The organism is Litorimonas sp. (genome assembly GCA_029936425.1).
GTDB lineage: Bacteria > Pseudomonadota > Alphaproteobacteria > Caulobacterales > Maricaulaceae > Litorimonas.
On the sequence record JAPYSU010000003.1, the window covers coordinates 228,344 to 283,625 of the forward strand.

Below are 55,282 nucleotides of genomic sequence, written 5' to 3' on the forward strand. Positions count from 1 at the left end.
CCTGACATTTATGCCATTGGCGATGTTTCATGGCACCATAACTCAATTTATGATACGCATTTGAGGCTTGAAAGCCTTCCTAATGCGACAGAACAGGCGAAAATCGCCGCCGCGCACATATGTGGTAAGCCCAAACCCTATAACTCTTTGCCTTGGTTTTGGTCAGATCAGTTCGATTTGAAACTGCAAATCGCAGGCCTCTTTCAAGGCTATGACAATATTGTCCTACGCGGGAACCCAGAGGCAGGGCGGCAATTCTCCGCTTTTTATTTTAAAGGGGACCGTTTCTTAGCGGTCGATGCCGTAAACGACCCCAAATCATTCATGTTTGCCCGCATGGCTCTCACAAAAGGGCACGTTCTAAACAGGGCAGTTCTCGCCGATCAAGGGCAAGATTTGAAGAATAGTCTCCCAGATTAATAACCATGTCGGTGCACTTGCGCTCCAAAAAACACAAAGGTCACGACAAAATAAAAATATGAGCAAAATTTTCAATTCGAGTAATCACGCGCTGGACGGCCTCACATTTGACGGTATGACAGTCATGAGCGGCGGATTTGGCCTGTGCGGTATTGCGGAAAACCTCATCGCGGCTTTGCGGGATAGCGGCGCGAAAGACCTGACCGTGATTTCCAATAATGCGGGCGTGGACGGCTTTGGCTTGGGGCAGCTGCTTGAGACACGCCAAATCAGAAAAATGCTCTCCTCATATGTTGGCGAGAATAAGGAATTTGAGCGTCAATATCTGGCGGGTGAGCTGGAGCTGGAATTTAATCCGCAAGGCACGCTGGCCGAAAGAATTAGAGCCGGCGGCGCGGGCATTCCCGGATTTTATGTGAAGACCGGCGTCGGCACTCTGATCGCCGAAGGCAAACCCGCCAAGCAGTTTGGCGGCGAAGATTACATCATGGAGACGGGCCTGACGGCCGACCTCTCGATCATCAAAGCGTGGAAAGGCGATGCGGAAGGCAATTTGGTTTTCAAAGCCACAGCGCGGAATTTCTCGCCCATGATGGCGACAGCAGGCAAGGTGACCGTGGCAGAAGTGGACGAGATTGTTCCCGTGGGTTCACTCGACCCGAACTTCATCCATACGCCGGGCATTTTCGTGCAGCGCATTATTGAGGCGGAATGCGAGAAGCGGATTGAACAGCTGACCTTGCGGGAGAACACGTCATGAGCTGGACACGTGATGAGATGGCGGCGCGGGCAGCGCAGGAATTGGAAGATGGCTATTATGTTAATTTGGGCATTGGTATTCCAACTCTAGTCGCCAACCATATTCCAGAGGGGATGGATGTTACACTGCAATCTGAAAACGGCATGCTCGGCATGGGACCCTTTCCTTATGCGGGCGAGGAAGATGCGGACCTGATTAATGCGGGGAAACAGACGATTACGACGCTGCCCAAATCCAGTTTCTTTGACAGCGCCACAAGTTTTGCGATGATACGCGGCGGGCATATTGATCTGTCTATTTTAGGCGCGATGGAAGTCGCTGAAAATGGCGATATCGCCAATTGGATGATCCCGGGCAAGATGGTCAAAGGCATGGGCGGAGCCATGGACTTGGTTGCAGGTGTTAAACGTTGCATCGCTTTGTTCGATCACACCAATAAGCGCGGCGAGAGCAAATTTCTCAAATCCTGCACCCTGCCGCTGACGGGGCGGAATTGTATCGACATGGTGATCACCGATCTCGGCGTATTTGCGCGAGAAGGGGAGCAGCGCCGCTTCCGCTTAAAAGAGCTCGCGCCCGATGTGACGCTGGATCAGGTTAAGTCCAAAACCGAAGCGCATGTTGTTTGGGATTAAGGGGCAAGGAAAGATGTTAAAAAGGGGAATATCATGACTAAACCATTTAAAGTTATCGTTTGGGGGCCAGGCCATATGGGCGCTGTTGCCATATTTGAAGCCCTTCAAAGTCCGTCAATGGAACTTGTTGGTGTTCGCGCTTATAGCGAGTCTAAGCTCGGAAAAGACGTCGGTGAATTATTGGGTGTTCCGCCAACGGGCATCATTGCTACCGATGATGTGAGGGCTTTGTTAAAACTGGATTGTGATTGCGTCATCTATGTGGCCCATGATGAGGGTACCTACCACACGGATGATGAGATCATCCAAATTCTGGAAGCAGGTAAAAACATCGTCACGACTTTGCCTTATACCTCCATGGATAAGTTTAGAGAAGCTGGAACCGCCGCCCGTTTCGAGGCCGCCTGTCTGAAGGGCGGGGCGACGCTTTATGCCGACGGGATAGATCCAAACTTGGTGCCAGGCCGTTTGCTTCTCGCCCTTACAAATGCCTGTGCAGATGTAACGACAATTAAGCTGGAAGAAAATTGGGATTGTTCCGAAGCTGAGCCCCATAAGCTCCAATATATCGGCTTCGGGGCGACGCCAGAGGAAGCCAATAAAATTGAAGTCTCGAAAACGCTTGCCTTGAATTTTTTAAATGGCGTTGTTTACAGAGTAGGCGAAATGATCGGGGTAACCTATGACCGCGTTGTTGCCAGCCATGATTTTGTTCCCGCCGCTGAGGATATTCACAAACCGTTTCTGGTAAAAGCCGGAACGGTCGGGCGGATCACACATCGCGTAGAAGGTTTTGTCGACAATTTAAGTGCCGCGCCGCTTTTCGTGATCGAAGCTCATTGGTTTATTGGCGATACTATGCTGGCAGAGGGTGTCAAACCTGGGCAACATTATGTTGGCACGATTGAGGGCCGTCCATCCGTAAAAATGACACTCGATTTTTCCGTTTCAAATAAAACTGACGAAAAATTCTTTATGACGGGAGATATCAAAAGTGAGCCGATTTATATTGCGAGCGTTATGCCCATTGTGCAGGCGATCCCCAGTGTATGCGATGCAGAACCAGGATTGATGCCGTCTATCGGCCCAGCTTTGCATTGGAAACCGGGGCTTCTGGGGCCCTCAAAGAGATAGGGCGAAAAGATGCTCAGTAAATATGATGAAATGCTCTGTCATCAAACGCCCACGACATTTGACCATGTGGCAGAGACAAGTGAGAACTGGCGTGAGAATATTTGGTGCTGCGCGCATGAAACGAGTGGTCAGTTTTTTCTAAGCTCTCATTTCGGCGTTTCAACAAATCGTAATGTTATGGACGCGTCCGGTCTTTTAATGGTGGAGGGCCAGCGGCAGCACAATATAAGGGCGTCTCGTAAATTCAGGCCGGTCACGGATGAGATCCGCGTAGGGCCGCTTAACTACCAAATTGTAGAAGGCATGAAGACAGTGACTTGGGCACTGGAAGAAAATGAATTTGGCCATAGCTTCGAGGTCGAGTTTGAAGCGGTCATGCCGCCGCAGGAAGAAGTTCCGCAATATACGCGCTCGCGAGGACGCGTGGTTGAAAATATGTGTCGCTATGCCCAGACTGGCCGTGCCAAGGGGTGGCTCAAAGTTGATGGCAAAATACATGATATAAAGCCCGATAGCTGGCTTTCACACCGTGATCATAGTTGGGGCGTGAGATGGCAGCACAATCTCTATCCAGACGGTGCAGGTTTTCAGCCGCCCGAGCCACTTTTAGGGTTTTTAGGAGATTGGCATATCTTCCAGTTCAAAGACTGGGCGGTGTGTTCCAGCTTGCGCGAAGACCATGAAGGCAGAGTCCTCGATTTCACAGGGAGTCTTGTTTACCGGTTAGGCAATGAACGTAAAGAAGTAAGGTTGACAGGCGAAGACCATGATTTTCGCCTTGTTGAAGGCACGCGTCTTTTAGCCGGGGCCACAATTACGGCAATCGCTGAAGATGGAAGGCGGCGGATAATCGAAATAGAACCGATCTCGCTCATCTATCTCCAAGCAGCAGGCTATTGGCCATATAAAGGCTTTCGCCTTGGAAAATGGATGGGAGAAAACTGGTCTGACGGCGAGGTACTCGATACGTCAGATCCGGCCTCCATGAAAGATGTGTCAGCGGCGCCGACCTTTGCCGTAAAGTGCCGCTGCGGCGATGAGGAAGGTTATGGCATGATCCAATTTGGTATTTATGGGCGTCACCCAAAATACGCGCCACAAGGCTAAGGCGTGACTGTCGATATTAAACAAGCGCGGCGTCCGCTTCAAAGCTGGTTTTCCGCAAGGTTACCAAGCGTGCAACATCTCGAAGTTTCAGAATTGACCACGCCGGGTGCAGGTGTGTCCAATGAGACCTATTTTATCACCATAACATACAGGTTTAACGGCAAGATCGTATCAGAAGATCTGGTAATCCGATGGCCGCCCGACGGGTTTCTGGTATTTCCAAAGGCGTCTTACGACATGACGCATCAATTTAATATTTTGAAATGTTTGGAGCTCTCACAAATACCGTCACCAGGTGTATTCGGATTGGAAGAGGATCCAACGATTATTGGTAAACCTTTTTTTGTTATGCACAAAGTGCCGGGTTGGATTCCAAGCGACTTTCCACCTTATCATCAAGCCGGGCCCCTATTCGAGATGAGTCTGGAACAACAGGAAAGGATTTGGTGGGCCGGTCTTGAAACGGTCGTCGCAATTCATGAATTAGATTTAAAATCGAGCGGATTGTCTCTGTTGGGTGTTCCGACAGGCACAGGGTTCATTGACGCACAAATCAAGCTCTATGATGCGGTGCTTGCTCAAAATAGTGACCCCGTTCCTGATATGCTTGTGAAGACAAGACAATGGTTGCTCAACAATCGCTTTGAGCCGCATGTTCAATCCCTTTGTTGGGGGGGATGCACGTCTTGGCAATATGATTTTCGATGGTTTAAATGTCATCGCAGCTCTGGATTGGGAAATGGCAGTCATAGGCGATCCGATTGCTGATCTGGCATGGTATCTCCATGTAGACTGGGCTTCCAGTGAAGGCCGCCCCACGGCGCCGACACCGCGCCTGTCGGGGCTTCCCGGAAAAAAAGAGACCATTGCAAAATATGAGGTCTTAACAGGGCGAAAAGTGTCAAATTTTGATTATTATGACGTGCTGGCCGCCTATAGATTGGCCGTCATCTATACGCGGATTGAACAGGATGAGACTTATCTGAATAGGTCAGGAAATTCCAAAGGCCTGTTGACCACAACTCATTTTGAAAAACTGAAGGGTTTGATACGGTAGAGAAACCGATTCCATTTCAATGGAATTCTGTGATTGGGCGTAATGTCTTAGGATGACGTTTCTATTCTAAACACTGTCCAAGTTAGCCGGATTGGCGAACAAATGATGGTAAGACAGTTCTTTTGTGGAGCTAGAATATCAGAGTGTGTTCGCTAAGCCTTAGCTTCTGACTTTCCAAAATAATGCGCTTTCTGTCATAGGCATTTAACTTTTTAAATTGCGAAATATCGCAAGCTTGCCTACTTTATGAAAGCACGCCTGCCAAATCAGCGTGTGGAGTTCACCAGCTCCCTGTGAAGTGAGACGGCCCATCTGGGCGCGTCCTGTAATTGCGTGTCTCCGGTTTCGGCCGGAGGGCGTAGGAATGTCCAAGGCTTGCCCAAACACTACGCACGGGTAGGCTCGCTTCCCCGTTCTGGTGACTTCCGGCTTTTACGGAGGCAAAGTCATGACAGAGCGCAAAGTTGGAAAACTCACAGAAATAGATCTGGAGATGCAGCAACGCGAGAAATTACTTGAGAGCTTTAGTCTGCTTCAAACCTATGATGACCGCGAAATGATTATTGCCCAATGTGAAAAACTGGTATCCAAACAGACAAGACAGAATGATGAATAGGTGGATGCTATGGATGGGTATACAAAGGCGGCCATAAAAGAAGCCTTAGCCAAGCGGTCACCTCGGCAGGTACGCTTTGATGATTTTATGGAACGCTTAGTTAAAGGGCCAGGAGTCTACGGACTGGCTGTGGTGTTTTATGGCTTTTTCGGATGGGTGATATGGCAATCGCTATTGGGGACATGAATGTGGGCGTCTCCCTGCGCTAACGCTTCGGGCCAGGCTATCGTGAACCAAGCCCGCTTTGCGGTCTTGGCCATCCGGCGTCTATCCCTGACGCTGCCGCTAACCGCGGCCTTTATTTCAGGCGTCCGGCTATCGCGCGGACTATTCCGCATCCCGACACAGGCTTTCCTCCATCGCTTTTGAAACAAAAGCAATGAACGCCGATCACGGGCCGCTCATCCCGACCTTTAGCCGGGGCTGAGACGGCCCGCGCTCTAAGCCGCGTCGGGCTGCGGGCCTGCGCAACCTTTGACCTTCGTCCAAGGGCCGCTTGGCGCCTGTCTCCGCTCGCGCGTCCCGGTCGCTTCGCTTTAGGGGTCGCTCGCTTATGTGTTTCAATCGTTATGAAGTCAGTGTCATCCTGTTCTGAAATGTCCGGCAATCATTAATATTCCAATGAGAACAAATCCGGCTCCGGCGATCAGTTTCAGCGGCATGGCAGCCAGATATTTTTCAGCGCTGGCTCCAAGGATGACGGCCAAAGCTGTTGAAACAACCAATGCGCTAGCCGCCGCTATAAAGACTAGCGCTTTGTTGGATGTTCCATCCGTGGAAAACAGCACTGTTGCTAATTGCGTTTTGTCTCCCAGTTCCGCCAGAAACACAGTTAAAAATATAGTGAAATATACATTCATTATTTTTCTCTCTTTTAAATTTAGCTTCAAGTTTTATGTCGATGTATATCGCGGAGTCTAAACGCTAAAAACGACTTTGTGAGACAATTCTTGAGGACGGCCCTGGCGGGCCGGCTTTTTTATTTTGTTCCTCCTCGGGGGACGGCGGGAAGCGGTCGGCCAATCTGGCGACGGGCCGTCCCACCGCAAGGCCTTTGGCCAATGTCGTCTAGTTCTTTTTACATCGTCATACCAAAAACCTTGCGGCGCGCCTCAGCGCCCGTCGCTGGACTGGCCTCTTGCCGCTTCCCACCGCCCCCCTGCGGGGGAACGTGCCGCGTCCCATTATCTCATTTGGGGCGCTTCGCGCCGCATCCTGCGGACGGCATTGGAGACCAGACCGATGACTTTTTACCAAGCCGAGAGCCAAGCCCCATTTGACCACGAGCCGCCGCGCTTGCCCCCACCAGACCCTGACCAGACAGAAGCCCCACAGCCAGACCCCATCCGCATCTATGTGGCTTGCCTTGCCGCTTATAATAACGGCCATCTGCACGGCGAATGGATAAATGTCACCAACGAGGCGAGCATTTGGGAAGCCGTGCAAGCCATGTTGTTTGCATCCCCGATAGACGAGGCCGAAGAATGGGCTATTCACGATTATGAAGGATTTGAAGGCGTTGAGGTTGGCGAGTATTTCAGCTTTGCCAATGTTGTAGAGCTCGCTGACTATATCCGAGAGCGCGGCGCATTAGGGGCGCAAGTCCTGAATTATTACGGCGGCAATATTGAAGACGCGAAAGCCCGCTTTGATGAATATGCGGGAGAATATGACAGCCTAGCCGATTACGCCGAGGAACTCACCGAGCAGACAGGCGAGACAATCCCAGAACGCCTTGCGCCCTATATCGACTATAAAGCAATGGCGCATGACTATGAGCAGTCAGGCGACTTTCTGACCTTCGAGGTCAGCGGTTCCGTTCACATCTTTTGGGCGCATTGACATGGCCCGTTATCAAGTCAAACCGAGAGAAGATGGACATGGCCCTTACCGTTGGAGCCATGTCGTCAAACGTCATAGCGGACTTCGCCAAGGCAAAATCTACGCTCAAATGGGCGACGACTTAGACGCCCAAGACTCCAGCAAGTTACGCGAACTTTGTGACAGCGCAGGGTTTGAGATGCGGAGGGTCGCATGACCTTCGCGCAAAAATTCGACAGCTATGTTTGCATTGGCGACACCATCACTTGCACCGTTGACGGTTACACCGTCACGGCGCGAATTGCCCATGACGAGACGCCGGACGCACCCGACGAGCGGCAAGATGGATTCTGGCCGAGCCTTTATCCAAATGACGCAGGGTTTATCGGCGCAGGGAATGGATGGCGAGATCGCTTTGATGCGGCCCAAGCCAGAGCCGAAAAAGTTTTGGCCGCTTGGAAAAATGACGAGTGGTTTTATTGCGGCATCATACTGACTGTTGCGATTGATAGCCTAGTCCTCACCGACCACGCGGCAAGCCTATGGGGCATCGAAGCGAACTATCCCGATAGCCATAACGCCTATCTTTCAGAAGCCGCAAACGAGTTACTACCCGTAGCGTTAGCCGAGGCCAAAGCAGAACGGGCGCGGCAATGCACTATCCTTTGCCAAACGGACAACGCGGCGTGACTCGCCAGTTTGAAGAGACGGAAGTCGGAGCGCAGAGCCTGATTGACGGGGTGCGCCCCGTCACGCTTGGCGAGAAACTGACCGCCCGAACCGCGCACCCCATGACTCCGAAACGCAACCCCATGCAGGGCAGAAGCCTTGCGACCACGGTTTATTCGACGAGGTCGGCCGTGCGCAAATCGACTTGTTAGACCTCATTTTACACCAAACTTAACCAATACAGGAGGCTCACATGAGCAAACCATTCGACTTAAAATTCATCCCATTCAGTGCTTTGCATATCTCTGAACTCAATATGCGCCATAGCGAAACAGCCCCCGAGATTGACGATATTCTGCCGAGCGTGAAAGAGCGCGGCATCCGTCAGCCTTTAATAGTGCGCCGTGAAGGCGGCACAGCCAAGAAACCTAAATATGGTATTGTTGCAGGACGCCGCCGCTATTTTTGTCTTACCGCGATAGCCGAGGACGGCACCGAAATAGCCGATGTGCCGTGTTGCGTGATGGACGCGAAAGATGATGCACTCGCCATCGAGACAAGCATCATTGAAAACGTGGCCCGTCTCGCGCCCACTGAAATGGAGCAATATGAGGCGTTTTCAGCCTTAGCGGAGAAAGGGCAAAGCGTAGACGACATCGCCGCCGTGTTTGGCATCACGGCCAATTCTGTGAAGCGGCGTCTGGCATTGGGGGCACTCATTCCAGAGGTCAAAGAGGCTTACACCAATCAGCAAATTGATGCGGCTTCTATTCGGGTTCTGACGATGGCCACGGAAGAACAGCAAGCCACATGGTTAGAGTTGTTCAATTCAGATGATTACTGCCCGACAGGTCAGCAATTGAAAGCATGGCTGACAGGCGGCGGGGTTATTACCACCGAAGTCGCCTTATTTAATGTGGCCGAATACACAGGCACAATCCTGACGGATTTATTCGGTGAACATGGGCAATTTGCCGATGTTGAGCATTTTTGGGAAGCCCAAAATGCCGCTATATCCAAGGAGGTTGAAACCTATAAAGCCGATGGGTGGAAAGAGGTAATCTTAGGAGAGCGGGGTCGCCACTTTCCCACCTATTGCCACGTTCACCACCCCAAAGAGCAAGGCGGACGGGTCTATATCGAGACGCGCGACAACGGCGAAGTGCTATTCCATGAAGGCTATATCACGGACAAAGAGGCGCAGACCATACGCCGTGCCTTATCAAATGGGCAGAGCGAGGGCGCGAAGGCGTCCAAGACAAGCAAGCCTGAAATGTCTGGCCCGATGGCCGACTATATGAATTTGCACCGACACAGCATTGCGAGAGCCGAGTTGATTAAGCGGCCCGATTTAGCTTTGCGTCTGTCTGTTGCGCATATGATATGCGGCGCGCGAAACTGGAAGATTGACGGTAAAAGCCCCCAAAGTCGCAAGCCAGAAACCCAAGCCAGTGTAGAAAGCAGTAAGGCCGAAGCCTTACTAGCTGAGGAACGCCAAGCGGTCTGCGACCTGCTAGGGCTTACGGGTGAACACCCCGCAATCTATCACCGCCACTATAGCCCGCATAATCTCTGCGAGATATTTGCGCGGCTTTTGACCTTAGATGACGCAGAGGTTTTGCGCGTCCAAGCCTTCTGTCTCTGCGAAACATTGGCCGTGGATAGTGCCGAGATTGAAGCCATTGGCATTCTGACTGCGCCAGACTTTGGAGACTATTGGGCGCCAGATGATGCGTTCTTTGACATTTTGCGGGACAAGCCCACCATCAATGCCATGGTCAAAGACATTGCAGGTAAATCTTGCGCCGATGGGGCGGTGACGGACACCGCGAAACTGCAAAAGCAGATTATCAAGAACCGTATTGCGGGGCACGGCGTCGAAACCGCAAGCCCTGACTGGCTTCCAAGATGGGCGGCTTTCCCCGCCAAGCCTTACAAGGCGGTCAAAGGTTGCGCCCCTGCGGAGGCTTCGCGCGGACTTCAAAAGCTGTTCAGCTCCGCTTGAGGGGACATCCAAGATTAGACAGAAAAGCCCCCGCCAATGGCGGGGGCTTTGCTTTGTCAGCGGCTACCAAAAGTAAATTGTGCTCCCGAAATAACCCGCATCAGCGTGGGCCAATGCGGGTCTAAAGGCGCGTATGGATTGAGAGGTCTTGCAGGTTCCAGAGCGGTAAATTCCCTTAAAAAATTCATGGGCCTCTTTGACGTAAGCCTGTCCAAGATTGGCGGGGGACTTTACGAAGGCCAAGGATCAGATGGGCGAAGGCTGGCGAGATAGACAGGGCTTTACCGCTCATATCGCGGTCTTGAAGCCAGCATGGAGCCGCCAAGTTCCTGGCCGCGCGCATCAACGGGCCTCAAGATCGGAGGGCTATTTCTCGCTCTCTATATTGTCATGGTAGGCGACACTGCCGATGCAGGAGAGTGTCGCCGAGCATGGCGGGGTGCCTCTCAAGTGACTCCCATCATGTTTAGTTATGAACATATCCAAATGCCTGCACCATGATTTGGGCGTCTCAAAATCATATCAACAAAATAGTAAGAGGAAGCCAAATTCCCTGCTGATGTCAAAATAACCTGCACAAAACCTGCTGTGCCGAATAGGCCACCGGTTCCCTAAGGGTCACTCTTTTCCTCTCTGTGATTTTGAAGGAAATCACATATTCATCGCGAACCAAAATAGCGCCCCTTTGGCCTATCTCCACTACGTTCCGGGGGACAAGTCCCTCTGCCCGTCAGAACTTGGTGCGGACGGTTTCTGTCAGCAGGGAGATTGGCTCCCGAGATTTCGCTGACATAATTTGGAGACTGAAACCATGGCACAAGCACTTGGATATGTAACGAAAAATGAAGTGGGTAACTTTCAAGGCACCCTGAACCTCGGCGGATCCTCCCGCATCAACATTGTCGCCAATGACAATAAAGAGAGCGAAAAGCAGCCTGACTTCAGAGTTGTAGATAGCCGCGGACAGGAAATCGGCGGCGGCTGGCTCAAGACCGGTGAAGTCAGCGGGAAGGAATATCTCTCGCTCACCTTTGCCCACCCGACCCTCGGCCCGCGTAAAGTCTACGCCAATCTTGGACAGGCTTACGGCAAAGAGGCGGATGAATTTGCGATCCTCTGGAACCCACAAGACGACTAAATCCCTAGCGCCCCAGACCCGCATTAGCTCACGCTGATGCGGGTTTTTTCATGGTTACAATTTGCGATTGAAACCAAAGAGGTCGCTCGTTAGTATAAACTATATGACAGGGCTGACCCAGATATTGGGGCCTGCATCCGAAACATATGCAGGATATGCGTGGGATTATTTGCGGCGCAATAGCGGGTATGCTCGCGATTATGATGTTGATATGTCGTCGCGAGACCCGTCGGAAATTACAAATAACAGTCAGCTTCGATACGAAGCTGTCACAGATAATCTGGCACATCGTTGGGGATTAGAGTGCTTTGAGTCACCACAATCCGCAGGATTGGATGCTTTAGTCATATGGCGTCAGGACGCGTTCCCCGGCGCATTATCTGTACATTATCACAGTAAGACTTCCCGCAATAATGATGCGACCTCTTTTAAATTATCGAATTTTGATTGCGGCAAGCAGCACTATGTAAAGGCGAATGGAACACGTATAAGCGTGATTAAATCAACTGATTTTTGGCTGCAAATATCAGGAAAACCCAAGCATATTGCAGATGAAGATCAACCGTTTTCCGTGCTGATTGATGGCGGAAAAGGCGCCCGAAGACGCATTGATGCCCTGCGCCAACTCACGTCACTCAGCCGAAACGGATCTGATAATTTCAAATTATTGGGACGGCAAAAAGCATTCGCAAAGATGAGAAATGCACTTCTCGCTTATGATATTCGGGCAGAGGGTGGGTCTTATCGTGATGTTGCGATAGCCTTATTTGGGGCCGAAAATGTGCGGCAGAACTGGGATTCTACGGGAAGATTTCTTAAAGGCCGTTCTATTCGCGCGTACAAATTCGGTGAGCGCATGGTCGCACAAGACTACCAAAGCTTGTTGCCCAAGAAAACTCTGTAAGGGGTATCGTTTATTGAACGTCCCAAAAACGTGACTCCCAATCTCTCCAAAGTTGTGTCTTGATTCGTTGCATGATCATGCGCGGAAAGACGCAGCCACGGTGAATGGTGTGAGGCTAAAATGGGCGAGAGTTTAAAAAGAAAGAATATTCCGCGAAGAAAAATACTACTCAATGATGTTCCAAGTCCGTTCTTGTTACCCGATGAGGCTGCCGTCTTTTTACGGCTTGATGAACGCACATTAGCCAATTACCGTTCCAATAAAACAGGCCCTGTCTACCGTAAACATGGCGGCTCTATTTGTTATCATCGTGACGACTTGCGGGATTGGTCAAGTGTGACAGCGGCTAAACTGTGAGCGGTGTAACGCTCATCCACTGTCACTTTGTCAGAGACAAGTTGAACCATCGCATTAGGTTTGGAAGCCCCAAGACTACACTCACTCTTGATAAATATCGTAAGCTCGCTTGCTTTGATGCAGGCGCAACCCTCGGATATATTAGATGGCGGGCGAATGAATATGGCACACAGGATTGGCGTTTCTTTGTATTAAAAACCCAAAGTAAAGGCCTGCTCACCCGCGTGCCTGGCATTACGCCTGCTGTCAAAGTGTTAGCGTCATTTAACGGCACACAAGCTGTGAAGCGCGCTTTAGCGTCGCTCGATGATGTTGAAAAGTCCGTGTCGGGGCCGATCGAAATGCTTCCTGAAAGTTACTGGATTGCCTTTCAGAACGGTCTTTCCACGCGAAGAACCGTGAGAGGTTTGCTGCCAGACACCTCCTTGTTGGAGGCGCAAAATGTTGTTTAAAAGCCTTATTGCTGGTGTGATGACACTCGCCATAATTGGAACGGCGGGACAGATCATATTCTCGCCAAAGCCTGTTCTGCTTTATAATCCAAGTGAGAGTGCAGCGGTTGGATGGTATCGTTTAAGGCCAGATGAGACTGTTATTCTTGGTGCGCAAGTTGCGGCTTATGCTCCCAAATGGGCGCGCAAATTGGCTGATGAGCGCGGCTATCTGCCTTATGATTACCCTCTCATAAAGACGGTCTGGGCCGTCCATGGGGATGAGGTCTGTTACAATACTCAATCGGTTAGCGTCCCAAAACGTCCTGATATACCCGTGCTGGGGCAGGATGTTTTGGGACGCGATATGCCTCAAAAGTCGGGCTGTATTGTGCTCGGCTCGGGTGAATATATGTTGCTATCCCCTGATGTGCAGACAGGGTTTGATAGTCGATATTTTGGGCCTGTTCGCGCCGAGAATATTTTGGGAGTCGTTGAATATCTGGAAAATCCAAAGACTCTTAAATCGTCGGAAAAGCCTGATTTAGCGGGGTTTGAGGGGTGAATTTAAGAGGGCAAGATAAAGGGCGCGGCCCAAAATGGCCTAAGCCATTGTCTGCACATCTATTTTCGCGGGACGCGAGGGGGTGGAGCCGGGACGTGGATTCGGCGCGATCCCCCATAGGGCCTGAGAAAATGGCCGGGACGTGGACTGAAAAGGGCTATTTGGAGTCAATTCGTGAGCCTTCGTGGTGAGCGGCGAAAACCAGTTCAATGTTCGGCTTGGAAAGATACTCTCTCCTAACGGAACGGGGCGTTTTGTCAGCTTTGCCGGACAAGTGCGGCGGGCGGCGCAGCGTTCGTCGCGCTCATCCGGTGGACGGGTCAAGAGAGGGCCTGTGACCGAGCAATATTTTTCGCGGCGCGTCATCGTCAAAGTGCATCTCGTGAAGATGGGGGCATATGGCAAAGATGCGCAGCGGCATCACCTGGATTACATACAGCGCGATAGTGCGGCCCGCGAAGGCGAGAAAGGAATTCTGTATAGCCGTGATGAGGTATTTCTTGATGGTGAGGAATTTCATGAGCGCGGCATTGATGACAGACATCAGTTTCGCGTTATTGTCTCGCCTGAGGATGGAAAAGAATTAGGTGACCTTCGCACCTATACCCGAAACGTCATGGCGCAGATGGAACGCGATTTGGGAACGAAGCTCGATTGGGTGGCGGCCAATCATCACGACACGGCCAATCCCCACAGTCATGTTGTGATCCGGGGTGTTCGAGACAACGGGTCAACATTGATCATTCCGAGAGATTATATTTCTCATGGGATGAGAGAAGCTGCCGAGCATGTTGCGACATTGGAGCTCGGCCCGACCAATCAAATTGATGTGGCCAAAAAATTGGCCCTCTCGGTCAGGCATGATCGCTTCACATCCATCGACCGAGATTTGTTGGTAAAGGCTCAAAATCAGATTGTAGATTTATCAAAGCTGCCACTGGACGGATCAGATTGGTCACAGCGTTTTGAAAAATGGCGCGTAAAACATTTAAGCTCAATGGGACTGGCAGAAAAAGTTGGCTTTGGGAAATGGCGGCTTGATGACAATCTTGAGCGCACGCTTCGGCGCATGGGAGATCGCGGCGACATCCTCAAAGCCTATCACCGCGCCATGACGCGCGCGAAACTTGACCGCAGCCAAAATGGTGAACCGATATATGACCCTATGGCAAATCCCGCCAAACCGATTACCGGCAGAGTCATCGAAAAGGGCATACTCGATGATGTGAATGACCGAAGCTTCATCGTCTTAGACACGATGCAGGGTGAGGCTGTATTTGTTGAGACAGGCAGAGAAGCTAATACCGTTCAGATAAAGCGCGGTATGGTCGTCACCGCAGGTCCGCAAGGTTACAAACCGAAAGCTTCAGACTATACGATTGCAGACATCGCGTCCAAACGCGGCGGAATATACAGCCCGTCTTATCATGAAATGAGCGACCCCAGCGCCCGTGAAGAATTTATCAAAGCCCATGTGAGGCGCTTGGAAGCTATGCGCCGGCTCGGACATGCGGAGCGCAATTCAGACGGGTCATGGAAAGTCCCAAAAGATTATCTCAAACGCACGGCCAAATACGAAAGGTCACGCGGCTATGGTAACCCAGTCAAACTAGACATTCGAGCGCGCGAGCCATTCGCAGAGCTTTCTACGACTTTGGGGAAGACTTGGCTCGATACCGAACTCATGTCAGACAAAAACGAAAGTCACGCATCAGGTTTTGGTCAAGAGGTTGAAGCCCTAAAAGCCCAGCGTCAAAAATTCTTACTTTCGCAAAAGCTTATTCAAAAATCGTCCGGGGTTACGCAAGGCACGCTGGAGGCTCTTGAAAAAATAGATCTTGATGCAGCAGGCAAAACTTTGGGTGATGAGTTTGGTAAGCGTTATAAGCCTGCGCCGCAATCGGGACGTATTTCAGGTGTATATCGGAAGTCAGTGCAGAGGCCGAGCGGTAAATATGCCGTCATTGAAAAATCGAAAGAATTTACCCTCGTGCCGTGGCGAGAGACGATGGACAGAAACTTGGGCAAATCAATTTCAGGCGTAATGAAAGGTCAAACGATTTCATGGACGCTGACAAAGGCAAGAGGACAAAGCATTTCATAAACGGAGATAGGACTATGACTTTTTCAATTAAAGCGCTTTTGCTATTGTCAGGAGCGGCGCTCTTTGTGACAGCTTGCGGCACTGATCCGAAGGCAGCGAATGAAGCCAATTTTGAAGCGGCGCTGAACGCACACTACGCGCAAATGAAACAATGCCTCAGGGTTGGGAGCGAGCCAAATGCTGAAGGAATCATTCAAGAATTTAGAACGGATGGCCGCGTTCAAGACAAGCAATTGTTGTTTTACAATGGTCTTGTGGACTTGGGCCTTATGGACGCTGTTACCTATCAAAAAGATACAAAAAACTTTAGCGGGCAAGTCACAGGAAAAGCCGATTGGATTGGCTACAGGTTTTCAGAGAAAGGAAAGACCTTCTTACGTCCCGCCAAATTGGACGCAGGAGCTTTCAGCACAGGAGCGGGTCAGCTCTGTTACGGGACGTCTCAAGTTGTTTAGATAATCAATTTCACGGAACCAGCCGAGGCAATGGGCGTGAAAGTCAGTAGCGTTCAATATACCTACAAGTTGGTGGACATTGCGCCGTGGGCGAATGATTCGGCTATATCTAAGCAATATGAATGGCTGCCGGAGAGAATATCTAACCCAAGTATAGCTAAAGATGACGACCTTGTGCTTACCAAAACCGGCTGGGCTCATCATAGTGTTCTGAAACGATAGTCTGTAGTCTTAGACGGGGCATAACAGACTTAAGGATTTACGATCGGGCAGTATAATTTTTAGCTTTGGGAAAGCAATTTCCGTTGGAGAATTAATGGTTACTTGACATGTCGGATATTCCGACATATATAAAGGAAAGGTCGGAATAAGAGACGGAACGATAATGTCATTTCCTAAAGCAGAGTTAGAGCGTGCGATTCGCGATGAAATTAAGTCGATAAAGGACGAGGCCATAATGCGTGGCGGGAACGATAGAAAGGGATCATGGGAACCCGAAATAGATTCTCTAAATGCCCTCAGAATATCTCTTCGGATTGAAGATGAAATTAATTTGACAATTTCCGAGGACAAAATCCCTGCGGGAGGATTCTCCGATGTGGAGAGTTGCGTAACCGCCTTTTTGAATGAAGCTGAAAAAGCTTGGGTGGAAACGAAAGAGGAGGAGGTCGCGCAATGAGTGAATCAAGAATGGGATTTGCTGGACCTGAAAATGACAAAGAAAGATTGCAGCAACGATTGAAGGAGGCCCGCGAATACCTTGGAATAAGTCAGGCCAAAGTTGCCGAATTTCTTCAAATACCACGTTCAGGTGTTTCCGAGATTGAAAGCGGTAAACGAGCAATTAGCGCACTTGAACTGCAACGCTTAGCAAAACTCTATCAAAAGCCGACATCGTGGTTTACCGAAGATGTGGTCGAAGGCGTCCCAGCTGATGTTGAGTTCCTAGCAAGAACTGCTAGCGAGCTTTCGCAGACTGACCGTAGCGAGCTTCAAAAATTTGCCGAATTTCTGAAAGCGAAGTCGAAGGTGAGTGATGACGCTTCGCAATGATCGTCAGGCCATACTGCGGGGTATGCGAGCGGCGATGCGATTGCATCGCGACTTGGCAACACCCGACCGCATTGGGAACTCGCTGAGGGTAGATGTGTTTGACGCAATCTCGCGTTCAGGTGCAATGCTAATGTTTCAACCATTGGACAAATTGCTCGGCGCTTACATGCAAGAAGACGGCGAGAGCGGCATTATTATTACAACTCAACGCCCAGTGGGAGTTCAAAGATTTACTGCAGGTCATGAACTCGGCCACCTTGTGATGGGGCATAGGCCGCATGCGGACGATGAAAATATACTGCGTAGAGTACCTCTGGGTGTCGGTCGCTACAACCGTGTGCCCTTACAGGAACGCGAAGCCGACGCGTTTGCGTCGCATTTCCTGCTACCGCGATTCCTCATAGCAAATCATCATCGCGCGAATGGTTTATCGCGGCGCGATTATGAAAACCCACAATGTGCTTATCAAGCTTCGCTCAGATTTGGGGCTAGTTACTCTGCTACGCTTTACGCATTCGAACGAGAAAATTTAATCAGTCGCGGCTTAAGAAAAGAGCTCGTTAGCGTTCCACCTCGCTCTCTGAAAGCTGACCTTGTGGATGGCCACAAAGTCGACGGGTGGGCAAATCGTGATGTATGGCGTCTCACTGAGCGGGACGAAGGTGTGGTCATTGAAGCTAACAGAGAAGACCTATTCTTACTAAAGTTGGATGAGCACAAAAGCGCTGGATATTTGTGGACATATGATGAGCTTGAGAAAGCTGGATTTGTAGTTCTTAAAGACGAGAGCAATGCCCTTCATCCTCACAAGCTCGGAGGACAGAATAGGCGCTTCATTCTTGGTGATCCTAGTAGTCTGCCCGAAGGGCAGTATACACTGCACGAAGAAAAATCTTGGGACCCATCTGATCAAGCAAAATCTCTCAGTTTTACCTATACGAATACAAAGTCTCGCGAAGCTGGTCTCTATGAACCTCAGCGTGATCGGTTGCTCCGTGCAAAATGAGCAAGGTTGAGGTTCATACAGATATGCGCCCGGAGTTTGCAATCGTTGGCAATCAAGGCAGGCGTCCCACATGCCTAGCATTTGCAGCTACTGACGCCCATGTGTATCTCCACGGATGTACGGATCCCTTATGCGTTGAGTGGCTCTATTATCACGCTGTCTCTCATGCTGGGGATCCACCTAATGCTGGCTCCACTCTGCCGTCTACGCAGCATGTTCTTAAACAAAAAGGACAACCACACGAGTCACACTGGCCCTATGACGCGGCACCGATTGACCCAACCCGATGGAAGCCACCAGCGAAAAAGCCGAGCAATTTATATCACGCTGAGAGCATGATGGCGCCCGCGTTCTCCAAAATTGTAGAAGGACTCGAAGTGTCGCAACCCTCGATTATCGGCTTAAATATTGGGAGAGCTTTTCAGACATGGACCCAAGTGTCTGGGGAAGCCGTTATCGCCGATGAAACCGAACACCCATCGCAGGGAGCCGGTCATGCGTTATTGGCAGTAGGACATGGAGAGTATAATGCTGCGCCACACCTTCTAATCCGGAACTCATGGGGAGCGTCTTGGGGAGAAAATGGATATGCTTGGATTAGCGATTCTCACATTAAAGACAGATGGATGGGCGGATTTCGCCTCAAGGAGATTTAGGATGGTTTCACACTACAACCCGATGCGGCCAAGCAAAACCTGTGTTGAAGCGTGGCTTGCCGCGGCTCAAAAACTGCGCGATGTTGGCTCTTTATATGGGCTGGTTTTGCACATTACTGATCCAGTGAACCACAGTGAAACAGACCACGAAGTGATTTCCCGAGTTGATCAATTTCTCAGAGAGCACAAATCTTTCCCGATATCGACCGTCGCAAACACGATTTTCCCGGAACAATTATATGTGCCGGGGAAGCGTGAGTTGTTGTATGAGCGTTATGATCGGCAATTCCCCCGAATCAAAAAAGCGGTGCCGGATTGGGGGCGATATTTTCATCGACTTACGAATTGGAAAAAGAGTCGCGATGGGAAAACTGAAAATCAACTAGAAACGATGATTATCAACCTGAAAAAATTTGGTCCAGCGGCTTCAGATGAAAAGAACAGATACCATATGTATGAGTTGAGCCTTTACCATCCTGTGCGGGATGCGAACAAATTTCGGGGTAGGCAATGTCTGAGCTTTATCGAAATCAAACCTGAATTAGACGGTGATAACGTTCGACTCCATATGACTGCGCTATATCGAAGCCACTTCTATATGGCAAAAACACTAGGTAATCTTATTGGATTAGGTCGTCTACTTTCATTTATCGCTCGGGAGAGCGGTCACGAGCCAGGAAGCTTAACTATCCACTCTACATATGCCGAACTTGATGCCGGAGTGACTGACAAGAAACGTGGCAGTAGTGCATGGAACAAAGGTGGTGCGAAACAGCTTATTTTGGATTGTGAAGCTATTGTAAGCGAAGTGATCCCGTCACAAGCGGCTGAGACGGCATGAGATTGTAAAGAGCTTCCACCTGCGAAACGAACTCTGATTGACCGCCGTAACTTGGATGTCTAACTCGCTCCACAGGAACTGTTAAATCCTCAACAGCCCGTTCTGCGTCTCTGCCTACTGCAATAATTTTGTTAGGCGATAAAAGTTGAATAAGTGCGTCTAAAAATGGTCTGGCTTCGTCTCGTTCTCGACTCGTATGACTTCTATTGCTCATCGGCTCGTCGGGAGTGTGAGGGTGAAACGGAAATACGTTCCAAAGCATTACAGGCTCTTCTATACGAATGAGTGTGTTCCACATCACGGTCGCAGTTCGCTCGGCCATGGTTGGGCCTTTAGTTGCTTTACGAAAGGACGCGCCGCCCAACAAATCGCTAGCATGTGACAAGTGCGCTTCATCAGTGAGTGCCAGTCCAGTGCGACGTCCGCCACGATAACCTAGATCACGCGCCACCCACAACGTGGTTGCTTTTCCGTCGAGTGCGGCAATAATCATATTGCGTAGATTGGAACGACGGATTTTGGCGGCGTCATATCGATCAAAAGTATCGCACTGATCAGAGTATGGATTGAACGTGCTGACACCTTGATAGGCTGCTAAATCTGAAATGAATCGATTGATTGTCATGCCCGAAGCTCTGACACGCTTATGCTGTGCTTGTCCAAATTTAGTTTGATTATTCCAGCCTTTTTTTCCTTGAGAAACCGAAAACAAGCAAACCCCTCCAAAATTGCTTCTTCCCAAAGCCAGAGCGGCATACTTTCCACCTCATAACCGGCGACGAATTCACGAACTGTTTTGAGCAAATCGAAGGATAATTCCCCAGGTTTTACATCTTGGAACATGTTCGCGCTTTTCGCGTGATTAAAAATCATGGTTGCCAGCCCTTCTTCAATCAGGATTGCACGAGCACCGTCTTCGGCTTCATCAGTCGTTGGATCAGATTTTCGTTTGAGTTTAAAAAGCGCTCTTGTGACTGGAGACCAGCCAAGCTTGGCCGCGTAAGCGTAGTGAAACACATCGTGAAAACGATAAAAGTCTTCGTCTCGAATGTTGTCGGTAAGTGGGTCACCAATATTGATATCATTACAGGTTTGGAAGACATAACGTTTTCCGCGCTTGATACGCTGCTCAACACGTATTTGAAACTTGCGTGGCAAGCGCTCAGTTTTATCCTCATGCTCTGAATCCAAAAGGGACGGATATACTTTCTTGCCATGAGGCCAGCGGTCAAAGGTTTTGTATAGATTGTCTACAGCTGCGCTTTGAAGATCGATACCGGCTGCACTTGCCGCGCGTAAAAGTGACTTCATGATTGGTATTAAGTATCCGGTTATCTGTTCGCTACTGTGTTTCTGTCGATTGCGCGCATAGAAGTCTGTCAAATCTCCAACTTCCCCAGCTAGTGAGATTAGCTGTCGAATTAGGCGAGACATTTCTGTTTTACGTGATCGTGAAAATTGCTGTTGTACATCCGAAAACCGTACTTTGGGTCTTGGCTTTTTGATGTCACGATTGGCGGACAGAGTAGCAATTTCGGAGAGCCGTATACCACTTAAATGGCAAACCATGGTGTAATACCAGAGAAAGTCACCAAGTTCTTCTTCGACAGCATGATGGTATCGTGCGCTGGAAATGTCATCGCGTGTTTTCTTTTTTACGACGCTTAAGAGGCTTCCAGCTTCGCCAAAAAAGCCGAGCATAATATTATCAAGCGCAACTTCCGCCTTGGACGAGTATTGGTTGGTCTGAACTGCTAATGTCTCGTAGTGATCGATAGTTAGGTCATTGATGGAAGGTATGGAAGAATTTTCAAGATATTTCATTAAAGTCCAACGCTGATTCGACTACCTTAAGAATAGGACTTAAGTAACTACTCGCAATTGAAAACTTGCATAGTCAATTGAACTACTTTGTGATGGAACGAAGTATGTAAAACTAACTTAGCAGATGTCCGGTTTAAGGATATCTCCTGCGCGAGCCGCCCGAAAAAATCCTTCTTTATAGCTTCATACGTTTGAGAAAGAGATACTTGTTTGCCTGAGCGCGGCCAATGTGGTGGGTACTTTTGCAAATCTATCATTTTCACAGAAACTCACAGAAGTTCATAGAAAGTCATAATAGTTCACGCGATTTCACTATTTAGGAACTAGACCAAAAATCGACATTTCTGACAGCCTAAGTCCATCGCAATTGAAGGACTTAGGTAATGTCGCCACAAAATATCTTGATTGGACAGATACTCGTTGTTTTCACGACGATCATTCTGACGACATGGTATGCTACCCAGTGGGTGGCGCTTCAGTTTGATTACGATGCTTACTTGGGAACGGGATTCGCAGAGCTTGGCAATCATAAAATTTATGCGCCTTGGAGCCTGTTCAAATGGTGGTATCAGTTTGATGCCTATGCACCGCACATCTTTTCCAGAGGGGGACAGATTGCAGCGGGAGGCGGTTTTCTCGGGATTATCTTTGCGGTCATTGGGTCAGTATTGCGTGGACGCTCCGCCAAAGCGCTGAACACATTTGGCTCGTCTCGTTGGGCGAATGACAAGCAAATCAAGAAGGCCGGTCTGTTTGGTGAACGCGGCGTTTTCCTTGGCCGCACCACGCATGACTATATCCGTCATGACGGCCCGGAGCATGTCATGGCCATTGCGCCGACGCGCTCCGGTAAAGGCGTCGGCCTAGTTGTTCCAACGCTTCTGTCTTGGACAGACAGCGCCGTTATTCATGACATCAAAGGCGAGAACTGGCAGCTCACTTCCGGCTGGCGCTCAACTTTTTCTCACTGCCTGCTGTTCGATCCAACCAATGCCCAGAGCGCGAAGTATAATCCGCTTTTAGAAGTCCGTAAGGGCGAGTGCGAAGTGCGCGATGTCCAAAATATTGCCGACATCCTTGTTGATCCCGAAGGGATGCTCGAGCGCCGCAACCATTGGGAAAAGACCGCGCACAGCCTCTTGGTCGGCGCTATCCTTCATATACTCTACGCAGAGCGCGATAAGACGCTGGCTCGCGTAGCCTCATTCCTCTCTGACCCGAACCGCTCTTTTGAAAAGACGCTACGGGTTATGATGAAAACCAATCATCTCGGTAACCGGGCAACGGCAAAAGTCCATCCGGTGGTCGCACAAGCAGCGCGTGAACTCCTTAATAAATCTGAAAACGAGCGCTCAGGTGTTTTATCAACGGCTATGAGCTTTCTCGGTCTTTACCGGGATCCCACGGTCGCCGAGGTAACATCAAAATGTGATTGGCGCATCGCCGATCTTATGGCGGCAGACAAACCCGTCTCGCTCTATCTGGTCATTCCGCCATCTGACATCTCGCGCACGAAACCGCTGGTTCGTCTTATTCTCAATCAGATTGGCCGCCGCTTGACGGAAGAGCTTGTCGTCAGCGGTGACAAGACGGCTAAGCGCCAACTCTTGCTTATGCTTGATGAGTTTCCCGCATTGGGTCGTCTTGATTTCTTTGAAAGCTCTTTGGCCTTCATGGCTGGGTATGGATTGCGGGCATTCCTGATTTCGCAATCGCTCAATCAGATTGAAAAAGCTTACGGCCCTAATAATTCGATCCTCGACAATTGCCATGTAAGGGTTGCCTTTGCGACCAATGATGAGCGCACGGCCAAGCGTCTGTCTGATGCCATTGGCAGCACGACGGAAATGCGGGCCATGCGAAACTATGCAGGTCATCGCCTGGCCCCTTGGCTTTCCCACGTCATGGTCTCTCGGCAAGAAACGGCGCGTCAGCTCATCACGCCGGGCGAGATTATGCAGTTGCCAAGCCATCAACAGCTCATCTTGCTGTCAGGTTTTTCGCCCATCAAAGCTCAAAAAATTCGCTATTATGCGGACAAGAATTTCACTGGCCGTGTCCAAAACCCTCCGACTCTCTCCCCGAATGGCACAGACGATTTGCCCCCTTCATCGTCTTGCATGTGGGGTGATGCGACACGGCCGGTGGATGACAGACTCTACACTGAAACAGACAAAGCCGTGCAGGAAAAAATCGCGTCAGCCTTAAATATAAAGACTGACACTGATGAGGATGAAGATAGCGGCGGCAAAGAGCGAAGCCCTGAACTCAGCGGACACGAGCCCTCGCATTCACCAAACAATGCCGGGGAAAAGTCTCGTGATGTCTCTGAAGACGACGACCTCACACCCGCAATCAAACTCGGCGAGTTTGTCAGAGATACCGCCAATCTTGCCCGCGCCCATGACCTGACCCGCAGCACAGATATAGACCTTGGAATGTAACGATGAGCAATGAACTCACAGCCCGCGTTCGCGCGCGTATCACACCGGAGAACGCAGCCCTTTTAGATGTGCGGGCGCGCGCCTTGGGTAAAACAAAATCCCGCGTCATCAATGATGCTTTGTCATCCTGTTTCACTTTCGAGCATGACGACGCACGAGATGCCCGTATCCTCGAAAAGCTGGATATGATGATCCGTCATAATCATCGGCATTCGCGCGATCTCAATCTACATTCTGAGACCTTCGCTCTATTTCTGCATTTCTACTTCACAATGGCGCCTCAAATATCAAAGGCTGATACCGATGCGCGCGCCGCGCGCGGCGTGGGGCTGATGAATCAATTCGTAGATCAGCTCGGCGCTAAAATGCGCATGGGCGGCAAGACATTCAAACAAGCTCTGTCTGACGTGCTGGTGTCTGACCAAGAGTTTTTCCGTCTTGATGAAATTCAGCTTCTCGAAAAATTACAAAAGAAGAAAGCGTCCACACCAAACAAGACCTCAAAAAAGAAGAAGGAGACCGCAGATGTCTAGCCTTCAGTCAGCCGCCACATCAGACCGCACGCTTGCAATGCTGCGCACAGCACTCGGGCCTGTCATCACTCAGGCCTTAGATGACCCAAAGGTCGTTGAGATCATGCTCAATCCCGATGGGCGTTTATGGCTAGATAAATTGGGCGTTGGGCGTTTCGATACAGATAGCGTGTTGACCCCTGATGAGGGCGAGCGCGTCGTGCGCCTCGTCGCCAGTCACATCAATCAGGACGTGACAACAAAAGCGCCAATTATCAGCGCGGAGCTTCCGGGAAATGGTGAGCGTTTTGAGGGCGTTTTGCCGCCCGTTGTGTCAGCGCCGTGTTTTTCCATTCGCAAGGGAGCTGTCGCGGTCTTCACGCTGGATGATTATGTCACAGCCGGCAGCCTCACTTACGAGCAATCGGAATCTCTAAAATACGCGGTCACCTCTCGTCAAAACATCCTCATTGTTGGCGGGACTTCCAGCGGCAAAACCACTTTGGCCAATGCCTTACTGTCGGAAATATCAGACACAGGCGACCGCGTTGTCATTCTTGAAGATACGCGCGAGCTTCAATGCGCAGCCAAGGACACAGTAGCGCTTCGCACACACGGCTTGAATGTAACGCTGGCGGATTTGGTGCGCTCGACCCTGCGACTTCGCCCGGACCGCATCATTGTTGGCGAAGTGCGCGGGCCGGAAGCCCTCCACATGCTTAAGGCTTGGACGACGGGCCATCCCGGCGGCATTGCGACCGTCCATGCAAATTCTGCAAAAGCGGCCTTGGGCCGGATTGAACAACTGATTTTAGAGGGCGTGGCCATTGTGCCGCGGACTCTAATTGCGGAGGCCATCGACGTGATTGTCTTCATTTCCGGACGAGGCTCCAAACGCCGCGTGCAGACAATCGCGCGCCTCATTGATGTGACGGAGAAGGGCTATCAGCTCGAACCGCTCACAGCGTCGTCTTCCATTCCTAAACTCACATTTGACGGAGGTAACTCATGTACGGACCACTAACACACGGGACGATAAATCAACGGCTAATTTACGGCGCGGCACTCATTGTTTTGATTATGATGCTCATGCCGCAGACGGCTCACGCAGCAGGCTCAGCCATGCCGTGGGAAGGGCCGCTGACAAGTATTCTGCAATCTATTGAAGGCCCGGTTGCCAAGATTTTTGGCACAATAGCAATCATTATGACAGGCATTGGCCTAGCCTTTGGTGATGCGGGCGGCGGCATGCGCAATCTCATCAAAATTGTCTTTGGCCTGTCGATTGCTTTCACGGCGACAAGCTTCTTCCTGTCATTCTTCAGCTTTACAGGCGGCGCGGTCATCTAATGGCTGACGCGACCGCATATCAGCTTCCTGAAGGTTTCACCATTCCGGTGCGCCGTTCATTGACCGAGCCCATCCTATTAGGCGGAGTTCCGAGAACGGCGGCCATCCTCAACGGCACACTTGCGGCGGCTTTGGGCCTTGGCCTCCAGCTCTGGCTACTCGGCATCATCTATTATGTCTGCGCCCATACGCTTTGCGTCTTCTTCGCCTCGCGTGATCCGCAGTTCATGGAAGTTCTGGTCCGCCACATTAAACACAAAGGGTATCTCGCATGATGAATTTAAGCGAATATCAAAAGCGGCCGGATTGCCTGTCGGATTACCTGCCTTGGACGGCTCTGATTGCACCGGGCACAGTGCTCAATAAAGACGGTAGTTTTCAGCGCACGGCAGAGTTTCGGGGTCCTGACCTTGAAAGCTCGACTGAGGAAGAATTAGTGGCGACCTGTGCGCGCCTTAATAATGCACTTCGCCGTTTCGGCTCAGGCTGGGCGCTCTATTTTGAAGCCGCCCGTATTCCAGCCCGCAAATATCCTGTGTCTGAATTTATTGATCCTGCTGCTTGGATTGTTGAGCAGGAACGTCGGGGCGAATTTGAAGAAGAGTCCAGTCAGCGCGATTTATTCGAAAGCGTCTATTACTTGACCTTCCAATTTCTGCCGCCTGCGGACAGATCGAGTAAGGCAGAAAGCTGGATTATAGAGACGCCAGCCGATGATAAAAGCGTGTCTGTTCAAGACCATCTTCAAAGCTTCATGTCGGAATGCGACAGATGCTTAGATCTTTTGCAAAGTCAATTTCCGATGGCGGAGTGGCTGGATGATGATGGGGTGCTGACATATCTGCATTCAACGGTTTCGCCAAAACGTCACCCAATAAAAACGCCTAAAACGCCTGCCTATCTTGATAGTTTAATTGGCGGGGCCGATCTTGTTGGCGGGCTTGTGCCGCGTCTTGGTGAGCACTCAATTCATACAGTGACGATCCTTGGGTTTCCGAGCGAGACAACGCCGGGTATCTTGGATGAACTGAACACATTGGGTTTCTCATACCGCTGGATGACGCGCTTTTTGCCGCTCTCCAAAGCCGAAGCCTCAAAGATCATTACAAAGACCCGGCGGCAATGGTTCGCCAAGCGTAAGTCTGTTGTCGCGCTGCTTAAAGAAGCGCTGATGAATGAGACCACACCGCTTGTTGATAGCGATGCTGACAATAAAGCGATCGATGCGGATGCCGCCTTGCAAGATCTCGGCGGGGACTATGTGTCCTACGGTTACATGACGACGGCTATATGCGTGATGGACGAAGACGCGACAGTAGCTGAAGCACGTATTAGAGCGGTTGAGCGCATTATCAACGGACGCGGATTTGTCACCATCCATGAAAAGGTCAATGCCGTTGACGCTTGGCTTGGGACGCATCCCGGCAATCCATATGCGAATGTGCGGGTCCCGTTAGTTTCGACATTGAACCTCGCCCATATGATGCCGCTCTCAGCCGTTTGGGCGGGACCTGAAAGCAATGACCATCTTGGCGGTGCGCCGCTCCTATACGCGACAACGGAAGATCATACGCCGTTTCGTCTGGTCACCCATCAAGGCGATGTCGGGCATACGCTGGTCGTTGGCCCCACGGGCGCAGGTAAATCAGTCTTACTCAATCTGCTATCCATGCAGTTCAAACGCTACCCGAACGCGCAGGTTTTCACCTTTGATAAAGGCGCGTCATCACGCGCCATGATTGAAGCGCTTGATGGTGATTTCTATGCTCTGGGCGAAACGAACTCGGGTTTGGTGTTTCAGCCCCTGCGAGAGATTGATGAGCCCTTAGAGATCGCATGGGCGTCCGAATGGATCAGCGGTCTGCTTACATCTAAAGGCGTCGATGTCACGGCGGAGATTGAAAATACAGTTTGGACTGCTCTGCAAAGCCTCGCCAGCGCGCCGGAAGAGCAGCGCACGCTCACAGGCCTCTCAGCTCTAATTCAAGATAGCGACTTACGTCTGGCGCTAAAGCCGTTCACACTTGAGGGCGCTTACGGTCACATTCTCGACGGCAATAAAGACACCTTGCGCGATAACGCCGTGCAGGCTTTCGAGATGGAAGAGCTGATGCACTCAAAGGCGCTTGTTGCGCCCGTGCTGACTTATCTCTTTCATAAGCTTGAATCGCGTTTTGACGGTAAACCCACATTCTTGATACTGGACGAGGCCTGGGTCTTTCTCGATGATCCAATGTTCGCTGACCGTATTCGCGAATGGCTAAAAGTCCTGCGAAAGAAGAACGTCTCCGTTATCTTCGCGACGCAATCACTTGCAGATATTGCGAGCAGCCCCATTGCGCCTGCGATTATTGAAAGCTGCCTGTCACGGATATTTCTTCCCAATAACCGCGCAATGGAGCCGCAGCAAAAAGAAGCTTATGACCGCTTTGGCCTGAATAAGCGGCAGGTTCAAATCATCGCCTCGGCCACGCCCAAGCGGGATTATTACTTTCAAAGTCACGGCGGCAATCGCCTGTTTGATTTACAGCTTGGCCCGGTCGCGCTCGCCTTTTGCGCGGTGGGTTCAGAGGAAGGCCAAACCCAGATTGACCGCGTCCTTGAATTAGGCGGCCCCGATAATTTTGCAGCCCATTGGCTGCGCTTCAAGGGCCTGGAATGGGCCGCAGACCTTATGGCTGACCAATTTCATGAAGAGGAGTATGTCCCATGGCTCGACGTCGCGGAATAATCACAATCGCTATCATTGCGGCTATGGGGCTTTCCCATGCGCCCTCAAGTCATGCCCAATTTGGCGGGGTTGTTTATGACCCGGCAAACTATGTGCAAAATTTCTACACGGCCGTTCGCAGCTACACGCAGATTATTCGCCAAGCGCAACAGCTTCGTAATGAAGCCAATATGCTGATCAATCAGGCTAAGCATCTCTCCAGACTGGACGTGAACTCTGCCACTGATTTGAACCGCATCTTGAATGAGATAGCCTATTTGAACCGGCAAGCAGAAAACGTGGCTTACGATGTAAACCGCACACGCCAGCTTATCAGAGAGCACTTTCCTGAGAGCTATGACGGCATGTCGCAAGATGAACTCATGGTGCAAGCCGAAGCGCAGTTTGAAATGTCAGAGCGCGCGCAAAATGACGCCATGCTCATGCAGTCAAAAATGGTTGAAAGCCTCCAAGAAGATCAGGCCTTGCTCAGTCAGCTTATGAATTCAAGCCACAGCTCGGTGGGCGAGCTGCAAGCCACGCAATCGACAAATCAATTGATGGGCCTACTCGTCAAACAATCAATGCAAGCGCAGCAAATGCAAATCACCCAAGCGCGGGCAAACAGTCTTGAAATGTCGCGCCAACTCGCCCTCGAAAAAGAGGCCCGCGCTCGCAGACGGCTTTTCATGGGTAGCGCAGATAACGCCTATATTGGGGGCACACCGTAATGGCTGATCCCACAAGTCTCGGCGTGATTGACGAATTTGTCGTCACCTTCACAAGCTATATAGATAGCGGTTTTGGTTTGCTCGGCGGCGAGGTCCAATATCTCACAGCTATCCTTATTGGCATCGATATTACCTTGGCGGGTCTTTATTGGGCGATGGGATCTGACAACTCCGTCATCGGAAAATTCCTCAAAAAAGTTATGTATGTTGGCGTCTTCGCGCTGATCATCACAAACTTTTCCGGCCTCGCAAATATTGTCTTTAATAGCTTTGGCGGGCTTGGCCTAAAAGCGACGGCCACAACAATGACGGCTGATGATTTGCTTCGCCCGGGCTTCATTGCCAATACGGGCTTTCAGGCGGCCCACCCGATTTTGACGCAGATAGGCGAGCTTACCGGGCCTGTGAAGTTCTTTCACAACATCGTATTGATTGTCGCGCTGTTTTTGGCGTGGATCATCACGATGTTCGCTTTCTTCTTTATCGCGATACAGCTCTTTGTAACTATTCTTGAGTTCAAGCTGACGACGCTGGCAGGGTTTATACTGATACCCTTCGCGCTTTGGAATAAGACATCTTTCTTAGCAGAGAAGGTCCTTGGAAACGTCGTGGCCAGCGGCATCAAACTTATGGTGCTTGCGATTATTATAGGGATTGGCTCGACAATCTTTGGCGACATTACATCAGCTTTCGCGCCGCCTGCGAGTGCTCCTGATACGGTAGTGCCTATCACCCTGAAAGATGCGGCCTCCATCATGCTTGGCTCAATGGCCTTACTCGCTCTTGGTATTTTCGGCCCTGGTATCGCAACAGGCTTGGTTTCCGGCGCGCCGCAATTAGGCGCTGGCGCAGCGGTCGGCACGATGGCGGCAGTCGGCGCAGGCGCTCTGGCTGGAGGCGCCGTCGCAGGGGCCGGCATTAAAGGGATCGGGAAAGGCGCAGCGGCTTCCGTCAAAGCGGGAGCCTCTATGGCGGGCGGTTCCAAAGTGGCCTTCACGCTGGGCAGTATGTCCCAAGGCGGCGGTCTTAAAGGCGCGGCGGCGGGGGTAGGTGCCGTAGCTCAAGCGGGCGTGATGTCAGTCGCGAAAGCCGGAGGCCGTAAAGCGCTCGCAGCAGGCGGCGCAGTATCAACGGCACATGGCAATGGCATGCGCGGCGGAATGGCCGCTTTGTCCAAAGGCATGAAACCCCCTCGTAAGGATGGGGGCGGAGGTTCCGGCTCGGGTGAAACGGGCAAAGGGCCGAATTGGGCCAAGAAGGTTCATCGCCAACAGCAAACCCGTCATGCCACGCGCACTGCCACAAATGCGCTTCGCGGCGGTGATGGCGGCGGCAGTGGAAGCGGCCCATCCTTAAACCCGGACGCATAAATCTGAATAGGAGGACAAGACGATGAAATGGAAACGTAACCAGTCGAAATTTGGAAAAACACCTGTCCCTGAGACGCCGTATCAACGCGCGGGGCAAAAAGAAGACCGCCGACTAGGACGAGCCAATGCGCGCGGCAATAGATGGTGCTTGGCCTTTTGCGGCGCCATGGGATTAGCCGCGCTGTCGACAAGCGGCCTGATATATCAAAGCGCTCAAGCCAGCATCGTGCCTTGGGTGGTTGAAGTGGACGAAAGCGGCGCGGTTAAAGCGTCAGGTCCGGCGCATACAAATTTCAAACCTTCAGACGCGCAGATTGCGCATCAATTAGCGCGCTTCATAAGCAATGTCCGGTCAGTCTCAATCGACCCTGTTGTTCTGCGTGATAATTGGCTGAACGCTTATAATTACGCCACAGATCAAGCGGCGCTTATGCTCAATACCTACGCCAATGAGAATGATCCTTTTGCCGATATTGGGCAGCGCAGTGTGACCGTGGATGTCACGAGTATCGTGCGCTCATCCGAGGATAGCTTTGAAGTGCGTTGGCGCGAAAAATCTTTCCGTAATGGCGCGCAGCTCACCACGCAAACTTACACGGCGAGCCTTTCAATCATCACCAAGCCGCCGACGGACGCGGAGACCCTGCATCGCAATCCACTCGGTCTCTATGTCCACGGACTTCACTGGTCAAAAGACCTCAACGCAGCGGGAGCCTCACAATGAAACAGACATCACACAAAGCACGCCTAATCCTCACCACATCAATTTTGGTTTCCGCTGTTAATCTATCAGGTTGTGCCACTCTTGAAGGCGCATGGGGCAATATAAAATCGGGAAGCGTGACGACTCCGGATGAAATGTCCAAAGCGCTCTACGTGCCTGAACCTGTACAAGTCTATGACGTTTTAAGTGAAGCTGACGATTACGCGGCCCAGACGATGCCAAGCTTGATAATGGATGGGCAGATGAAACCTATGCCGCTTGATGTGGATCTATTTGATGGCGGGCCATCTTTGTCCGGCTTTCAAGCCGTCAGCTACGCCAATGATGCCGCCATTGTGAAGCCGACGACCGATAATTACCTCAACGCGATTCAGCTTTATCCCTACACGCCGGGATCACTCTATCAGGTCTACACCTCCCCAACGCAGGTCACCGACATTGCATTGGAAAAGGGTGAAGGGCTTATCACGGTCTCCGCAGGGGACACAGAACGCTGGACGGTAGGCGATACGGTTTCAGGCAGCGGCGTAAATGAGCAGGTGCATATTTTGGTGAAGCCCATGGCAGCCAATCTTTCGACTAATGCCATTATCACCTCCACGCGGCGTACCTATTATTTGGATCTGAAATCTTTCGCCGACACTTATATGGCAGCGGTGTCTTGGCGCTATCCGCAGCAAGCTATCCGAAATTTGAGACAGGCCGCGCCGGAAAAAAGCCTTGTCACCAAGGCAAGCTATGAGCGTGTGGATGCAAGCTTGCACGCTGATGATCTGCGCTTTGATTATGTCATTAAAGGCGACACACCGCATTGGCGGCCGACACGGGTGTTCGATGATGGGTCGAAAGTCTTCATAGAATTTCCCCAAGGGTTAGCTGCTTCTGAAGCGCCGCCCTTATTTGTCACGGACGGAAAAGGCACCATCAGTAAACTTGTCAATTACCGCGTCAGAGACGGCTATTATGTCGTTGATCGCTTATTCGACGCCGCTGAATTGCGGCTGGGCGAGAAAGATCAAACGGTCGTCCGTATTGAGCGGCAGTCGTGAGTGTCACTGGCATGAGCGAAGCGCCTCCCAATCTCTCAATACGGGCACGGCCGCGCGCTGTTCGTCGGTTTAGCCGCAAGGCGCTCCTCGGCGGAAGTCTGGTATTAGGCGCTGTTATGTTCGGAGCTTTGGCCATGGCGCTTCAATCACCCCAGCACGATGAAAAGGCGGAAGAGCTCTACAATGTCACCCATAAGCCGATGGCGGCAGGATTAGAGCTTCTGCCCAAGAGCTATGAAGAGATGAAGCCAAAGCTGGGGCCACCCTTGCCCGGTGACTTAGGCGAGGCGTATCTGGCTAAAGATCAGGTTTTGCCGACACCTGCCCAAGTCGCCGTCGCGTTAGAGACATCTCGACCTAAACGAAGAGCCTATAGCGCGCCTGCGCAGCCTTCATATCAGCCTGCAGCGCCTGCCTATAATCCGCCGACTCCAGGACCATCTACTCAAAGTTTGTTCTTTGACGTGGGCCGTAAAGCCGCGGGCGGTCAGGTTCAGCAATATGCGGGGGCCGCAACCGTTGACCCGTTAAGCCAAGGCCTCGGATTTCCGGTGCCCGAGATGCCCGGTTATCCCGCGCCGCCTTCCGGGTTTGATTTAGGGAACGCTGAGAGTGACCCAAATGGGCAAGTCGACAAGCAGGCCTTCTTGGAGCGGGGCGCGGATGATATTTACAATTCGCATGGCCTTGTATCGCCGCGCTCACCTTATCAGGTCATGGCGGGTAACATCATCCCGGCGTCATTGGTCACAGGGTTAAACTCTGACCTACCGGGCCAAGTTATCGGTCAAGTGACCGAGAACGTCTATGATACGGTGACAGGGCAGCATCTGCTCATCCCGCAAGGATCCCGTCTCATGGGGCGCTATGATAGCGTCATTGCTTTTGGTCAGAGCCGCGCGCTTGTAGTCTGGACGCGGCTTATCTTGCCTAATGGCGATAGCATTCAGCTTGACAATTTACCGGGCTCTGACAGCCAAGGTTTTGCAGGCTTGAAAGACAAGGTGGATCGCCATACTTGGCAGTTCATCAAAGGCGCTGCTCTGTCATCGCTTCTCTCGATCGGGTCAGAATTGGCCAGCGATGATACTGACCGCCTGACGCGAGCCTTACAGAACGCAGGCCAAGACACAGCGAACATTGCCGGGCAGCGGATCATTGACCGCAATCTGAATGTTCAACCCACATTGCGCGTACGCCAAGGCTGGCGGTTTAACGTCATCGTGTCGCGCGACCTTATTCTCAAACCCTATGGAGGCCACCCATGAGCACGCCCAAGCTAAAGCTACACAAACTTCCCGATACCAAGCCAACCAAGCACACAATTTCTGTGATGCCGGACTTGGAAGCTGAGTTGGAAGCCTATGCCAAAGTCTATGAAAAGGCTTACGGCGAAAAGGCGGAGATCTCAGCACTCATCCCGTCAATGCTCGCAAGTTTTCTTGCCGGTGATGCGGGGTTCAAAAAGGCCAAGCGCGAGCTGGCCTAATTTCCACCACGTCAAGCACAGGAGAAAAACGCTATGGCTACTATTGGAACATTCAAACCGACAGCGACGGGCTTTGAGGGCACCATCGCAACATTGATGACGAGTAAAAAGGTTCGCTTTGTCGCGAATGAGAAAAAGAAAACGGAAAACAGTCCGGACTATTTTGTAAAATCCGGTCGCTGTGATCTCGGCGTGGCTTGGAATGATGTCACGGAACCGCAGGACGACGCAGAGCCGCTGGAATATATCAGCGTGAAGCTTGACGGGCCTGAAATGACGAAGCCGATCAATGCCGCGCTGTTTCACCGTGAAGATGGTGCTGACCTCGTGTGGTCACGTCCGAAGTCATAATCTTAAGCAAAAAAATTGATGTGGTGCGCATTTAAGCGCGCACCACACATTGAGGTAATAGGAGTTAAAGTATGGAACGAGAACAGGAAGGTTTGCCGCAACCAAAAAATCGGCATCGTCCAATCGATAGCCCTTATAAAACTGTAGATGAGGCTGCAGAGTATTTACGCCTTAATCCACGAACTTTAAACAATATGAGGTCAGCGGGCAGGGGGCCTTGTTTTCACAAGCATGGCCGCAGAGTGCTTTATCATATCGATGAATTAGCTAAATGGTCAGGTCTTACAAAGAAGACGATGCGGGAGCCTGAGGTAGAAACTCATAATATGTTCGCGTAGTTCTTTGACATCTCAAAACAAAAATAAAGTTGAGCCTTAAGGGGCTCATTTTTTATAGAGGTTTTACTGACGCGAGAGGACTGACTTGTCGTGGTCGATAATCCGCAAAAACCACGGCAGGGTCCAAATGGGTATAGCGTTTGAGCATTTTCCAGTCTTTGTGTCCTGTTACTAATGCAACTTTTTCAATACTTAACCCTGCTTCGAAAAGTCGACTAGTGGCTTCGTGACGGAAATCATGAAATCTCAAGTCTACAATGCCCAATTTGTCACGACCACGCCGATAGTATGTACCGATAGTCTTATTATTATATGGAAATATCCGGCCTGTTGCGCGAGACTCAAATTTTTGCTCTTCGAGAAGAGCCCATGCATCATACCCCGTTAGGTCAAGAAGGGGTACGCGTTGATGATTTCCGTATTTGTTCCTAGGGTCCTTTCGGTCCCTAACAATGATGCAGCGAGTTCTTGCATCGAGGTCTTCCCATGTTATCCGGCAAATTTCGCTTTGGCGCATGCCGGTAGCAATTGCAAACTTGATAATCCGGGCAATTGGGATGTTTGTGGTGCTGAAATTCTCAAAATAACTTATAAGACGATCTAGTTCGTTCTGGGTTGGTCGTCTATCTCGTTCATTGCTACGGCCAATTAGACCTAAGCGTCTCAATGCGATTCGAGCAAGATCAACTTCTTGAGTTGTTATTTCAACTCCATGAACTGCAGCAGCATGAATTATAATAGTATGAATGTAAGAAATATCCGCGGCGAGGGTTGCTGGGCCAGCTCCTTCTTTAGCGCGCTTCTGTCCATACTCTAAAATCGTCGCCCTTTTCAGTCTTGATAGTTTTGTCCTGCCTAAGTTTTTCTTCAGCATTCTCAAGGCAAACTCTTTGGATCGACCTAGGGGTTTGTTGACCTCAATCATGTCCGCAATATGCAAATCTATCAGTTGCCCGAAAGTCGTGAATCCAGAAACTTTAGGTGCTATAATATTTGTCCCTTGGTCTGTTCGTCTGTCCGCTTCTAGTGACCAAGAGACTGCGTCAGCTTTTCTTGAAAAGGTTTTTGACGCATACTGACCCTTGCGTCTAATCTGTACGCGGTAGTTACCTGATTTGAGTTTTACTATAGTTGCCATTTTGTGTGCAATTCGTGTGCAGTACCACAGAGAATCGGGGTGATTTCCAGTGAATTTGAGTGCACACGCGTCCTTTCTAAGTGTTTGAAGTATAACAAAAAATGAAGCAAAATCAAGAGTTTACAGTAAGTGTTGCACCCATGATGGATTGGACGGACAGGCATTGTCGGTGGTTCCACCGTCAGCTTTCGAAACGCTTGGAACTCTATACCGAAATGGTGGTTGCCGATGCGGTCATTCATGGACCTCGCGATAGATTGCTTGGGTTTGATGAGAGTGAGCATCCGGTCATACTCCAGATTGGAGGCAGCGATCCTGAGAAGTTATCCGAGGCCTCTAAAATCGGGGAGGATTATGGCTATGACGGACTCAATATAAATATTGGATGTCCGTCCGACAGAGTCCAGTCGGGTCGCTTCGGAGCCTGTTTAATGGCAGAGCCCGAACTCGTGGCGGAGTGTTTTTCTGCCATGCAGAACGCCGTAAAAATACCTGTGACGGTAAAATGCCGATTGGGGATTGATGAGCAGACTTGCGAAGAAACCCTGCCAGAATTTCTGGAGACCGTCTCCAAAGCGGGATGCGACACTTTTATCATTCATGCCCGAAAAGCCTGGCTTCAGGGATTGAGCCCAAAAGAAAACCGCGACGTGCCGCCTCTGGATTATGACCTGGTTAAAGAGATGAAAGTTCGTTTTCCGAATTTGAAAATTGAATTGAACGGAGGCCTCAAAGACATCGAAAGCTCTTTGCAGGAAACAACCCAATTAGACGGATTTATGCTGGGACGAGCCGCCTATCATACGCCCTGGTTACTAAGCGAGATAGATAGCTGGGTTTTCGGAGACCCATCGCCTGATTTTGATCGCAGCGATATAGTGTCCCGCTTGGTCGGGTATTTACACTCAATCGAGGAGCAGGACCGCTCGGCAAAAGCCCTGCTTCGTCATGTCATGGGACTATATAGCGGACAGGTTGGGGCGCGGCTCTGGCGCCGCGCATTGAGTGAAGGCGCGGCAAGCGTTATCAAACCCTCTGAGGTTCTTACTCAGGCCCATCAGGTCGTTACTGACGCTTTGGAACGCGCGGCTTAGTGGATCCTGCAACCCTTATATTTTTGATTTTCGCCTTGCTCTGCGTCGCGATGGTTTCCGGTTTTGCCGCTGGATTATTTGGAATAGGCGGCGGGGCGGTCATGGTGCCGGCTCTTCATTATGCCTTGAAGGCGATTGGCGTCGCCAATGAAACAGTCATGCATACAGCCGTTGCCACGAGCGCCGCCGTCATCATCGTCAATAGTTGGCGATCCGTGCGCAAACATCACGCCCGAGGCTCTGTGGATATGGATATCCTGTTGCCAAAACAAATTTGGCGCAGTTATGGATTGTGGATAGGGGCTGGCTCTTTCTTAGCGGCCTTATGGATTGCTCCTAAAATGTCCGGAGAGGCTCTGACGGCCCTATTTGCTATCATTGCCTTTTTTGTCTCCCTTCAATTTATTTTCGGCCGTCCCGATTTTGTCATCAGGCAGTCCGTCCCGGGGGGATTGGCGCCGCCAGTGGTGGGCTCAACCGTCGGCGGGTTATCTGCCCTTATGGGTATCGGGGGAGGCTCCCTGAGCGTTCCCTTGCTAAGTCTATGCAACGTACCAATACACAGGGCTATCGGAACGGCTTCAGGGTTTGGACTGGCAATTGCGTTGCCGGCAACGGCCGGGTTTATCATCTCTGGCTGGGGCGTCGGCCAGAGACCTGTTTTATCGCTAGGTTACGTCAACATCGCCGGATTTGCCATCATCGCGGGGGTCTCACTATTTTTTGTTCCCCTTGGCGTGAAAGCCGCTCACGCGCTAAATGCCTCTATGCTGAAGAAAATTTTTGGACTCTGTCTGATGCTTGTCGTGCTGAATATGCTGCGCGAGAGCCTGCTTTAAAACCGTAAAGTCATGACCGTCGGACTGGCCTGAACAAATTGAAGTTCTCCCAGATAGGTCATGCCCAGTAAGGAGACATCCAGGCCCGTCGGAACGACTATGGCGTCGACATCCTTTATGGTAATGGCTCCCACCGAAATTCTGTCCAGCACGATGCGCGCTGCCATATTGTCGCCGCCTGCCGTTCGAATTGGTAGATCATAGACAAGATCGCGCGTTTTTATGCCGGCCTTTTTTGCATCCATTTCGGTCAGCGCCACCATGCCCGCGCCTGTATCAACCAGAAACCTGACGGATCCGGTATTGACGCGCGCTTGTGTCCAGAACTGTCCATCACTTGGATTTTTACGCAAGGTAACGACAGAGGCGGATTTGGGCGCTTTGTTTTCTGATTGAATGGGAGCCGGGGATTGGGTTTCTATAGTCTCAGACGGCGCGCAGGCCATCACAACAAGGCTTAAGACAAACCCTATCATGAGACGTTGTAAGCTCCGCCTTAGGGTGCTCCGTTCAAACAAGGAAAACCGGGCGTGTCTGGGACCGATAAACCGAAAACGCCTTTCGGGCCTGACAGATAAGTTTCCAGATGTCATAAACATGCAGTTTGACTATCGTAAAAGCCTTTGAAAGGTTTTAACAAAAGAGAGTGTGAGCAGGATTCTTATGTTCACGGTAAACAGGATTTTAATATGAGCCAAGCTCGCCCTTTTGACGACATACTCGACTTGATCGAGACTATGCCGACACTGAATGAAGGGAAGCGGAATGATTTGACCCGGAAAATGGAAGAGGTCTGCGGACACTTATCCCCATTGGGGCGCCTTTGTCCGGATTTGGCAAATGTCGCGGCCTGGCAGGACCGGGAAGTTCCGAGTCTTTCCCGGCCTTTGATCGCGGTCTTTGCCGGTACGCACGGCGTTTCTGACGGCGTATTCGGGTCTGATATTATCGAGGCGTCTAAAGCCCGCGTAAAAAGCCTGACCGAAGGCAAGGCGGCTGTGCGGGGTATGGCCGCTGACCTGGGGTCTGCCTATAAAGTTTATGAATTTGGGATAGAACACCCCTCCGCCAATTTCACCAAAGAAGCCTCACTCAGTGAACGTGACTGCGCGGCCGCCATTGCGTTCGGTATGGAAGTTGTGGCCGAAGGCGCGGACGTTATTGTACTGGGAAATGCGGGATACGGAGCGGCTACGGCCGGAGCGGCGATTGCAAAGGCTCTTTTTGGCGGGGCATCAGATTATTGGGCCGGCGGAACAGAAAAAGGGGCTCAAGCCCGTATCAAAGCTGTCGAGGAGGGCGCAAAGCGGCACAACCGAGAAGATACGCCGTCACCACTTGAAATTTTAAGAGACTATGGCGGCCGTGATATTGCCGGATTGGTCGGAGCTATTTTGGCCGCACGGCACCAACGCATCCCTGTTATTCTGGATGGTTATGTCGTGTGTACGGCGGCAGCGGTTTTACACCGTATAAACCCTGCAACACTGGACCACTGCATAGCGGCGCAAGTGTCCATAGAGCCCGCCCATCAAGCACTTCTGGATCGGCTTGACCTGACTCCGATTGTAGATTTGAAAATCAATATTGGTGACGGAACGGGCGGGGCCTTTGCTCTATCCGTATTGAAAACTGCTGCTGCCGGTTTAACAAGTTTGTAGTATAAAGACTGTATTTTGCGACAAAATACGCAAGAAATTCCCTTAGAATTTCGATATAGCGCAATTGTCGTAACTTCTTACAGGGGCCGTATATGGCTGTTTTTTCACATGCTGATTTTGCTGACCACGAAGGCGTTTATTTCGCCAGTGATCCGGACTCTCAACTGCGCGCTATCATTGCTGTCCATTCGACGGTGCGAGGTCCAGCGGCAGGGGGAACCCGTTTTTGGCGCTATGATTCAGACGAAGCGGCTTTAACGGATGCACTGCGCCTATCCAAGGCCATGAGCTACAAAAACGCTGCGGCCGATTTGCCATTGGGGGGCGGAAAGGCTGTGCTCATCTATCCTGACGGGGAATTTGACCGGGTCAGCTTATTTGAGGCCTATGGCCGCGCAATTGATCGTTTAAACGGCACCTATATCACAGCAGAAGATGTAGGCGTTTCTCCCAGTGATATGGACATTATCTCTTCCCAAACCAAACATGTTGCCGGGCTTTCCAAAGGGAAAGCCGCGTCTGGCGATCCTTCTCCTGTGACCGCAGAAGGCGTTTTTCGAGGCTTGCTTGCCGGGGCCAAACATTTGTGGGGCAGTGAGGATCTATCAGGTAAAACAATTGCGGTTCAGGGCTTGGGCCATGTCGGTTACGCTCTCTCTGAAAAGCTCCATAAAAGCGGAGCCCGTCTTATTGTCGCGGATATTAACAATGAGGTGTTGGACAAAGCCGAGGCTGCATTGAATGCAAGCCGCGTCGAGATCGGGGAAATACATGCCCAGGAAGCCGACATATTCTGCCCCTGTGCTTTGGGCGGTGTGCTTAACGCTCAAAATGTGCCGGAGATTAAAGCTCAATTAATCGCCGGCGCGGCCAACAATCAATTGGCGTCCGAAGAAGTCATGCCATTATTGGAAAAAAGAAATATTACTTATCTGCCGGACTTTGTCTTGAATGCGGGCGGTATCATAAATGTCGCCACAGAAGTTTCAGGTGAGTATAGCACGGCTTGGGTTGAGCAAAAGCTGGTTGGGCTGAAAGAGACGATTATCGAGATTTTGAATACGTCTGACAAAGAGGGAATTTCTACACTCCAGATTGCTAACCGCATTGCAGAGCAAAGGCTTAAACGAGCCTAGGTAGACAGTCGGAGCTTTCCGCTTTGCGGCTGTCAGGTGTGCCAACATCTATGGTGAAATCCGGATCAGCGCTTTGTTCAAAGTGAATGGCGACGATCACAGCCTGACTTAAAATCTCACCTTGGTTTAAGCTCGTTTTGCGTTTTGATTGGTAAAGCACACGGTCTTCTCCGTTCATTGTAGAACAGACGAGAGCGACGCCGGGCATTTGAGCATTGTCGCCGAAACGGGCCTTTCCAATTTGGCCGCTTTTGTGGACTTGGACTGTAACATTCCCAACGGCGTCATTTGCACTGACATAAAAAGGAGCATTACTTGCCACTGCAAACCGCTTTCGACCGTTGATAGAGTCTATTAAAACGACGCTTGCTGTCGGCGCCTCTGAAACAGATAGACGCTCTAACATTTTAGCCGCCGCCGGAAAGCTTGCCAGTTCAATCGCTATCAGGGCGATTAGAATATTTCGTTTTTTCAATAATTTATTTTTAAAGCTGCTAAACGCCATCATATTTCCTGGTCATGCTAGGTGTGAACAGACCAGATGCAGTTTATGTGCCATCATATCTGTCGGATTGACTGGAAACGAAACAGCAAACTGGTTAAGGGGCGCAAATTATGACTCATCCAGACACACAACTCTCAGGAAAAGCCTTACTGCTTTTTTCAGGAGGCCAGGATTCGGCCACCTGTTTGGCGTGGGCGCTGGATAAATTTGAGCGGGTTGAGACTGTCGGGTTTCATTATGGCCAACGCCATGATGTGGAAATGAACTGCCGCAAAACTATCCGGGACATGATTCCGGCTTTGAATCGAGATTGGCAAGCCCGTTTGGGCGAGGATCATATTCTTGATTTATCAGTATTGGGACAAATGAGCGAGACGGCTTTGACCCGGGACGTAGCCATTGAAATGAACGAAGACGGCCTCCCCAACACCTTTGTTCCTGGCCGTAACCTGGTCTTTTTGACGTTCGCCGGCGCGCTCGCTTATCGCCGCGGCATCACAACGCTGATTGGAGGCATGTGTGAGGCTGATTTTTCTGGATATCCGGATTGCCGCAAAGAGACTTTGGAGGCTCAGATGAAGGCTCTCGCTCTGGGTCTCGCTAAACCCATGTCAATAGAAACTCCTCTTATGTACTTGTCAAAAACAGGGGCGTGGGAGCTGTGTGAGACGTTGGGGGGCAAGGCCTTGGTGGACGTCGTAAACCGCCAGACCCACAGCTGCTATAAAGGCGATCATGAGACCCTAAATGCTTGGGGATATGGCTGCGGCGATTGCCCGGCTTGCGAGCTCCGAGCCGCCGGTTGGGAAGGATATAAGGCCGGATGAGCTACGCCGTCAAAGAATGTTATCTAACAGTGCAAGGCGAGGGGGCTCAGGCCGGAATTACGGCCGTCTTTCTGCGCTTTGCCGGTTGTAATTTGTGGTCGGGCTTGGAACGAGACCGAGCCAAAGCTGTTTGCCAGTTCTGCGATACGGATTTCGTTGGTACAAATGGCCCGGGAGGGGGTAAATTTAAATCCGCGGATGAGCTGGCGGCGCACATTGATAAATTTTGGCCCAAATCGGGACAGAAATGGGTTGTTTGCACAGGGGGTGAACCTGCGCTCCAACTTGACGCGGTCTTAATTGAGGCTCTGCAGAAAAAAGACTTCAAAGTTGCGATCGAAACAAACGGCACGATTGCTCTGCCAGATGGCATAGATTGGATTTGTGTGAGCCCAAAGGCCGACGCCCCTTTGGTTCAGACATCTGGTCACGAATTGAAATTGGTTTACCCACAAAAAGAAAACAGACCTGAGGATTTCTCAGATCTGGATTTTGGGGTATTCAGTCTTCAGCCATTGGATGATAAAAATCAGGCGGCTCACTCTGAAGCCGCCTTCAAATATTGTTTGGAAAACCCGAAATGGCGTTTAAGTGTTCAGACGCATAAATATATCGGGGTTCCCTGATTTATCAAATTTTACGTAAGTTATCCTGCCAAATCTTCGGCAACCTTCTTGGAAAACCGGCCAAAAGCCCGCTTCGTATCTGTCCAGGTACCGCTGGCAAAATTGGCGTTTTGGATGAAGGAGTCGTACCAGCGGTAATCCATCGTTCCGAGAGAAACGCCGCTTGCATCGAATAATTCACCTTTCAATTCAGCACCGCCAATTCCAAAGCTTTGATAGGACAGGCTCGGCTCACGGGAAAGTTGCTCAAAAGTAGGACGATTATTTTTAACATCTTCAATTGTTAAAACCAGTTTGGCAGGGGCATTTTCTGCCACTTGCAGACCCTCTTTTTCAAGACGTCTTGTTATATCTTCAAACAGATCCTTTCGAAGATCCTCAAGTGCTTCTTCGCCATAAAAGCCATTTCCGGAGAATCCATTATTCGTATTGAGTCCAGACCCACGGTCACTTAATTTTTTAGGTAAGTTGTTAGCGCGAAAGGCAAGCTCATCACTTAGTTTGACATCCACAGAAACCGGCGTCGCTAATACTGTCGAGAGATTGCTTTCATATCCGACTCCGCCCGCACTGGCTGTGAGAGGGGCTGCAAAACCGATTGAAGCGGCAATAATTGAAAGGGCACCTAATTTGATTGACTGTTTCATAATATACTCCTTTTGTAAGTGTATAACATGAATTAGCGTAATTTTCAATGTTTTAGGCGACGAGGTTCAAGCTTGGATGATTAAAAAACGTCCACTAAGACACTCAATATATTGCTTGCGCCCCGGAGTGTTTCGAGTTCTCTATCGAGTTCATAAGACTGAATTTGTCTGGATGTGACGTAAACCTGTCCCGACATATCAATGGCTTGAGTTGTGATTGTTAATATTTGAGCCGTTGTATCAAGGGCTTGGTCTGTGATTTTAACCGGGATCGAACCGACGTAATATACGCCTTTTCCTGTCGCGAGAGTAGATTTCCCAACAAATTTCCCGGTGCCGTAAGCCATTTTACCTGTGCCATAAACGGCCTGACCCGCCAGTTTTCCTGTCCCATAAACGGTCTTGCCGCCAATTTCAGCTGTTTTTCCGACGGCTTGAAAGGGGAGAGCCGCAGCTTTCCCGGTCACCTTGGCCGCCAGACATCCACTCAATGAAGTGGAAATTAGCGTTAAAATGGTAAAATAGGTGATTTTTCTTAGCATGAGACGTCCCCTCTAACTTCACTCTTTCGCTTTACAAGTACAACACAAAGAAAGACTTAATGCATCCTATCGCCAATTTTCCGGTATTCATGACCTTACAGACCTTCCCGCCACCAGGCGACAGCCAGACTCAGGAAAAATAGAGAGAAGAAAAGCAGAGGGTGGACAAGAGGTTGTCGCTGGCTTCGGGTCACGGTGTAATCCTTGTAGGACCTCAGTCCCATCCAGCTTTCTCCGGAGGCGTCGGCTTTAAGGTCAACGCGCCGTAATTGCGGCAAAGTCTCATTTCCCAAACCGACAGTTTCAATAAATCCATCTGTCCTCTCGATTAAAGGCGAAAGAACTTCGGTGGTTGGAAAGAGTTCGGAGTATTCTTTCGGATTGAGGGCTCCAATAGCCGTAATTGTACTGACATCGCCCTGTTGAAAACGATAAGCGCCAAAGCCTTCCGCAGGTAATTTGCCACGAAACAGGCCTTCGGAGACTTGCGAGAGCGTAATGCTACGTTCAGTTCCCGAAGGCGTCAGCACCGTCACAGGTGCAGAAATGTCTTCAAGGCTTCGTCGCTCGATCATGATATCCTGCCCTTCAGCAGAGGCGCGCAAAGTTTCAGCTTCCAGATCAGGTTCGCCCATCAGCCAGTGAGCGGTTCGTCTAAACATTTCCCGGTAGGGCCCTCCGCCATCATAGCCTTTAGACCACAGCCAGGATTGATCGGACATCAGCATGGCTACGCGGCCCTTACCGATTTTGTCTATAACAAAGAGCGGGGCGCCATCAGCACCCTCCATAAGCACATCACCGCTGATGGGTGTGTTATTGATAAGGCGGAACCAGCGCCCCCAATTGGCTTCTTCCTGCCCTTTGAAAGAAGAGGTGATGGGATGGCGTCGTCCCTTGCTGTTCAGGCTGGGGCGAAAAGTGTCCAGAGTAACTTCGCCTGTGGGCCGGGTCGGCAGAATAGAGGCAAGGGGAGAGCGGAAAAGACTATCCTGACTGGCAAAGGCCGGCCCCGTGCCGAGGAGTAACGCCCCGCCGTCTTCGACATATTCGACAATGTTACTAAAGTAGCTCGGCCGTATAATAGACAACGTGCCTCCTACGCGCCCGCTCGTAGAGCGACGTCGGTAATGGTCAAAAATTATCAAATCAAATTCATCCAGTTTTTCTTCAAAGAGCTGACGGGTCGGAAACTGAATAAGTGACAATTCGCTTTCGCGGGCATTCGTCGCATTAATGCGCGGCATCGTCAGAATCGTAAAATGCACAAGATCAATGGCCGGATCGCTTTTCAACAGATTTCGCCAAGCCCGTCCCCCGTTATGCGGCTCACCGGTAATGAGCAGCACTCGCAGCCGATCGCGAATGCCCGAAATTTCGCTAACAAATACATTATTGTTGAGGGTAAGCTCGTTCTCAGCAGCAACGACATTCATTTCGACAGTGTTCGAGCCTCGACGTTCAATCTCCAAGGGAATGGAGAGAGAGTTGCCGATTGTGATCGGAAAGCGAGCTTTAGGAACTCCGTTCAATTTGACTTCGATGAGAGCGCGTTCACCTTCATGACCGGGGTCATCGACCTGCAACTCAAACTCGGCGATTTCTCCGACAAGGCCGAAGCGCGGGGCCGTCAAAGCCCGAATGCGTCGATCGCGTGCTTCGGGGTCTCCAATGACGAGGGCGTGGAAAGGAACATTTTCGGGAACGACAGATTCCAAAGTGTCCATATTGTCATGCACTTGTCCATCCGTCAGGGCGATAACGCCCGCAATACGGTTGCTGCCCGCCGTCCCCAAAGCCTCGACAAGGGGGGCGCTGAACTTGGTGCCGCTTTCCGAGCCATTCACATCAACCTGTATGAATTCCAGGCTTTGGTCTTGCTCCAAGCTTTCTTTCAGACCGCCCAAAATGGCGCGGCGGGCTTGCGGGCGATCACCTACAGTCATGGACTGCGAAATATCATTCAAGACAATAACCGAGTCCGGCAGGGGCTCTCTATCTTCATCAACCTGTTGCGGGTTTAAAACCGCTAACAACAAAAACAATCCCGCGGTTAGTCGCCAAAAATAGCTTTTCAATCCTGAGGTCGCTGTCAGGAGCGCCGCCAAGAATATGGCCGCGCCGAGTGAAATGACAAGCCAGGGCGGCAGGATAGGATCAAAGGCGAGGGCGGAGAGAAGATCACTCATTTTCGTCTCCTTCCAATGTATCTAGCCCGATATCTCTGGCGCGTTCATTGCCGAGGCGTTCCACCAATATGGCAGAATGAACCTGATCCGCTTTATAGTTTCCGGCGAGCGTGTACATGGCCAGATTGACGCCAAACCGCGCGGCAAATTCACGTTGCCTTGGGAGGGTTTCGTCCAGTTCAATGATCGGTCGGTTGTCATCATCAAGCGCCCAGGCGGCGGCCCAGTCATGTCCGCCAATAATAACGGGGCTGACACCGTCGCGGCCCGCTGCGTTACTGGCCGCGTCGACCCAGACCTGCCCATTGGCATATCGGCCCGGAAAAGATTGAAGGAGGTAAAAGGCCTTGGTTAAAACGTGATCGTTAGGAACGGGAATAAGGCGAGGAACATCAAGGGATTGGGTAATGTTTGTTAAGCCAGGATTGGCGGCATTACCCGTCACCGCGCTATCGGCAGAATCTCTTGTATCAAAGACAATTGTGCCGCCGCTTTCCATATAGGCATTCAGGGCGGTGACCGCCTCGTCAGAGGGCGGCTGGGAGTCGCGGGAAACGGCCCAATACAGAAAAGGGTAGAGCGCGAGAGCATCTACAGCTGGGTCGACACCGTCGACGCCTTCAACATCAATGGTCGTACGAACCTGTAATTGCTTACCCAGACTTTCAAGTCCGGTTTCCGTCAAACTGTCGACACGCCCATTTCCAGTTTTAATATAACCAAAATGGAGCCCGGTCGCCGCGGTGCTGACTTTTGCGCTGATTTCTGGCTCTTGCGAAGTTTGAGCCAGGGCGTCAGAGGCAGGAACCAACCCGATTATGCCAAGAGCCAGTATTGTCGCCAGTTGTGGGGAACGCCTGAAAAAGACGGGGCGGCGGCCAGACATAAACAATGCGAAAAGGGCGTCTAACGCCAACCCTATCAGGCCAATAGCCAGCCCAATCCCGGCCAGACTTTGCAATTTTGTGCTGCCATATTGTTTACGATTTGCGCCTGCGGGTAAGGGGAGAGCTGTGATGTTTTCCACCTCTTGCACCGTTTGCAGGGCGCGGCGGCGAGTGCCTTGTGTGTAAAAACCGGGGGGTGTTTGCTGGCTTGCCTTCGCGGTTTCAAACTGTGCGTCTGATAAAGTGATAACGCTCGCTTCCGGAGACTCGAACCGTCCAAACCCATTTAAAACAGTGTTGGCGACCCACTCTCCGCCTTCGGTTTCCTCGGCAGGCTGGGCCTTGTTTTTGGCCAGCGGCAAGATGCGGCGCAGCATATCGACATAGAGCCCGCTCAAGGCGAGATTTGACCATTCCGGCCCGGCGGTGACATGGAATAAGACGATTAAGCCTTCGCCTCTTGGAGCCGCCGTCACGATCGGGGAGCCGTCTTCCAGCCTTGCCCAGCTTCGTGTATCCGTCTCAATTCCCGGTTCAGCCATAACTTGCTGTGAAATTGTAACTTCATCAGAGATTTCCAAGCCAAAAAACGGACTATCCGTTTCAAAGGGCGCGAGTGTCTGCGGTGTTTCCCAGCTCAGAGCGCCTCCGATAGAGCGGCCGCCGCCCCTGAGCTGAACAGGCACAAGACTATCCAGGCGCTTGGCAAGTTTTGGCCCGGCAAACCGTATCAGGACGCCCCCGGTTTCGACAAAATTTTCTAACCTTTCATCGCTTGTTCTCTGGCTGTCAGGCATAACGATCACGCTGGGATTAACGGCCAGGAGAGCCTCCAGGTCTCCGTCATAAATATCAGCGTAAGGCTCAAGGGCGGTTCTGGCATAAAAGGGTTCGGATAAGAGCGGACTCGCTGTATCGCCGCTGCTGCTCAGAACGCCGATGAGGGGGCGTCCCCAGCTATCATCGAGTAATTTTACGGAGCCAGCGGATTTAGAATCTGAAAGCTGAATATGCGTTACGCGATTGCGTAGTTGGGCTGGGAGTTCAAATCTGGCTGTCCCCTGGCTTTCTCCGGGCGCAAATTGCAAATCGGACCGCGCCAATACGGCATTATCATTACTCATGGCTTGCACCGTTAAATCAATTGGGACCGGGCCGGAAACCGGACGTGACCATCCGCTCTCAAAACCATTCGGAACCTCGCGGGTGAAAGTCGGCAGGGCAATCTCTGTAACACCGACCGGCACATAAACGTTCAAATCCGAAAGAGCGCTTAAATTTTGCTCTGGCAACTCTTGATCAGACCTTGATAGTCCGGACGAAAGAAAGGTTCCGCTTTTGTTGTTTAAATTCAGACTGCTAAGCGTTTCTTCTAAAGTGCTGTAATCTTCAATCCACGCCTCTGGCTGAAGAGTTTCAATTGTTTCAAGAGCTGATTGCGCCGGCTCAAATGAAGGTGTCTGTTCTCTGGCGTTAGTCAATACCAGGGCAACATTTACATTTTCCCGGCGCGCTTTTTTAACCTGTGCTTCCGCTTCATTGAGAATTTCTGACCAGAAGGGGGCCGAAAGCCAGCTATTGTCGATCATCAAGAGGAGGGGTTGTTGGGTCTCAACCGCAGACTTTTTAAAAATCGGGCCGGCTAAGGCTAAAGTGATAAGCGCGATCATCAAAAGCCTGAAAAGTAAAAGCCATAAGGGCGTTTTAGCCGGTGTTTCCTCTTCGGTCTGAATATCTGCGAACAGACGCATGGGTGGAAAGCTTTGCGTTTTTGGTTTGGGCGGTGCAATCCGCAAGATCCACCAGACCAGCGGCAAGGCGAGTAGGCCCAATAAAGCCAAAGGCGCAAGGAACGTCAGGCCGCTCATGAGCGGTAATCCGCTGGCTGGCCGGATAATAATCCATATAGGCGGTTTAAGGCGGTGGTGGCGGGTTCATTTGTGTGATGACGAATGACTTGCCACCCCAGACGGCGGGCGAGCGCGTCAATATCTGACTTATGACGTTCAAACCGGCTCTGATAAGCCTGTTGCGCTGTTTCTGCTCGCCCGACGATCAAGGACTTAACTGTTTCCAATCCCGGCATTTTGAGTTGAAGCCGGCCTTTATAGGGAAAAGCTTCTTCGGCCGGGTCCACAATATGGAGCATTATGCCTTGGGTCGGACGTTCGGCAACCTTGGCCAGTTCTTCCGTCCAGGTCTCTATCGGCCCAAGAAAGTCAGACGCGATAACGACTTTGGAATGGGGCCGCATATCGCTTTTGAAATCTGAATGCGTGCCAGGAGTCGTAATGAAGTCTTCAAATAAGCGGTCCAAACCTTTGCGCCCCGTTCGAGACCGATGCTCAGAGCCCAAAATCGCGCAGCGTTCGCCTGCCTGCATTAAAAGGTGACTTATTGCCAGTGACAGGACAGCCGCGCGCTCGCTTTTAAGCGGGAAATTTTTGTGAGAAGCCCAATCCATCCCGGCGTCTTTGTCCTGCCAGAAATAAATCGTATGGGCAGCTTCCCATTCATTGTCGCGAACAAATAAGGAGTCTCCGCGAGCCGAGCGGCGCCAATCAATACGATTGGCCGCATCAGAAGAATCATAGGGCCTATATTGCCAGAAAGTCTCGCCCTGACCGGCCTTGCGCCGTCCATGAAGACCGGAGGCCATAATTGCCGCCACACGTTCCGCCTCGGCCAAAAGAGTCGGATAGTTAGAGGCCAGAGTCCGCGCCTTAAGACGCAAAGCGGCCTTATTATTTAGCGTCGTCTGATGCATTCCTAGCGCAGGCTGTCTTTTAACTGATCAATGACATGGTCAATCTTTGTTCCGCTGGCTCTTGCGGCGAAAGTCAGCGCCATGCGGTGTCTCAACACCGGACCTGCCAACTCCAGCACATCATCGATACTCGGAGAAAGACGTCCATCAAGTAGAGCCTTAGCGCGCGTTGCCAGCATCAGCGCCTGACCAGCCCGGGGACCTGGTCCCCAGGACACATCTGTCTGAACGCTTTGTAATTCAGTCTGATCTGGCCGGGCGTTCCGGGTGAGCGTCAAAATCGCATTTACCACTTTTTCTCCAACCGGCAGGTTTCGCACGAGGGTTTGCATCGCCATAAGGTCTTTAGAGGTCATAGCTTTCGAGGCTTTGGCTGACTTTGCCCCGGTCGTCGCGAGCAGAATAGAGCGCTCCGTGTCCAAAGTCGGAAAATTGACATCAATCTGCAGGAGGAAGCGGTCAAGCTGGGCTTCGGGGAGAGGGTATGTGCCTTCCTGCTCAATCGGGTTCTGGGTTGCCAGAACGTGAAACGGCTTGGGCAGAACATGTTTCGCCCCGGCAATGGTTACGATCTTTTCCTGCATGGCCTGTAGCAAAGCCGACTGCGTACGGGGGGAGGCGCGGTTAATCTCATCCGCCATTAAAAGCTGGCTAAAAACTGGCCCCTTGATGAAACGAAACGCCCGTTTACCGCTTTCGGATTCTTCCAAGACTTCGGCGCCGAGGATATCTGCCGGCATGAGGTCAGGTGTAAATTGAACCCGTTTTTCCGATAGGCCTAAGACAGTGCCAAGAGTTTCAACCAGCAAAGACTTCGCAAGGCCTGGAACGCCGACCAATAAAGCGTGCCCGCCAGAGAGAATCGAAATCAAGGACAAATCCACCACATTGCGTTGTCCCAATATGACGCTTCCGATTTCAGTTTGAGCCGCGCTGAGCTTGGCGATTGCTTTGTCTGCTTCGGCTTCGATGTTTTTACCGGCCGGAAGGGATGTCGTCATTGCGGTCATATGTCTCTGGCTTATCCAATAATGTTTGTGGTCCCGGGGGACGCGTCTTTCAGGTTTCCCTTTTTCTGGTTTGCAGAAGAAGGAAACGGTTTTGGCTTAACATGCGTAAATCTATTAAGTCTTGCGGAATCATCCGCTATGACAAAGCTGTGATTCACACAGAAACTTTGAATGACGCTAGGACGAAAGTCTATGGAAATCCCGTTAAATGCCCGTAACTCGCAGTTCTCATTGCAAGACCTGCTCGACGCGCTGAAAGATACAGAAGAGGGCGAACGCCCAGTCGAGCAATGGCATCCTGAAAATTGCGGCGAAATGGATATGGTAATCAAGGCCGATGGGTCTTGGTGGCATGAAGGCACGCGGGTCACGCGTCAGCCCCTTGTCAAACTCTTTGCTTCGATTTTGCGCAAGGACGAAGATGGTAAAACCTACCTCGTCACGCCTGTGGAAAAAATAGAAATTAAAGTCGAGCGCGCCCATTTCATGGCCGTCAGAGTGGATATCGAAGGTGAGGGGAAAGACCAACGGATATTCTTTACCACAAATTTGGGTGACGTAGCTGAAGCCGGACCTGACAATCCGATCCGCGTTGAAACAGATGCAGAGACGATGGAGCCATCCCCCTTTGTGACCGTGCGCGGGCGATTAGAGGCCGCCTTGGCCCGCCCGGTTTTTTATGAACTGGTTGATCAGGCCGTTACACATATGACTGACCAAGGAGAGCAGCTAGGCATTTGGGCAGCAGGGGAGTTCTTTCCGCTTGGTCCCGTTGGCGCTCATAAAGTGTAATCATGGAGTGGGCGGACGTTAGCGAAGCAGAGGTCATATCGGCCTTGAAAGATGTGCTCTTGCCCTTAGATATCACCGATGGTTCAGACAGGGTGAAGCGTGAGGGGCAGCGTGTTGCCGCCGTTTTGGCGCTGCTGGTGCGGCGTCATAATGGTTGGAATGTCGTTCTGACGCAGCGCCCCGAGACGATGCCCTCTCATCCCGGGCAAATCAGCTTTCCGGGCGGGAAACAGGAAAAAGACGAGACTGTCAGAGCCGCTGCCATACGCGAGACAGAAGAGGAAATTGGAGTTGGATCTGAGAGTATTACCCTCATAGGCCGCTTGCCCTCTTTCGATGCGGTGAGCTCTTACCGGGTAACGCCTTTTATCGGGGTTCTTAAAGCCGAAGCCGTCATGAAAGCCAATCCCGGCGAAGTGGAAGATATTTTTGAAGTGCCTATGAGCTTTCTGATGAATCCAACATCTCATAAACCCCGAGAGGTTTTCTTTGACGGTCAAGACCACCGCCTGATAGACATGCCCTATAACGGGCCCGATAAGGTGCATCGCAATATATGGGGAATGACAGCCATGATGATTTACCGGCTTTATGAGCGACTTTATGCAAAGCCTGTAAGTCAATGAAAAGGCGTGAATTTTTAATTGGTTCGGCCGCTGCAACTTTTACAGCTTGCGCGCCTAATATCATGGCGGGACCTAAGCCACGACTCGCTGTGACTATGGATGATTTTAATCTGAATTTTAGTCAGGTCCTGCAGCCATTGGAGCGGAATGAACGCATTTTAAGCGCGCTTGCGAAACATAACCATAAGGCTGCGGGCTTTGTGACGGGGCAATTCGTGAATAATGAAATTGGTGACAAAGTCGTACAAACCTGGTCAGAGGCGGGGCACCTGCTCGGCAACCACACTTATACCCATATGAATTCGACTGAAGAAGACGTGAGAGTGATAGAAGCAGATATCCTCAAAAACGACGAACTTATGTCAAATTATGCCGGATACGAAAAGATTTTCCGTTTTCCCTTTCTGGCAGAAGGCGGCGACCTTAAAAAAATCGAACATTATCGAAAATTTCTAAGGGAGAATGGCTTTCGGACGGCCCCGGTTACAATAGACACAATCGATTGGTATACGGCCACGCGTCTTGAGACCTATCTCAAAGCCGATCCATCTGCTGATTTGTCGGGTTTTCGTGATTATTATGTCGATATGGTCATCACATTGGCTAACCACTTTCAGTCTCTGGCGGAGAGGCTTGGATATAACGATCTCCCTCACACGATGCTCATGCACCACACTCTTTTGAATGGCCTGTTTTTGGACGATGTGCTCTCGGCGCTTAAAGCAGATGGCTGGGATTTTGTTGACGCGCGGGAAGCGTTCAAACATCCGATTTACGAGTTAAAGCCTGAAACGCCGACACAGGGGCGGAGCTTGCTCTCTGTTTTAGCGATAGAAAAAGGGCTGGGCGATACTCACTTTCCTGACATCTATCGCGGATTTGGACAGAAAACCATGGACGCGCTCGGACTGTAAGATAGGGTCGTACTCATGAATGACCTGACCCCAGAGCAGTTCCCGTGGATGAAGAACAAAGCTATGTCCGCGTTATTTGGAGCATTTCCAAAGGACAATCTGCGTTTTGTCGGCGGATGTGTTAGAAATGCGCTCTGGGGCGAGCCCGTTACAGATACGGATCTGGCCGTCGCTTTAGAACCGGATGAGGTGATGTCGGCTCTCGAAAAAGCAGGGATCCGTTATATCGAGACCGGTGTTTCACACGGCACTGTAACCGCTATAATCAATAAAAAGCCCTATGAAATCACAAGCCTACGGCGTGATGTTGAGACGGATGGCCGTCATGCCGTAGTCACCTACACCAAAGATTGGAGCGAAGACGCGCAGCGGCGTGACCTCACTTTCAATGCGCTTTATGCGAGCCAAACCGGCGAAGTGTTTGACCCAACTGGTCTGGGCCTTAAAGATTTGAAAGCCCGTCGTCTTCGCTTCGTCGGAGAAGCGGATAGGCGGGTCAAAGAAGACTATCTCCGCATTTTGAGATTTTTCCGTTTTCTGGCCTGGTATGGAGGTGAGGCAAAAGTTGATGCGGATTCTCTTAAGGCCTGCCGAGAAAATAAGGCCGGTATCAAAAAGCTCTCTGCGGAACGGGTCTGGTCGGAAATCAAGAAATTGCTTCTCGCGCAAGACCCATCGCGGGCTCTACATATCATGCTGACAAATGATATTCTCGAGACAGTGTTGCCGGAAGCCAATAATGTGGATGGTTTAGACTTTCTTTTAAAACTTGAGAAAAGAGAAGGTTTCAAACCTGATCCGCTTTTTCGCCTTATGGCAATGAGTCCGCGAGAGCCGCTCCAAATGGCGCTTCTATGTAAACGCCTGAAAATGTCTGGTGCTGAAACAAAGCGGCTGCGGAGCTGGGCAGAGGACAGTGAGCCCCTTTCACTGGATTTGTCTGAACGCGACCGTTTGGCGGCTCTTTACCGCGCAGGAAAGCAGACAATTCTCGACCGAACGCTGCTCCGGGCAGCGGGCGAAAATGATCCGGTTAAGTCTGCTCGCTGGATAACATTTGCAAACTTTACGCGGGATTGGGAGCGGCCAGAATTCCCGCTTTCTGGCAAGGACTTGAGAGCCGCCGGGGTTGAACCTGGGCCAAAAATGGGTAAAGCGCTCGAGGCTCTGGAAGCTCTTTGGGTCAGAAGTGGGTTCACAGCAGATAAAGAAAAGCTTCTTACCGCACTGAAATTGTTAGGTTAATCTTTATGTCAGCCTTAAAACTATATATCGGAAATTATAACTATTCCTCTTGGTCAATGCGGCCTTGGCTCGTTTTACGTAAATCTGAGCTCCCATTTAAGGAAGAAGTTATTGATCTGGATGTGCCGGGGTATAAAGCGAAGCTACTCGCACTTTCAGATGAAGGCACTGTGCCTGTCCTAAAAGTGAATGAGGACTATCTGCCTGATAGCCTCGCCATATGCGAATTTGCGGCCAAGGCTGTGCCCAATCTTTGGCCTAAAGATGAAGGTCAGAAACAACTCGCCCGGGACGTGGTCGAACGGATGCATACAGGCTTTAAAGCGATACGGCGCGAGGCTCCGATGAATTTGCGTCGCCGGACGTCAGGCAAAATGCCTAAGGAATGCCTGGAAGAAGCGGCTGAAATTTGCGAGCTTTGGGACGACCTTCTATCGCGTCATGACGGCCCGTTTCTGTTTAATGACTGGTCAATAGCCGACGCGTTTTACACGCCCGTTGCAACACGGTTTGCGAGTTATGATCTACCGCGCACAACGCGCTCCGACACATATATCTCTGAACTTATGAGCGATGAGGACTATCTTGAATGGGAAAGCCGGGCATTCTCCGAAGATCACACTATGCCAGAGACGGAAAAAGTGAATTTATAATGCTGACACTCGAAGATCACATCCGGACCATTCCAGACCATCCTAAACCCGGGATTATGTTTCGGGATATTACGCCTCTTTTAGCCAACCGGGTGGCGTTCAATGTGGCCATCGACAAGATGGTCTCAGGAGTGACTTATGAAGGGCTTGATGCTGTTGCCGGTATTGACGCCCGAGGCTTTATCTTTGGCGCGGCGGTGGCATCAGCTCTCGGCTTGGGATTCATTCCGGTTCGTAAGAAAGGTAAATTGCCTGGCAAAGTCATTTCCGAGGATTATGACCTCGAATATGGTAAGGACAGCTTGGAAGTCTCTGTGGATGATGTGGAAGCCGGACAACGCGTCATGTTGATCGATGACCTCATCGCCACGGGCGGAACGGCGCTTGCGGCGCTGAAATTACTGCGCCGCTGCGAAGTAGAGGTTGTGAGCGCCGCTTTTGTCGTTGACCTGCCTGACTTGGGCGGGGCAGACAAACTTAAAGAGGCCGGATGCCCGGTTTCCGTCTTGATTGGCTACCCCGGACATTAAGGGCAGGGATCGTGCTTAAACGTTGAAT

65 protein-coding genes (2 of these 65 cut by a window edge) are annotated in these 55,282 nt (G+C 50.9%); 51 read left to right on the plus strand and 14 right to left on the minus strand.

Annotation, left to right across the window (positions count from 1 at the left end):
* The 8 genes from ACN0IC_RS04340 to ACN0IC_RS04375 form a co-directional block, all read left to right on the plus strand.
* Positions 1-420, plus strand: partial view of an NAD(P)/FAD-dependent oxidoreductase gene (locus tag ACN0IC_RS04340; protein ID WP_416877629.1) — the 3' portion only. The gene continues 801 nt to the left of window position 1, outside the view; 420 of the gene's 1,221 nt are visible here — the last part of the coding sequence; its start codon lies beyond the left edge, outside the window; it ends in the stop codon at positions 418-420.
* A gap of 58 nt (positions 421-478) precedes the next feature.
* Positions 479-1,180, plus strand: coding sequence for a CoA transferase subunit A (locus tag ACN0IC_RS04345; RefSeq protein ID WP_416877535.1), 702 nt, complete (start codon positions 479-481; stop codon positions 1,178-1,180).
* Positions 1,177-1,815 carry a CoA transferase subunit B gene (locus ACN0IC_RS04350; protein WP_416877536.1) on the plus strand — a complete coding sequence of 213 codons (639 nt, stop codon included), beginning with the start codon at positions 1,177-1,179 and terminating at the stop codon, positions 1,813-1,815. Before ACN0IC_RS04345 ends, ACN0IC_RS04350 begins: the two co-directional genes overlap by 4 nt.
* Positions 1,816-1,848: 33 nt before the next feature.
* Entirely contained in the window at positions 1,849-2,949 is a 1,101-nt protein-coding gene (locus tag ACN0IC_RS04355; RefSeq protein WP_416877537.1) for a hypothetical protein, read from the plus strand.
* Positions 2,950-2,958: 9 nt separating this feature from the next.
* Positions 2,959-4,056, plus strand: coding sequence for a hypothetical protein (locus ACN0IC_RS04360; RefSeq protein ID WP_416877538.1), 1,098 nt, complete (start codon positions 2,959-2,961; stop codon positions 4,054-4,056).
* Between the two features lie 3 nt (positions 4,057-4,059).
* A complete protein-coding gene (locus ACN0IC_RS04365) occupies positions 4,060-4,824 on the plus strand; it encodes a phosphotransferase family protein (RefSeq protein WP_416877539.1) in 765 nt (254 codons plus the stop codon).
* Entirely contained in the window at positions 4,751-5,113 is a 363-nt protein-coding gene (locus tag ACN0IC_RS04370; RefSeq protein ID WP_416877540.1) for a phosphotransferase, read from the plus strand. Before ACN0IC_RS04365 ends, ACN0IC_RS04370 begins: the two co-directional genes overlap by 74 nt.
* Positions 5,114-5,561: 448 nt before the next feature.
* Positions 5,562-5,729 carry a hypothetical protein gene (locus tag ACN0IC_RS04375; protein WP_416877541.1) on the plus strand — a complete coding sequence of 56 codons (168 nt, stop codon included), beginning with the start codon at positions 5,562-5,564 and terminating at the stop codon, positions 5,727-5,729.
* Between the two features lie 137 nt (positions 5,730-5,866).
* Here ACN0IC_RS04375 and ACN0IC_RS04380 read toward each other — a convergent pair whose 3' ends face one another.
* Both ACN0IC_RS04380 and ACN0IC_RS04385 read right to left on the minus strand, forming a co-directional pair.
* Entirely contained in the window at positions 5,867-6,067 is a 201-nt protein-coding gene (locus ACN0IC_RS04380; protein WP_416877542.1) for a hypothetical protein, read from the minus strand.
* A gap of 243 nt (positions 6,068-6,310) precedes the next feature.
* Positions 6,311-6,589, minus strand: coding sequence for a TMEM165/GDT1 family protein (locus tag ACN0IC_RS04385; protein WP_416877543.1), 279 nt, complete (start codon positions 6,587-6,589; stop codon positions 6,311-6,313).
* 382 nt (positions 6,590-6,971) lie between these two features.
* Between ACN0IC_RS04385 and ACN0IC_RS04390 the strand changes: the two genes are divergently transcribed.
* The 17 genes from ACN0IC_RS04390 (at position 6,972) to ACN0IC_RS04470 (ending at position 19,734) form a co-directional block, all read left to right on the plus strand.
* Complete coding sequence (locus ACN0IC_RS04390; protein WP_416877544.1) at positions 6,972-7,571, plus strand: antirestriction protein ArdA; 600 nt, start codon at positions 6,972-6,974, stop codon at positions 7,569-7,571.
* Position 7,572: 1 nt separating this feature from the next.
* Positions 7,573-7,767, plus strand: coding sequence for a hypothetical protein (locus tag ACN0IC_RS04395; RefSeq protein ID WP_416877545.1), 195 nt, complete (start codon positions 7,573-7,575; stop codon positions 7,765-7,767).
* Positions 7,764-8,240 (plus strand): hypothetical protein, encoded by a 477-nt coding sequence (locus tag ACN0IC_RS04400; RefSeq protein ID WP_416877546.1) that lies wholly within the window; start codon positions 7,764-7,766, stop codon positions 8,238-8,240. The genes ACN0IC_RS04395 and ACN0IC_RS04400 overlap by 4 nt, the downstream gene beginning before the upstream one ends.
* Positions 8,204-8,431, plus strand: a complete 228-nt coding sequence (locus ACN0IC_RS04405) for a hypothetical protein (RefSeq protein ID WP_416877547.1) — start codon at positions 8,204-8,206, stop codon at positions 8,429-8,431. Before ACN0IC_RS04400 ends, ACN0IC_RS04405 begins: the two co-directional genes overlap by 37 nt.
* 41 nt (positions 8,432-8,472) lie before the next feature.
* Positions 8,473-10,224 (plus strand): ParB/RepB/Spo0J family partition protein, encoded by a 1,752-nt coding sequence (locus ACN0IC_RS04410; RefSeq protein WP_416877548.1) that lies wholly within the window; start codon positions 8,473-8,475, stop codon positions 10,222-10,224.
* An 811-nt stretch (positions 10,225-11,035) separates the two neighbouring features.
* Complete coding sequence (locus ACN0IC_RS04415; RefSeq protein ID WP_416877549.1) at positions 11,036-11,362, plus strand: DUF736 domain-containing protein; 327 nt, start codon at positions 11,036-11,038, stop codon at positions 11,360-11,362.
* Between the two features lie 103 nt (positions 11,363-11,465).
* Positions 11,466-12,266: a DNA -binding domain-containing protein gene (locus ACN0IC_RS04420; protein WP_416877550.1), complete on the plus strand. Its 801-nt coding sequence runs from the start codon at positions 11,466-11,468 to the stop codon at positions 12,264-12,266.
* Between the two features lie 120 nt (positions 12,267-12,386).
* Positions 12,387-12,623, plus strand: a complete 237-nt coding sequence (locus ACN0IC_RS04425; protein ID WP_154813662.1) for a helix-turn-helix domain-containing protein — start codon at positions 12,387-12,389, stop codon at positions 12,621-12,623.
* Complete coding sequence (locus tag ACN0IC_RS04430; RefSeq protein ID WP_416877551.1) at positions 12,620-13,075, plus strand: DUF2840 domain-containing protein; 456 nt, start codon at positions 12,620-12,622, stop codon at positions 13,073-13,075. The genes ACN0IC_RS04425 and ACN0IC_RS04430 overlap by 4 nt, the downstream gene beginning before the upstream one ends.
* The gene (locus ACN0IC_RS04435) at positions 13,065-13,619 is read left to right on the plus strand and encodes a S26 family signal peptidase (protein WP_416877552.1); all 555 of its coding nucleotides are present in this window, start codon (positions 13,065-13,067) and stop codon (positions 13,617-13,619) included. Before ACN0IC_RS04430 ends, ACN0IC_RS04435 begins: the two co-directional genes overlap by 11 nt.
* A 187-nt stretch (positions 13,620-13,806) precedes the next feature.
* Positions 13,807-15,723, plus strand: coding sequence for a DUF3363 domain-containing protein (locus tag ACN0IC_RS04440; protein ID WP_416877553.1), 1,917 nt, complete (start codon positions 13,807-13,809; stop codon positions 15,721-15,723).
* A 14-nt stretch (positions 15,724-15,737) separates the two neighbouring features.
* Entirely contained in the window at positions 15,738-16,178 is a 441-nt protein-coding gene (locus ACN0IC_RS04445) for a hypothetical protein (protein WP_416877554.1), read from the plus strand.
* 385 nt (positions 16,179-16,563) lie between these two features.
* On the plus strand, positions 16,564-16,857 hold the full coding sequence (locus ACN0IC_RS04450; protein ID WP_416877555.1) for a hypothetical protein: 294 nt from the start codon (positions 16,564-16,566) through the stop codon (positions 16,855-16,857).
* Positions 16,854-17,231, plus strand: coding sequence for a helix-turn-helix domain-containing protein (locus ACN0IC_RS04455; RefSeq protein WP_416877556.1), 378 nt, complete (start codon positions 16,854-16,856; stop codon positions 17,229-17,231). The genes ACN0IC_RS04450 and ACN0IC_RS04455 overlap by 4 nt, the downstream gene beginning before the upstream one ends.
* Complete coding sequence (locus ACN0IC_RS04460) at positions 17,215-18,237, plus strand: ImmA/IrrE family metallo-endopeptidase (RefSeq protein WP_416877557.1); 1,023 nt, start codon at positions 17,215-17,217, stop codon at positions 18,235-18,237. The genes ACN0IC_RS04455 and ACN0IC_RS04460 overlap by 17 nt, the downstream gene beginning before the upstream one ends.
* Entirely contained in the window at positions 18,234-18,893 is a 660-nt protein-coding gene (locus ACN0IC_RS04465; RefSeq protein ID WP_416877558.1) for a C1 family peptidase, read from the plus strand. The genes ACN0IC_RS04460 and ACN0IC_RS04465 overlap by 4 nt, the downstream gene beginning before the upstream one ends.
* Before the next feature lies 1 nt (position 18,894).
* Positions 18,895-19,734 (plus strand): hypothetical protein, encoded by an 840-nt coding sequence (locus tag ACN0IC_RS04470; RefSeq protein WP_416877559.1) that lies wholly within the window; start codon positions 18,895-18,897, stop codon positions 19,732-19,734.
* Here ACN0IC_RS04470 and ACN0IC_RS04475 read toward each other — a convergent pair.
* Together ACN0IC_RS04475 and ACN0IC_RS04480 are read right to left on the minus strand one after the other, a co-directional pair.
* Positions 19,688-20,359: a uracil-DNA glycosylase gene (locus ACN0IC_RS04475; protein ID WP_416877560.1), complete on the minus strand. Its 672-nt coding sequence runs from the start codon at positions 20,357-20,359 to the stop codon at positions 19,688-19,690. The two genes, ACN0IC_RS04470 and ACN0IC_RS04475, sit on opposite strands and share 47 nt — an antisense overlap.
* Complete coding sequence (locus tag ACN0IC_RS04480; protein ID WP_416877561.1) at positions 20,356-21,558, minus strand: nucleoside triphosphate pyrophosphohydrolase family protein; 1,203 nt, start codon at positions 21,556-21,558, stop codon at positions 20,356-20,358. Before ACN0IC_RS04480 ends, ACN0IC_RS04475 begins: the two co-directional genes overlap by 4 nt.
* Positions 21,559-21,941: 383 nt before the next feature.
* On the opposite strand from ACN0IC_RS04480, the gene ACN0IC_RS04485 reads away from it, so the two are divergent.
* The 14 genes from ACN0IC_RS04485 (at position 21,942) to ACN0IC_RS04550 (ending at position 34,626) form a co-directional block, all read left to right on the plus strand.
* Positions 21,942-24,002, plus strand: coding sequence for a conjugal transfer protein TraG (locus tag ACN0IC_RS04485; protein ID WP_416877562.1), 2,061 nt, complete (start codon positions 21,942-21,944; stop codon positions 24,000-24,002).
* A 2-nt stretch (positions 24,003-24,004) separates the two neighbouring features.
* Entirely contained in the window at positions 24,005-24,535 is a 531-nt protein-coding gene (locus ACN0IC_RS04490) for a hypothetical protein (protein WP_416877563.1), read from the plus strand.
* Positions 24,528-25,538, plus strand: a complete 1,011-nt coding sequence (gene trbB, locus ACN0IC_RS04495; protein ID WP_416877564.1) for a P-type conjugative transfer ATPase TrbB — start codon at positions 24,528-24,530, stop codon at positions 25,536-25,538. The genes ACN0IC_RS04490 and trbB overlap by 8 nt, the downstream gene beginning before the upstream one ends.
* Positions 25,523-25,864: a TrbC/VirB2 family protein gene (locus ACN0IC_RS04500; protein WP_416877565.1), complete on the plus strand. Its 342-nt coding sequence runs from the start codon at positions 25,523-25,525 to the stop codon at positions 25,862-25,864. Before trbB ends, ACN0IC_RS04500 begins: the two co-directional genes overlap by 16 nt.
* A complete protein-coding gene (locus ACN0IC_RS04505) occupies positions 25,864-26,139 on the plus strand; it encodes a VirB3 family type IV secretion system protein (RefSeq protein WP_416877566.1) in 276 nt (91 codons plus the stop codon). Before ACN0IC_RS04500 ends, ACN0IC_RS04505 begins: the two co-directional genes overlap by 1 nt.
* Complete coding sequence (gene trbE, locus ACN0IC_RS04510; protein ID WP_416877567.1) at positions 26,136-28,595, plus strand: conjugal transfer protein TrbE; 2,460 nt, start codon at positions 26,136-26,138, stop codon at positions 28,593-28,595. The genes ACN0IC_RS04505 and trbE overlap by 4 nt, the downstream gene beginning before the upstream one ends.
* Complete coding sequence (trbJ, locus tag ACN0IC_RS04515) at positions 28,574-29,305, plus strand: P-type conjugative transfer protein TrbJ (RefSeq protein ID WP_416877568.1); 732 nt, start codon at positions 28,574-28,576, stop codon at positions 29,303-29,305. Before trbE ends, trbJ begins: the two co-directional genes overlap by 22 nt.
* Positions 29,305-30,675, plus strand: a complete 1,371-nt coding sequence (gene trbL, locus ACN0IC_RS04520; RefSeq protein WP_416877569.1) for a P-type conjugative transfer protein TrbL — start codon at positions 29,305-29,307, stop codon at positions 30,673-30,675. The genes trbJ and trbL overlap by 1 nt, the downstream gene beginning before the upstream one ends.
* A 22-nt stretch (positions 30,676-30,697) precedes the next feature.
* Positions 30,698-31,399 carry a conjugal transfer protein TrbF gene (trbF, locus tag ACN0IC_RS04525; RefSeq protein ID WP_416877570.1) on the plus strand — a complete coding sequence of 234 codons (702 nt, stop codon included), beginning with the start codon at positions 30,698-30,700 and terminating at the stop codon, positions 31,397-31,399.
* Positions 31,396-32,448: a P-type conjugative transfer protein TrbG gene (gene trbG / locus ACN0IC_RS04530; RefSeq protein WP_416877571.1), complete on the plus strand. Its 1,053-nt coding sequence runs from the start codon at positions 31,396-31,398 to the stop codon at positions 32,446-32,448. Before trbF ends, trbG begins: the two co-directional genes overlap by 4 nt.
* On the plus strand, positions 32,445-33,716 hold the full coding sequence (locus ACN0IC_RS04535; protein ID WP_416877572.1) for a TrbI/VirB10 family protein: 1,272 nt from the start codon (positions 32,445-32,447) through the stop codon (positions 33,714-33,716). Before trbG ends, ACN0IC_RS04535 begins: the two co-directional genes overlap by 4 nt.
* Positions 33,713-33,937, plus strand: a complete 225-nt coding sequence (locus ACN0IC_RS04540) for a DUF2274 domain-containing protein (RefSeq protein WP_416877573.1) — start codon at positions 33,713-33,715, stop codon at positions 33,935-33,937. The genes ACN0IC_RS04535 and ACN0IC_RS04540 overlap by 4 nt, the downstream gene beginning before the upstream one ends.
* A gap of 33 nt (positions 33,938-33,970) precedes the next feature.
* On the plus strand, positions 33,971-34,288 hold the full coding sequence (locus ACN0IC_RS04545) for a DUF736 domain-containing protein (protein WP_416877574.1): 318 nt from the start codon (positions 33,971-33,973) through the stop codon (positions 34,286-34,288).
* A gap of 71 nt (positions 34,289-34,359) precedes the next feature.
* On the plus strand, positions 34,360-34,626 hold the full coding sequence (locus tag ACN0IC_RS04550) for a helix-turn-helix domain-containing protein (protein WP_416877575.1): 267 nt from the start codon (positions 34,360-34,362) through the stop codon (positions 34,624-34,626).
* Between the two features lie 52 nt (positions 34,627-34,678).
* On the opposite strand, the gene ACN0IC_RS04555 is transcribed toward ACN0IC_RS04550, so the two are convergent.
* Positions 34,679-35,764 carry a site-specific integrase gene (locus tag ACN0IC_RS04555; protein ID WP_416877576.1) on the minus strand — a complete coding sequence of 362 codons (1,086 nt, stop codon included), beginning with the start codon at positions 35,762-35,764 and terminating at the stop codon, positions 34,679-34,681.
* A gap of 101 nt (positions 35,765-35,865) precedes the next feature.
* Between ACN0IC_RS04555 and dusA the strand changes: the two genes are divergently transcribed.
* A complete protein-coding gene (dusA, locus tag ACN0IC_RS04560) occupies positions 35,866-36,858 on the plus strand; it encodes a tRNA dihydrouridine(20/20a) synthase DusA (RefSeq protein ID WP_416877577.1) in 993 nt (330 codons plus the stop codon).
* Complete coding sequence (locus ACN0IC_RS04565) at positions 36,858-37,697, plus strand: sulfite exporter TauE/SafE family protein (RefSeq protein WP_416877578.1); 840 nt, start codon at positions 36,858-36,860, stop codon at positions 37,695-37,697. The genes dusA and ACN0IC_RS04565 overlap by 1 nt, the downstream gene beginning before the upstream one ends.
* Here ACN0IC_RS04565 and ACN0IC_RS04570 read toward each other — a convergent pair.
* Positions 37,694-38,173 (minus strand): retropepsin-like aspartic protease family protein, encoded by a 480-nt coding sequence (locus tag ACN0IC_RS04570; protein ID WP_416877579.1) that lies wholly within the window; start codon positions 38,171-38,173, stop codon positions 37,694-37,696. The genes ACN0IC_RS04565 and ACN0IC_RS04570 overlap by 4 nt on opposite strands.
* Before the next feature lie 213 nt (positions 38,174-38,386).
* Here ACN0IC_RS04570 and ACN0IC_RS04575 point away from each other — a divergent pair, with 213 nt between their 5' ends.
* Both ACN0IC_RS04575 and ACN0IC_RS04580 read left to right on the plus strand, forming a co-directional pair.
* On the plus strand, positions 38,387-39,358 hold the full coding sequence (locus ACN0IC_RS04575) for a nicotinate-nucleotide--dimethylbenzimidazole phosphoribosyltransferase (RefSeq protein WP_416877580.1): 972 nt from the start codon (positions 38,387-38,389) through the stop codon (positions 39,356-39,358).
* Between the two features lie 92 nt (positions 39,359-39,450).
* Positions 39,451-40,494, plus strand: coding sequence for a Glu/Leu/Phe/Val family dehydrogenase (locus ACN0IC_RS04580; RefSeq protein WP_416877581.1), 1,044 nt, complete (start codon positions 39,451-39,453; stop codon positions 40,492-40,494).
* On the opposite strand, the gene ACN0IC_RS04585 is transcribed toward ACN0IC_RS04580, so the two are convergent.
* The gene (locus ACN0IC_RS04585; protein WP_416877582.1) at positions 40,481-40,969 is read right to left on the minus strand and encodes a hypothetical protein; all 489 of its coding nucleotides are present in this window, start codon (positions 40,967-40,969) and stop codon (positions 40,481-40,483) included. The two genes, ACN0IC_RS04580 and ACN0IC_RS04585, sit on opposite strands and share 14 nt — an antisense overlap.
* Positions 40,970-41,109: 140 nt before the next feature.
* Between ACN0IC_RS04585 and queC the strand changes: the two genes are divergently transcribed.
* Together queC and queE are read left to right on the plus strand one after the other, a co-directional pair.
* Positions 41,110-41,826 carry a 7-cyano-7-deazaguanine synthase QueC gene (gene queC, locus ACN0IC_RS04590; protein WP_416877583.1) on the plus strand — a complete coding sequence of 239 codons (717 nt, stop codon included), beginning with the start codon at positions 41,110-41,112 and terminating at the stop codon, positions 41,824-41,826.
* The gene (queE, locus tag ACN0IC_RS04595; protein ID WP_416877584.1) at positions 41,823-42,452 is read left to right on the plus strand and encodes a 7-carboxy-7-deazaguanine synthase; all 630 of its coding nucleotides are present in this window, start codon (positions 41,823-41,825) and stop codon (positions 42,450-42,452) included. Before queC ends, queE begins: the two co-directional genes overlap by 4 nt.
* Positions 42,453-42,472: 20 nt before the next feature.
* Here queE and ACN0IC_RS04600 read toward each other — a convergent pair whose 3' ends face one another.
* The 6 genes from ACN0IC_RS04600 to ACN0IC_RS04625 form a co-directional block, all read right to left on the minus strand.
* On the minus strand, positions 42,473-43,099 hold the full coding sequence (locus ACN0IC_RS04600) for a hypothetical protein (protein WP_416877585.1): 627 nt from the start codon (positions 43,097-43,099) through the stop codon (positions 42,473-42,475).
* An 80-nt stretch (positions 43,100-43,179) separates the two neighbouring features.
* Positions 43,180-43,641 carry a hypothetical protein gene (locus ACN0IC_RS04605; protein WP_416877586.1) on the minus strand — a complete coding sequence of 154 codons (462 nt, stop codon included), beginning with the start codon at positions 43,639-43,641 and terminating at the stop codon, positions 43,180-43,182.
* Positions 43,642-43,736: 95 nt separating this feature from the next.
* The gene (locus ACN0IC_RS04610; RefSeq protein WP_416877587.1) at positions 43,737-45,830 is read right to left on the minus strand and encodes a hypothetical protein; all 2,094 of its coding nucleotides are present in this window, start codon (positions 45,828-45,830) and stop codon (positions 43,737-43,739) included.
* Positions 45,823-48,585 carry a DUF4159 domain-containing protein gene (locus ACN0IC_RS04615; RefSeq protein ID WP_416877588.1) on the minus strand — a complete coding sequence of 921 codons (2,763 nt, stop codon included), beginning with the start codon at positions 48,583-48,585 and terminating at the stop codon, positions 45,823-45,825. The genes ACN0IC_RS04610 and ACN0IC_RS04615 overlap by 8 nt, the downstream gene beginning before the upstream one ends.
* Positions 48,582-49,484: a DUF58 domain-containing protein gene (locus ACN0IC_RS04620; protein WP_416877589.1), complete on the minus strand. Its 903-nt coding sequence runs from the start codon at positions 49,482-49,484 to the stop codon at positions 48,582-48,584. The genes ACN0IC_RS04615 and ACN0IC_RS04620 overlap by 4 nt, the downstream gene beginning before the upstream one ends.
* Before the next feature lie 2 nt (positions 49,485-49,486).
* Positions 49,487-50,494 (minus strand): AAA family ATPase, encoded by a 1,008-nt coding sequence (locus ACN0IC_RS04625; RefSeq protein ID WP_416877590.1) that lies wholly within the window; start codon positions 50,492-50,494, stop codon positions 49,487-49,489.
* A 171-nt stretch (positions 50,495-50,665) separates the two neighbouring features.
* Between ACN0IC_RS04625 and ACN0IC_RS04630 the strand changes: the two genes are divergently transcribed.
* From ACN0IC_RS04630 to ACN0IC_RS04655, 6 genes are read left to right on the plus strand one after another with little or no spacing between them, the layout of a single operon-like run.
* Positions 50,666-51,286, plus strand: coding sequence for a DUF1285 domain-containing protein (locus tag ACN0IC_RS04630; protein WP_416877591.1), 621 nt, complete (start codon positions 50,666-50,668; stop codon positions 51,284-51,286).
* Between the two features lie 2 nt (positions 51,287-51,288).
* Complete coding sequence (locus tag ACN0IC_RS04635) at positions 51,289-51,912, plus strand: NUDIX hydrolase (protein ID WP_416877592.1); 624 nt, start codon at positions 51,289-51,291, stop codon at positions 51,910-51,912.
* The gene (locus ACN0IC_RS04640) at positions 51,909-52,826 is read left to right on the plus strand and encodes a polysaccharide deacetylase family protein (protein ID WP_416877593.1); all 918 of its coding nucleotides are present in this window, start codon (positions 51,909-51,911) and stop codon (positions 52,824-52,826) included. The genes ACN0IC_RS04635 and ACN0IC_RS04640 overlap by 4 nt, the downstream gene beginning before the upstream one ends.
* 15 nt (positions 52,827-52,841) lie before the next feature.
* Entirely contained in the window at positions 52,842-54,071 is a 1,230-nt protein-coding gene (locus ACN0IC_RS04645) for a CCA tRNA nucleotidyltransferase (protein WP_416877594.1), read from the plus strand.
* Between the two features lie 5 nt (positions 54,072-54,076).
* A complete protein-coding gene (locus ACN0IC_RS04650) occupies positions 54,077-54,724 on the plus strand; it encodes a glutathione S-transferase N-terminal domain-containing protein (RefSeq protein WP_416877595.1) in 648 nt (215 codons plus the stop codon).
* Complete coding sequence (locus ACN0IC_RS04655) at positions 54,724-55,254, plus strand: adenine phosphoribosyltransferase (protein WP_416877596.1); 531 nt, start codon at positions 54,724-54,726, stop codon at positions 55,252-55,254. The genes ACN0IC_RS04650 and ACN0IC_RS04655 overlap by 1 nt, the downstream gene beginning before the upstream one ends.
* 15 nt (positions 55,255-55,269) lie before the next feature.
* Here the strand turns inward: ACN0IC_RS04655 and ychF are convergent, their stop codons facing one another.
* Positions 55,270-55,282, minus strand: the final stretch of a protein-coding gene (gene ychF, locus ACN0IC_RS04660; protein ID WP_416877597.1) for a redox-regulated ATPase YchF. It continues 1,085 nt past the right edge of the window; the window shows 13 of its 1,098 coding nt (coding positions 1,086-1,098); its start codon lies beyond the right edge, outside the window; the stop codon is at positions 55,270-55,272.

Coding starts and splice junctions, on each gene's coding strand:
- ACN0IC_RS04345 (WP_416877535.1), top strand. CDS start 479: ATGAGCAAAATTTTCAATTCGAGTAATCACGCGCTGGACGGCCTCACA.
- ACN0IC_RS04350 (WP_416877536.1), top strand. CDS start 1,177: ATGAGCTGGACACGTGATGAGATGGCGGCGCGGGCAGCGCAGGAATTG.
- ACN0IC_RS04355 (WP_416877537.1), top strand. CDS start 1,849: ATGACTAAACCATTTAAAGTTATCGTTTGGGGGCCAGGCCATATGGGC.
- ACN0IC_RS04360 (WP_416877538.1), top strand. CDS start 2,959: ATGCTCAGTAAATATGATGAAATGCTCTGTCATCAAACGCCCACGACA.
- ACN0IC_RS04370 (WP_416877540.1), top strand. CDS start 4,751: ATGATTTTCGATGGTTTAAATGTCATCGCAGCTCTGGATTGGGAAATG.
- ACN0IC_RS04375 (WP_416877541.1), top strand. CDS start 5,562: ATGACAGAGCGCAAAGTTGGAAAACTCACAGAAATAGATCTGGAGATG.
- ACN0IC_RS04380 (WP_416877542.1), bottom strand. CDS start 6,067: ATGCGGAATAGTCCGCGCGATAGCCGGACGCCTGAAATAAAGGCCGCG.
- ACN0IC_RS04385 (WP_416877543.1), bottom strand. CDS start 6,589: ATGAATGTATATTTCACTATATTTTTAACTGTGTTTCTGGCGGAACTG.
- ACN0IC_RS04390 (WP_416877544.1), top strand. CDS start 6,972: ATGACTTTTTACCAAGCCGAGAGCCAAGCCCCATTTGACCACGAGCCG.
- ACN0IC_RS04395 (WP_416877545.1), top strand. CDS start 7,573: ATGGCCCGTTATCAAGTCAAACCGAGAGAAGATGGACATGGCCCTTAC.
- ACN0IC_RS04400 (WP_416877546.1), top strand. CDS start 7,764: ATGACCTTCGCGCAAAAATTCGACAGCTATGTTTGCATTGGCGACACC.
- ACN0IC_RS04405 (WP_416877547.1), top strand. CDS start 8,204: ATGCACTATCCTTTGCCAAACGGACAACGCGGCGTGACTCGCCAGTTT.
- ACN0IC_RS04410 (WP_416877548.1), top strand. CDS start 8,473: ATGAGCAAACCATTCGACTTAAAATTCATCCCATTCAGTGCTTTGCAT.
- ACN0IC_RS04415 (WP_416877549.1), top strand. CDS start 11,036: ATGGCACAAGCACTTGGATATGTAACGAAAAATGAAGTGGGTAACTTT.
- ACN0IC_RS04420 (WP_416877550.1), top strand. CDS start 11,466: ATGACAGGGCTGACCCAGATATTGGGGCCTGCATCCGAAACATATGCA.
- ACN0IC_RS04425 (WP_154813662.1), top strand. CDS start 12,387: ATGGGCGAGAGTTTAAAAAGAAAGAATATTCCGCGAAGAAAAATACTA.
- ACN0IC_RS04435 (WP_416877552.1), top strand. CDS start 13,065: ATGTTGTTTAAAAGCCTTATTGCTGGTGTGATGACACTCGCCATAATT.
- ACN0IC_RS04445 (WP_416877554.1), top strand. CDS start 15,738: ATGACTTTTTCAATTAAAGCGCTTTTGCTATTGTCAGGAGCGGCGCTC.
- ACN0IC_RS04450 (WP_416877555.1), top strand. CDS start 16,564: ATGTCATTTCCTAAAGCAGAGTTAGAGCGTGCGATTCGCGATGAAATT.
- ACN0IC_RS04455 (WP_416877556.1), top strand. CDS start 16,854: ATGAGTGAATCAAGAATGGGATTTGCTGGACCTGAAAATGACAAAGAA.
- ACN0IC_RS04460 (WP_416877557.1), top strand. CDS start 17,215: ATGACGCTTCGCAATGATCGTCAGGCCATACTGCGGGGTATGCGAGCG.
- ACN0IC_RS04465 (WP_416877558.1), top strand. CDS start 18,234: ATGAGCAAGGTTGAGGTTCATACAGATATGCGCCCGGAGTTTGCAATC.
- ACN0IC_RS04470 (WP_416877559.1), top strand. CDS start 18,895: ATGGTTTCACACTACAACCCGATGCGGCCAAGCAAAACCTGTGTTGAA.
- ACN0IC_RS04475 (WP_416877560.1), bottom strand. CDS start 20,359: ATGACAATCAATCGATTCATTTCAGATTTAGCAGCCTATCAAGGTGTC.
- ACN0IC_RS04480 (WP_416877561.1), bottom strand. CDS start 21,558: ATGAAATATCTTGAAAATTCTTCCATACCTTCCATCAATGACCTAACT.
- ACN0IC_RS04485 (WP_416877562.1), top strand. CDS start 21,942: ATGTCGCCACAAAATATCTTGATTGGACAGATACTCGTTGTTTTCACG.
- ACN0IC_RS04490 (WP_416877563.1), top strand. CDS start 24,005: ATGAGCAATGAACTCACAGCCCGCGTTCGCGCGCGTATCACACCGGAG.
- trbB (WP_416877564.1), top strand. CDS start 24,528: ATGTCTAGCCTTCAGTCAGCCGCCACATCAGACCGCACGCTTGCAATG.
- ACN0IC_RS04500 (WP_416877565.1), top strand. CDS start 25,523: ATGTACGGACCACTAACACACGGGACGATAAATCAACGGCTAATTTAC.
- ACN0IC_RS04505 (WP_416877566.1), top strand. CDS start 25,864: ATGGCTGACGCGACCGCATATCAGCTTCCTGAAGGTTTCACCATTCCG.
- trbE (WP_416877567.1), top strand. CDS start 26,136: ATGATGAATTTAAGCGAATATCAAAAGCGGCCGGATTGCCTGTCGGAT.
- trbJ (WP_416877568.1), top strand. CDS start 28,574: ATGGCTCGACGTCGCGGAATAATCACAATCGCTATCATTGCGGCTATG.
- trbL (WP_416877569.1), top strand. CDS start 29,305: ATGGCTGATCCCACAAGTCTCGGCGTGATTGACGAATTTGTCGTCACC.
- trbF (WP_416877570.1), top strand. CDS start 30,698: ATGAAATGGAAACGTAACCAGTCGAAATTTGGAAAAACACCTGTCCCT.
- trbG (WP_416877571.1), top strand. CDS start 31,396: ATGAAACAGACATCACACAAAGCACGCCTAATCCTCACCACATCAATT.
- ACN0IC_RS04540 (WP_416877573.1), top strand. CDS start 33,713: ATGAGCACGCCCAAGCTAAAGCTACACAAACTTCCCGATACCAAGCCA.
- ACN0IC_RS04545 (WP_416877574.1), top strand. CDS start 33,971: ATGGCTACTATTGGAACATTCAAACCGACAGCGACGGGCTTTGAGGGC.
- ACN0IC_RS04550 (WP_416877575.1), top strand. CDS start 34,360: ATGGAACGAGAACAGGAAGGTTTGCCGCAACCAAAAAATCGGCATCGT.
- ACN0IC_RS04555 (WP_416877576.1), bottom strand. CDS start 35,764: ATGGCAACTATAGTAAAACTCAAATCAGGTAACTACCGCGTACAGATT.
- dusA (WP_416877577.1), top strand. CDS start 35,866: ATGAAGCAAAATCAAGAGTTTACAGTAAGTGTTGCACCCATGATGGAT.
- ACN0IC_RS04570 (WP_416877579.1), bottom strand. CDS start 38,173: ATGATAGGGTTTGTCTTAAGCCTTGTTGTGATGGCCTGCGCGCCGTCT.
- ACN0IC_RS04575 (WP_416877580.1), top strand. CDS start 38,387: ATGAGCCAAGCTCGCCCTTTTGACGACATACTCGACTTGATCGAGACT.
- ACN0IC_RS04580 (WP_416877581.1), top strand. CDS start 39,451: ATGGCTGTTTTTTCACATGCTGATTTTGCTGACCACGAAGGCGTTTAT.
- queC (WP_416877583.1), top strand. CDS start 41,110: ATGACTCATCCAGACACACAACTCTCAGGAAAAGCCTTACTGCTTTTT.
- queE (WP_416877584.1), top strand. CDS start 41,823: ATGAGCTACGCCGTCAAAGAATGTTATCTAACAGTGCAAGGCGAGGGG.
- ACN0IC_RS04600 (WP_416877585.1), bottom strand. CDS start 43,099: ATGAAACAGTCAATCAAATTAGGTGCCCTTTCAATTATTGCCGCTTCA.
- ACN0IC_RS04605 (WP_416877586.1), bottom strand. CDS start 43,641: ATGCTAAGAAAAATCACCTATTTTACCATTTTAACGCTAATTTCCACT.
- ACN0IC_RS04610 (WP_416877587.1), bottom strand. CDS start 45,830: ATGAGTGATCTTCTCTCCGCCCTCGCCTTTGATCCTATCCTGCCGCCC.
- ACN0IC_RS04615 (WP_416877588.1), bottom strand. CDS start 48,585: ATGAGCGGCCTGACGTTCCTTGCGCCTTTGGCTTTATTGGGCCTACTC.
- ACN0IC_RS04620 (WP_416877589.1), bottom strand. CDS start 49,484: ATGCATCAGACGACGCTAAATAATAAGGCCGCTTTGCGTCTTAAGGCG.
- ACN0IC_RS04625 (WP_416877590.1), bottom strand. CDS start 50,494: ATGACCGCAATGACGACATCCCTTCCGGCCGGTAAAAACATCGAAGCC.
- ACN0IC_RS04630 (WP_416877591.1), top strand. CDS start 50,666: ATGACGCTAGGACGAAAGTCTATGGAAATCCCGTTAAATGCCCGTAAC.
- ACN0IC_RS04635 (WP_416877592.1), top strand. CDS start 51,289: ATGGAGTGGGCGGACGTTAGCGAAGCAGAGGTCATATCGGCCTTGAAA.
- ACN0IC_RS04640 (WP_416877593.1), top strand. CDS start 51,909: ATGAAAAGGCGTGAATTTTTAATTGGTTCGGCCGCTGCAACTTTTACA.
- ACN0IC_RS04645 (WP_416877594.1), top strand. CDS start 52,842: ATGAATGACCTGACCCCAGAGCAGTTCCCGTGGATGAAGAACAAAGCT.
- ACN0IC_RS04650 (WP_416877595.1), top strand. CDS start 54,077: ATGTCAGCCTTAAAACTATATATCGGAAATTATAACTATTCCTCTTGG.
- ACN0IC_RS04655 (WP_416877596.1), top strand. CDS start 54,724: ATGCTGACACTCGAAGATCACATCCGGACCATTCCAGACCATCCTAAA.